The organism is Pseudomonas sp. ICMP 10191 (genome assembly GCF_001467335.1).
Classification (GTDB): domain Bacteria; phylum Pseudomonadota; class Gammaproteobacteria; order Pseudomonadales; family Pseudomonadaceae; genus Aquipseudomonas; species Aquipseudomonas cerasi.
In genome coordinates, this window is sequence record NZ_LKGW01000116.1 from 1 (window position 1) to 57671 (window position 57671).

The following is a 57671-nucleotide window of genomic DNA, read 5'->3' on the forward strand; positions in this document are numbered from 1 at the left end:
CCCGGACTGAATGACAGTCCGGGGCGATGCTGTTCGTGAAACCTGCAAACGGGATTGACCGGGCCAACCGGCCTGAGCCGGGCCTGGCTGGCAATCAACCGCGCTGGTAAACGATTTCCTTGGTGCCGCCTTCGCAGGTGCCGACGACTTGCTTGTCGGCCGCGCTGCCTTTCTCGACCACTTCCAGCGTGTAGGACGTTACGCCCTTCGCCTGGAGTCTTGCGTCGAGTTCACTTTTCAACTCTTCACATGGCTTGCCTGCCGCGAGGGCAGTGCCTGCAATGCTCAGCAAGCCTACAGCCAACAAAAACTTCTTCATGGGTAATCCCTCTCGTCCGGCCAAATGAAGACGCCATCGGAACAGGCGCCCATTGAAAATCCCCACGCTCACACAGCGAACGCGTGGCCACATTTGCGTGTAGCGCAGCTTATGGCAATCGGCCAGCCGAAAGGTTCAGATCACCCTCAGCTGTTGGTGATGCGGAAGCCCACTTTCAACGTCACCTGGAAGTGCGCGACTTTGCCGTTTTCGATATGGCCGCGGGTTTCGGTCACTTCAAACCATTCCATCAGGTCGAGGCTTTTGCTGGCTTCAGCCAGGGCATTGTTGATGGCGTCTTCGATGGTGGTCGTGGAAGAGCCTACGATTTCAACTTTCTTGTACGTGTGATGATCCGACATGGCAGTTCTCCTGAGGTCTGAAAAAGACGCGATATAGAGCGCGCTCCCTGCTTCTGTCAGGAGAAGGCGCGCAAAAGTTCAGACCTTTGCAAAAATCCCATCGCACTTTCCAAAAAGCCCGGAGTCCGAAACAACACGCCCACTCATCATTGCAGGAGAAACACCATGGCTACTACGTCACTTCGCAAAGCCTCGTTGCAGAGTATGGAAGCTGAAATCGAGAGCCTCCTGAAGTCCCTCGAGGGCCTGAAAGCCGACGCTACCGACGAGTCGCGCAAGACACTGAAGAATCTGAAAGCCAACGCTGAAAGCGCGCTGAGCCACTCGCGCAGCCTGCTAAGCGATGTCTACGAAGACGTTAAAGAGAAAACCCGCGAAAACGCACTGGCAACCCGCGACTACGCTCAGGAACACCCTTGGACCACCGCCGGCGTTGCGGTAGGTGCCATCGGCCTGATCGCTGCCTACATGCTGTTCAAGCGCGGTAACTGATCAGTTTTTGATCGGTTCCCCGGACCGCCTCAGCTCATTTTTTAACCACTGAGCAAGCTGCTGCGCCCGTCCATCGGCCGCACGTCTGGGTACCCAAAGCGCCAGCTGCGCCGGGGTTTCACTGAACCCCCAAGGCGCAGCCAGGCGACCGGCCTTCAGGTCATCGATGACCAGAGGCTCGGGCGCAATTGCAATGCCAAGGCCCGCCACGGCCGCCTCCAGCAAATAATACAAATGCTCGAAACCCTGCCCGTAACGCAATGACTGCGGATCGATGCCGTTCTGCTGCGCCCAGCTCGGCCACGCCTGCGGACGCGATGTGGTTTGCAGCAACGACTCTTCCAGCAACGCCTCGACTGGTGCATCGCACAGACGCTCGAATCGCGCGAAACGTGGGCTCAACACCGGTCCGATCCGCTCACTTGCCAGTTCGAAGACCTGCATGTCTGCCGGCCATGGCGGCTCGGCAAATATCAACAGGGCATCAAGACCTGGCCGACGCGGGTCAAGATCACCTTCACCTGCCGACAGGTGCAGACGCAGGTCCGGCAGCTCGGCATTCAGGCGACTCAAGCGCGGGATGAACCAGCGCGCCAGCAGGCTGCCGGAGCAACCCAACACGAACGGCGCATCTGCGCTGCCCTTGCTCAGTTCTGCACACACGCCGCGCAGCCGGTCGAACGCGTCGCCGCTGACATCGCGTAGGCGAATACCTGCATCTGTGAGTTTCAGGCCTCGTCCGTCCTTGCTGAACAGGCTTACACCCAGGTGTTCTTCAAGCACTTTCAATTGGCGACTGACAGCACCATGCGTCACGTTCAGCTGTTCGGCCGCCTGGCTGACACTGCCAAGCCGGGCAGTGCTTTCAAAGGCGCGCAATGCATTGAGGGGAGGGAGGTCGCGGCTCATGATCTGTGAGTTTTCCTGACAGGTTGCAGCGATCTTATCGGTTTTCATCCAGCCTTGCGCTGGTTAAAGTGGACCCATTGCCAATACGGCTCAACCCATTCGCCCAATACTGCAACTGGAGCACTTCATGACCCAGACCAATTTCCGCAGCGGCCCCGACGCCAATGGCCTGTTCGGCTCATTCGGCGGCCGCTACGTGGCTGAAACCCTTATGCCGCTGGTGCTAGACCTCAACCGCGAGTACGAAGCCGCCAAAGCCGACCCGGAATTCATCAAGGAGATGGCCTACTTCCAGCGCGATTACGTGGGCCGTCCAAACCCGCTGTACTTCGCCGAGCGCCTGACCGAGTTCTGTGGCGGCGCGAAAATCTACTTCAAGCGTGAAGAGCTCAATCACACCGGCGCGCACAAGATCAACAACTGCATCGGTCAGGTGCTGCTGGCCAAACGCATGGGCAAAAAACGCCTGATCGCGGAAACCGGCGCCGGCATGCACGGCGTTGCCACTGCTACCGTTGCTGCACGTTTCGGTCTGCCTTGCGTGATCTACATGGGTGCTACCGACATCGAGCGTCAGCAGGCCAACGTGTTCCGCATGAAGCTGCTGGGCGCTGAAATCGTTCCGGTCACTTCCGGCACCGGCACCCTGAAAGATGCGATGAACGAAGCGCTGCGTGACTGGGTGACCAACGTCGACGACACCTTCTACCTGATCGGCACCGTGGCAGGCCCGCACCCTTACCCAGCGATGGTCCGTGACTTCCAGGCCATCATCGGCAAGGAAACCAAAGAGCAGATGCTGGAGAAGGAAGGTCGTCTGCCGGACAGCCTGGTCGCCTGTGTCGGCGGCGGTTCCAACGCCATGGGCCTGTTCCATCCGTTCCTGGATGACGCCAGTGTGGAAATCATCGGCGTTGAAGCGGGCGGTCACGGCGTCAGCACCGACAAGCACGCGGCCAGCCTGAACGGCGGCGTACCGGGCGTGCTGCACGGCAACCGTACCTACCTGCTGCAGGACGGCGACGGACAAATCACCGATGCGCACTCGATCTCTGCCGGTCTGGACTACCCAGGCATCGGCCCGGAACACGCATTCCTGCACGAAGTGAAGCGCGTCGAATACGTCAGCATCACCGATGACGAAGCGCTGGATGCTTTCCATCAGTGCTGCCTGCTCGAAGGCATCATCCCGGCGCTGGAAACCGCTCACGCCCTGGCTGAAGCCATGAAGCGCGCGACCAACCTGCGCGATGATCACCTGATGGTCGTGTGCCTGTCCGGGCGCGGCGACAAAGACATGCAAACCGTCATGAACCATATGGCAGCCGCCGAACACACTCAGGAGCAGCTGGTATGAGCCGTCTAGAACATCGTTTCGCCCAGCTTAAAACCGAAGGTCGTGCGGCGCTGGTCACCTTCATCACCGCCGGTGACCCTGGCTACGCCACCTCGCTGAAAGTCCTGAAAGGCCTGCCTGCGGCGGGTGCTGACGTGATCGAGCTGGGTATGCCGTTCACCGATCCGATGGCCGACGGTGTGGCGATTCAGCTGGCGACCCTGCGTGCTCTGGACGCTGGCCAGACCCTGCAGAAAACCCTGCAGATGGTCAGCGAATTCCGTGTCGACGATCAGACCACGCCGATTGTGCTGATGGGTTACTACAACCCGATTCACCGCTTTGGCGTCGAAGCCTTCGTGGCGCAGGCAAAGGAAGCGGGCGTTGACGGTCTGATCATCGTTGACCTGCCACCCGAGCACGACGCCGAGCTGGCGACGCCTGCACAGGCGTCCGGCATCGACTTCATCCGTCTGACCACGCCGACCACCGATGATGCGCGCCTGCCGCGCGTGCTGGAACGCAGTTCCGGGTTCGTTTACTACGTGTCGGTCGCCGGTGTGACCGGGGCTGGCTCGGCCACCACCGAGCACGTCACTGAAGCCATCGCTCGCTTGCGCCGCCACACCGATCTGCCGATCAGCGTCGGTTTCGGTATCCGCACACCCGAGCAGGCCGCGGCGATTGCGCGCCTGGCTGACGGCGTGGTCGTGGGCTCGGCGTTCGTCGACAAGATCGCCAGCGCCGAGTCGCCGGAGCATGCCGTCGACGGCGTGCTGACGCTGTGCGCGGCGCTGGCCGAGGGCGTACGTAGCGCTCGTCGCTGAGGGTAAAGTTTCTGATACAGAGGAATCAAAGCCTGAGCGGCGGCTCTATGTAGCAAGACATAAGGGGTTCATGACCAGCGTCATGAACCCCTTTTTGCTGCATTGAGTGAAGCCGAGGAAACACCATGAAACTGCCAAACCGTTTTATCACCGGACTGGGTATCTTGATGATCAGCGCCAGTCCGCTGCTGCAAGCTGCACCACCGGATCAACGCGGTGATGGCCCGGACGACAATCGTGGCGTTCAACAGCCGGGGCCGCAGAGCAATGGCGGGCATAACGAGCGTGGCAATGACCGTGGACCGGGCAATGACAATGGCCGGGGTCCGGACAAAGGCCCGGCCAGCCAGCCAGGCAGACAGGCGCATCAGGACAACCGCGGCGGCAACCGCCCACCGCAGGATTTCGGCCCGGTACGCGAGACCTTCCAGCAACACCGCGACGTCATCGGCCGGGGCCAGCCACTGCCGCCTGGCGTACACATCGCCAAGGGCCGTCCGTTGCCCCCTGGTTACGGCAAACGCCTGGACAGCCGCTCGCTGCAATACCTGCCACATTATGACGGCTACGAATGGCGCCGCCTGGGCACCGACGTCGTACTGATCGCCGTGGGTTCTGGGATTGTTTACGCGATTCTGGATGGCGTGTTGAATTGATGGGTGCTGCTATGCGGAGCGTCGAACAAGGCACTCCCACGCTGGAGCGTGAGGAACGATAATCTCGACTATCGTGCGACGCTCCGCGTCGTATGCCGTTCTGGACGCTCCGCGTCCGATCTTGAGGGCCGCCCAGCGCAGAAACCCGCCCAGCTCAACCCTGCTTCTGGTTAACCCGCGCCAAAAACGTCATCAGCGCTCCCGACACAAAATCCGGGTTCTCCAGACTGGCGATATGCCCTGCCTCAGGCACCAGCACGTAAGGGCAGCCGATCAGGCTGGCCATCTCGCAGGTTTCTTCAGGCGGGCGCGGGATGTCCGCATCGCCACACATTACCAGCGTGGTGTCGGCATTCAGTTGTTCGATCAACCCGAGCCGGTCATCACGACCGAAAATCATCCTTCCCAGTGGTACGACGGACTGACGCAACTGCTCGGTATTCATGCCGGCAAGCGCTGCACGAAACGACGTGTACACAGGCGACTGCGGATCAATGCCGGGACGGAAGAAAATCGGTACGACGATATCCAGCAGCGGCTCAGGAAAGGTCCCGACCTCTTCCAGCTTGTCGAGCAACGAGAAGTAATAGGCTTTCTTGGCTTCGGTCTCTTTGCCCAGATAGGTGTCCATCAGCACCAGCCCGGTGATGCGCTCTGGCGCGAGCAGTGCAGCGATTGCGCCCCACATACCGCCGACCGACAGCCCGACGATGCTGCAACGCTCGATATTCAAATGATCCAGCAGCGCCAGCGCATGCCGCGCCAGATCATCGAGGTTGCGAGTGCCTTCGGGAAACCCGCTGGAATCTCCGTGCCCCCACAGATCCGGCACGATCACCCGATACTGGCTGGCCAGGGTATCAATCTGTGCACTCCACATCGCCTTGTCCCAGAGATAGCTGTGACCGAGCACTACCACCGGGCCCGTGCCCTGGTCGGAATAGTGGAGTGTCTTACCGTCGATGAGTAGATCCGGCATTTCTGATGATCCTCTGTTCTGGTCTTTCAGCATTCGGTTCAGGCAGCCTGGGGCAGGGCACCGATGATATTCAAGCGTATGCATGACCATTTTGTTGATGTGCGCGCGGCGATGGACCGAGCGGTCACTTTTCAGCGGGGCAATGTTACACCGCAATCGACGGCAATGGCCTGCCCGCCAGCGAAACCCCGCTCAACGCCTGCTCGCTGGCCAGCCAGTCCACGAATTGCTGAACGATCTGCACGCGGCGTTTGCGCTGGGGCAGGACAACGTAATAGCCCTGGCCGGAAATCGCCGCGCCGGCGATAGGGCGACAGAGCAGGCCCTGATCGAGCAGGTCATCGACCAAGTGCTTCCAGCCGATGGCGATGCCCTGTCCGCCGATGGCCGCCTGGATCAGCAGGGTGTAGTTGTCGAAGCGCAGTTGACCGGGCGCGGGGGCCTGAGGGATGTCCAGCGCGCGGAATACGCCCGCCCAGTCGAACCAGTGGTTGATGCTTTCGCCACGCAGGTGCAGGAGTGGAAAGTCGCGCAGCGCATCGTTGGGCAGCGGCGTCTGGCGCCCGGCGATCAGTTGCGGGCTGCACACCGGGAAGACCTCTTCGCTGAACAGCCAGTGGCTTTCGCCCTGTTTGAAGCGCCCGTCACCGAACAGCACCGCAACATCGATATCAGCACGTAACATGCTGTGGGTACGCTCGCTGGTGACCAGGCTGACGTCCACGTCCGGGTTAACCTTGTGGAAACGGTGCAGACGCGGCATCAGCCAGTAGGCGGCGAAGGCGAAGTCGGTCGCCACTTGAAGCACTTCGTGCTGGTGGTGTTCGGTAATGGCTGTCAATCCGCTGTCGATGGATTGCAGCCCGGCCTGCACATGGCTGAATAGCACTTCACCGGCGTCGGTCAATTCGATGCCACGGTAGATGCGGTCGAACAGACGGGTAGCGAGTTGCTCTTCGAGGCGCTTGATCTGCTGGCTGACAGCGGGCTGTGTCGTGCCCAGTTCGAGGGCTGCCGCTGTGAAGCTGCGCAAACGCGCCGCGACTTCAAATGCACGCAGCAGATCGAGTGACACATCGCCGAAAGATTCAAACATTAGCTGGGCTTATCCTAGGTATTGCTGTGTATGGGCTTTACCCTGAAACGTATGGACTCCATCCTCATACCCGGCACTTTCGCATAACTTTTCACAATGGGATGCAGCGATTACATGAAGCGCAAAAATATTCTGTTCATCATGGCCGATCAAATGGCCGCGCCAATGTTGCCGTTTTACGCCCGATCCCCGATTCTGATGCCGAACCTGAGCCGCATGGCCGCCAATGGCGTAGTGTTCGACTCGGCGTATTGCAACAGCCCCCTTTGCGCGCCGTCGCGCTTCACCCTGGTCAGCGGCCAGCTGCCGAGCAGGATCGGCGCGTACGACAACGCAGCTGACTTCCCGGCCGACATCCCTACTTATGCCCACTACCTGCGTGCGCTGGGCTACAAGACCGCCTTGGCAGGCAAGATGCATTTCTGCGGGCCGGACCAGTTGCATGGCTACGAAGAACGCCTGACCAGTGACATCTACCCGGCCGACTATGGCTGGTCAGTCAATTGGGACGAGCCGGATGTGCGGCCAAGCTGGTATCACAACATGTCATCGGTATTGCAGGCTGGTCCGTGCATTCGCACCAACCAGCTGGATTTCGACGAAGAGGTGCTGTTCAAGTCCCAGCAGTATCTGTACGACCACGTGCGCCAGGACGGTGATGCGCCTTTCTGCCTGACCGTTTCCATGACTCATCCTCATGACCCGTACACCATTCCCAAGCCGTTCTGGGACCTGTACGCCGACGAAGAGATCCCGATGCCGCCGCCGCACGCCAATCAGGCCGCGCTGGACCCGCATTCGCAACGGCTGCTCAAGGTCTATGACCTGTGGGACAAGCCCATGCCGACCGACAAGATTCGTGATGCGCGCCGCGCCTACTTTGGCGCGTGCAGCTACATCGACCTCAACGTCGGCAAGCTGATGCAGACGCTCGATGAAGTCGGGCTGGCGGAAGACACCATCGTGGTGTTCTCCGGCGATCACGGCGACATGCTGGGCGAGAAGGGCCTCTGGTACAAAATGCACTGGTTCGAAATGGCCGCGCGCGTGCCGCTGGTGGTGTACGCGCCGGGCCAGTTCAAACCGGGACGGGTCAGTGCGTCGGTGTCGACTGCCGACCTGCTGCCGACCTTCGTCGAAATGGCCAGCGGCAAACTGGACGCCGGTTTGCCACTGGACGGACGCTCGCTGATGCCGCATCTGAAACGCAAGGGCGGGCACGACGAGGTGTTCGGTGAATACATGGCCGAAGGCACCACCAGCCCGCTGATGATGATCCGTCGTGGCGCGTACAAATTTATCTATTCGGAACAGGACCCGTGCCTGCTGTTCGATGTGAAGAAGGACCCGGAAGAGCAGAAGGACCTGAGCCAATCACCCGCCCATGAAAAGCTGTTCAATGACTTCCTGGCCGAAGCTCGGGCCAAGTGGGACATCCCGGCGATACACCAACAGGTGCTCGCCAGTCAGCGTAGAAGGCGCTTCGTCGCCAAATCGCTGGCAACCGGCAAGCTGAAGAGTTGGGATCACCAGCCACTGGTCGACGCCAGTCAGCAGTACATGCGCAACCACATTGATCTGGACGATCTGGAGCGCAAGGCACGTTTTCCGCAACCTTGACCCTGCCCACACCAAAAAAACCAAAGGGGTACATCAATGAAGAAGTTATCCACAGCCGTTGCGGTCGCGGTCATGACCTTCGGTAGCCTGGCAGCGCAGGCGGAGGACGCCAGTTGCAGCACCGTGAAGATGGCCGATCCCGGCTGGAGTGACATTGCGGCCACCAACGCCATTACCAGCGTGGTCCTCGAGGGCCTGGGCTACACGCCCAAGGTCGATACCCTGGCCGTGCCGATTGCCTATGGCGGTTTGAAAGACGGCAAGCTGGATGTGTTTCTGGGTAACTGGATGCCGGCGCAGCAGGGCTTTTACGACAAGTTCGTGGCCACCGGAGATGTGACGCAACTGGCGAAAAACCTGGAGGGCACCGAATTCACCCTGGCCGTACCGGATTACGTCTGGGAAGCCGGTGTGCATAACTTTGCCGACCTGAACAAATTCGCTGACAAGTTCGACAAGAAAATCTACGGCATCGGTTCCGGCGCGCCTGCCAACCTGTCGTTGCAGGAGATCATCAAGAAGAACGAATTCGACCTGGGCAAATGGAAGCTGGTGGAATCCAGCGAGACTGCGATGCTCGCCGAGGTCAATCGCAACGTGAAGAAAAAAGCCTTTGTGGTGTTCCTCGGCTGGACGCCGCACCCGATGAACGTGCAGATCAAGGGCATGCACTACCTCAAGGGCGGCGAGAAATATTTCGGCGACACCGGCTCGGTCTTTACACTGACCCGCAAGGGTTATGCTCAAGCCTGCCCGAACGTCGGCAAGCTGCTGACCAATCTGAGCTTCACCCTGGACATGGAAAACAGCATCATGGCCGAAGTGGTCAACAAGAAGGTCAGCAACAGCGAGGCGGCGAAAGCCTGGATCAAGGCCAACCCGGCGGTGCTGGACAAGTGGCTGGAGGGCGTACAGACCGCTGATGGCAAGGACGGTCTGGCGGCGGTGAAGGCCAGGTTGTAAGCGTAAAGCCTTGAGTGCGCTGCGTGACGAAGGTCTGTGACGCGGAGCGTCACCCAAGGCATTTCCACGCTGGAGCGTGAGGAACGACAGGCGTCCGACTATCGTGCCCATGCTCCACGTGCCGTTCTGGGCGCTCTGCGTCCTCTACGTTCAATTCAACCGAGGGACCGATGCGCTGGCTCAATCGCCATAAATTCCTACCCTTTCTCGCCTGGCTGCCGCAGCAGAATCGCGCCAGCGTCGGGCGTGATGCGCTAGTGGGCCTGAGTGGCGCCATTCTGGCACTGCCGCAATCCATCGCTTACGCACTGATCGCCGGGCTGCCGCCTGAGTACGGTCTCTACGCTGCGATTGTTCCAGTCCTCGTGGCCTGTCTGTGGGGATCGTCCTGGCACCTGATCTGCGGGCCGACTGCGGCTATTTCCATCGTGCTGTACGCCAGTGTCAGTCCGCTCGCCGTCCCGGCCAGTCAGGACTACATCATGTTGATCCTGCTGCTGACCTTCATCGCTGGCGTATTTCAGTTGTTGCTGGGGATGATGCGCTTCGGTGCACTGGTAAATTTCGTTTCGCACTCGGTGGTGCTGGGTTTCACGCTGGGCGCTGCGGTGGTGATTGCGCTGGGGCAGATGCCCAATCTGCTGGGCATTGATCTGCCGAGTCAGACCACCGCCCTCAAAAGCGTGAGCGCCGTGCTCGAGCATCTGCGTGAGGTCGATCTGTCTTCGCTGATGCTCGGTCTGTTGACCCTGGCGCTGGGTATCGGACTCAAGCTGCTCGTGCCTCGCTGGCCGACGCTGTTGATCGCACTGGTGTCGAGCAGCCTGCTGGTGTGGCTGTGGCCGGCGATGTTCGGCCATGTCCGTGTGGTCAGCGCCTTCGTCGGCCATCTGCCGCCCTTCAGTCCGTTGCCGCTGGATCTCGAACTGATCCTTAAATTGCTGCCGACCGCCGTGGCGGTGGGCATGCTCGGGCTGGTCAACAGCCTGTCGATTGCCCGCTCGCTGTCAGCTCGTTCGCAGCAGATGCTCAATGCCAATCAGGAAGTGCGTGCCCAGGGGCTGTCGAACATGGTCGGCTCGCTGTTCTCCGGCTACCTGTCAGCCGGGTCTTTTACCCGTGCGGCATTGAGTTACGAGGCAGGTGCGCGCTCGCCGTTGGCGGGGGTGTTTTCCGCGCTATGGGTGGCGCTGTTCGCAGTCGCCGGTGCCTCGTTGATATCGCACATTCCGATCCCGGCCATGGCCGCCTCAATTCTGCTGATCTGTTGGGGGCTGGTGGATCGCCGAGGCATTCGTGCGCTGTTCCGCGTCAGCCGCGCCGAGTTTTTCGTGATGGCGCTGACCTGTCTGGCCACCCTGCTGCTGGAGCTGCAAACCGCGATCTACGCCGGTGTGCTGGCCTCGCTGTTTTTCTATCTCAAGCGCACCTCGCAACCGCGTGTCCAACAATGGCGCGAGGGCGACGAGGAGGTCCTGCGGGTCGGCGGATCGATCTTCTTCGGGGCCAGCCACTACCTGCAAACCCGCCTGCAACGTACCGAAGGTGTGCGAGTGGTGATCGATGCGCAGCAGATCAACTTCATCGATTACTCAGGCGTTGAGATGCTTCATCAGGAAGCCAGACGTCTGGGCCGGCAGGGCAGAGTGCTGGTCCTGCGCAATGCCAGGCCGCAAGTGATCGAGGAACTGCACAAGCTGGAAGGGGCGGAGAAGTGCCCGATTCTGTTTGAGGATTGAGCCATGAATCATCGTCGCGATGCTCTGCGTTTTACAAAGGTCCCGATGAGCCCGTAGATTTGGCTTCTGCCCGGAGGGCATGGGAGCGAACTTGTTCGCGAAAGGGCAGGTATAATCGCCGAAAATACATCATCTGAAATACCGCCTTCGCGAACAAGTTCGCTCCCACGGCCTTCGGCCAGAATCAAAAGCGGACTTGTGCATAACTCGGAGCATTGGCACGATAGTCCGCAGATAGCCGATCAACCCGCAGCCAGCAATCTGCGCAACTCAGCCAGCACCGGAGCCGATTCCGGACGCACACCGCGCCACAGCAGGAAGGCTTCTGCGGCCTGCTCGGCCAGCATGCCCAGACCATCCACCGCCTGCGCCGCGCCGTGTTCGGTGGCCCAACGGCAAAAAGCAGTGGGTTCGTTGCTGTACATCATGTCGTAGCAGAAGGTCACTCCCGACTGGATGAGGCTGGGCGCAATCGGTGGCAACTCTCCGGCCAGGCTGGCCGAGGTGGCGTTGATGATCACGTCCACCGACTCTTCAAGCCAGTCGTAGCTGCTGGCGAATACCGGCCCGAGGTCGGCAAACTCCTGCGCCAGTCGTTCGGCTTTCTCGACCGTACGATTGGCGATCACCAAGGCAGCGGGCTGTTGCGCAAGCAACGGCTCCAGCGCACCACGCACCGCACCGCCTGCGCCCAGCAACAGAATGCGCTGACCACGCAGGCTGCGACCGCAATTGACCGTCAGATCACGTACCAGCCCGGCACCGTCAGTGTTATCACCCAGCAGGGTTCCGTCGTCGAGCTTGCTCAGGGTGTTGACCGCCCCGGCGCGCTGCGCACGCTGGGTCAGACTGTCGGCAAGGCGCCAGGCTTCTTCCTTGAACGGCACAGTAACGTTGGCACCGCGCCCGACCTGGAAAAACGCCTGGGCGAACGCGGTGAAATCGTTCAGCGGTGCCAGCGAGGTCTGGTAATCCAGCGTTTGCCCGGTTTGCTCGGCAAACAGGCGATGAATCAACGGCGACTTGCTGTGGCCGATGGGATTACCGAAGACGACGTACTGGTCCATGTGTGTTCCTGATCTGTTTGCGTGTGCAGCACCTTGCGGCGGTGAATCGGCTCAGTTTTCGGCCAGCCAGTCCCGATCAGTGAGGAAGTATTCGGTCAGACGCGCCTCTTCGCTGCCCGGCGCGGCCTTCCAGTCATAACCCCAACGCACTTGCGGCGGCAGCGACATGAGGATCGATTCGGTACGCCCACCCGATTGCAGACCGAACAACGTGCCGCGGTCATACACCAGGTTGAACTCGACGTAGCGACCACGACGGAATTCCTGAAACTCACGCTGCTGCACGGTATAGGCCGCCGCCTTGCGACGCCGCACGATCGGCAGATACGCATTGATGAACGCATCACCGATAGCACGAATGAACGCGAAACTGGTGTCGAAATCCCACTGGTTCACGTCATCGAAAAACAGACCTCCGATGCCGCGCGGTTCATCGCGATGCTTGAGGTGGAAGTAACTGTCGCACCAGGCCTTGTAACGCGGGTAGACATCCTCACCGAAGGGCGCACAGGCGCGCTCGGCGACCCGGTGCCAGTGCACGCAGTCTTCCTCGACGCCGTAATAGGGCGTCAGGTCGAAACCGCCACCGAACCACCAGACGGCCTCTTCACCTTCTTTCTCGGCAATGAAGAAACGCACGTTGGCGTGGGACGTCGGCACATGCGGGTTGTGCGGATGGATCACCAGCGACACGCCCAGCGCCTCGAAACCACGCCCGGCCAGTTCAGGCCGATGAGCACTGGCAGACGGCGGCAGATTGCTGCCGAAAACATGGGAAAAATTGACACCGCCTTTCTCGATGACCGTGCCATTCTCGATCACCCGCGTGCGACCACCGCCGCCCGCCGGACGCGTCCAGGCATCTTCCATGAAGTGTGCGCTGCCATCTTCCTGTTCAAGCGCAGTGCAGATACGGTCTTGCAGGTCGAGCAGGTAGGCTTTTACGGCCTCGGTACGGGTACTCATGAGGATCCCTTACGGCTGACGTCAAACGGCTGAGCCCTCGCAGCAAAAGAGGCGCAGGCAAATTGGCGCGTAGCATACCATCGGCGGCGCGGGCTGGCAGTTGACGAAGGTCCGGGGATGGAGTCCGATGGGGGCTTTCGCAGCTTGTTTTAACCATCAAGGAGAGAGCACATGGCAAAGCGTATCCAGTTCAGCGCTGTCGGAGGACCCGAGGTTCTTGAATATGTCGATTTCGAGCCGCAGGCTCCGGGGCCGCAGGCGGTGGTTGTGCGTAACAAGGCCATTGGCCTGAATTTCATCGATACCTATTACCGCAGCGGGCTGTATCCGGCGCCGTCGCTGCCTTCCGGCCTCGGTGCCGAAGGGGCGGGGGTGGTCGAGGCGGTGGGGGCCGAGGTGACGCGCTTCAAGGTCGGAGATCGTGTCGCTTACGGCACCGGGCCGCTGGGGGCGTACAGCGAAGTGCACGTGCTGCCTGAAGCGAATCTGGTGAAGCTGGCGGACTCGATCAGTTTCGAGCAGGCCGCAGCCCTGATGCTCAAGGGCCTGACGGTGCAGTATCTGCTGCGTCAGACGTATCAGGTGAAGCCGGGCGAGACCATTCTGTTTCATGCTGCTGCGGGTGGTGTGGGTTCGCTGGCCTGCCAATGGGTCAAGGCGCTGGGCGCCAAACTGATCGGCACGGTCAGTTCGCCGGAGAAGGCCGCGCACGCCAAGGCGCTGGGTGCCTGGGAAACCATCGATTACAGTCACGAAGACGTCGCCAGGCGCGTGCTGGAGCTGACCGACGGCAAGAAATGCCCGGTGGTCTACGACGGGGTGGGTCAGGACACCTGGCTGACGTCACTCGACTGCGTGGCACCACGTGGGCTGGTGGTGAGCTTCGGCAATGCGTCCGGGCCGGTCTCGGGCGTGAATCTCGGGATTCTGGCGCAAAAGGGTTCGGTGTATGTCACGCGCCCGACGCTGGGCTCTTACGCCAACAATGCGCAGAACCTGCAGGCCATGGCGGACGAGCTGTTCGACATGCTCGCCAGCGGCAAACTCAAGGTCGACGGCATTCAGCAGTATGCTCTGAAGGATGCCGCCAAGGCGCAGACCGAGCTGTCGGCCAGACGCACCACCGGCTCGACCATTCTGATTCCTTGATCGTCTGCCCTTGAATGCGCACTGTGTGTGCCAGCGTCAGCCGGCGCGCACAATCTGCGCGGTGGCGATATCCCGTATCACGCTGGGGTTTCGACGCCCGCCCAGGCTGCCGCCGAGAACCCCGTCGATCTGCCCGCGGAAGTACTGCTCGACGCGCAATCTCGAACGCGCAGCCGGGCGACCCGCCGGGTTGGCCGAGGTGGAAATCAACGGACCGACCAGTGCGCACAGTTCACGTACGGTCGGGTGATCGGTAACACGCAGCGCCACGGTTTCGTGAATGCCGGTGATCCACTCGGGCAGCAGGTTCTGATGCGGTACCAGCCAGGTGTTGGGCCCAGGCCAGGTGCTGGCCATGCGGTCGAGCCACAGTTCAGGGAAGTCTTCGAACAGGAAGTCGAACTGGCGAATGTTGTCGGCAATCAGGATCAGGCCTTTTTCCACCGGCCGTGACTTGATCGCCAACAGACGATAGACCGCTTCTTCATCCCACGGATCGCACCCAAGCCCCCAGACTGCCTCGGTCGGGTAGGCAATCACCGCACCGGCTCGAATATCCTGAGCGGCTTGTTGCACTCGCCAACTGCTGACCATTGTTTGTCTCTCCACTGAATCCTGGCGGCAGTTTAACCTCAGGGCGCTCTGGCGAACCATCGTCCTGCTTCACAGCTTATGCGTCCGTCCAGTTCCAGCTCGGTCAGGCCCGCCAATACCTTGGGTAATGGCCATCCGCATGACAACGACAGCCCCTCGCTGGTGTGCGGTGCGGCGTGCAGCAGCGCCAACAGTGGATGATCGCAAGGGGCAGGCTTCGCCGGCGTGACGGGATCGATGCCGGGCGCAACACGTTTCCAGTGCTGCAAGCCTTCAAGAATGTGTTCGACGGTCTCAATCAGTGTCGCGCCGTCTCGTATCAACTGATGACAGCCCTTGGCGCCAGGGTGATGAATCGAGCCGGGTATCGCGTAAACCTCTCGTCCATGCTCGGCGGCCAGCCGCGCGGTAATCAATGAGCCGCTGGCAACACTGGCCTCGACCACCAGTATGCCCAGCGACAGGCCACTGATGATTCGGTTACGTCGCGGGAAGTTGCTGGCCTGTGCTGCGGCGTCCAGCGGGAACTCGGAAATCACGGCGCCGCCCTGGGCCGCCATCTGTGCTGCGAGCGCGCGGTGCTGCTGTGGATAAAGTTTTTCGAGCCCGGTGCCAAGCACGCCGATTGTCAGCCCCCCGACATCCAATGCGCCCTGATGCGCGGCACCGTCAATACCTCGCGCCAAGCCGCTGGTGATCACAAAACCGGCAGCCGCCAGGCTGCGCGCAAAAGCGCTGGCGGTGTCGAGTCCGGGTCGGGAGGCGCGACGACTGCCGACCATTCCCAGTTGCGGACGCTCAAGGATCGAAGGGTCGCCGGCAATGAAGATCAGCGGCGGTGGATCTGCGATCTGCGCCAGCAGCGCGGGGTAGCCGGGGTCGTCCCACATCAGCAAATGCTGGGCCGGACGCTCCAGCCAGGCCAATGCGGCACTGGCGCCATCACGTACGGAGGGGTCACGACGCGCCTCGGCACAGACACCTGGAATGCCCAGCGCACGCCATGCGCTGGCCGGCGCACTGAGCGCCGACGAGGCCGAACCGAAAGCTTCAATCAGTCTGGAAAAGCGTTTCGGCCCTATCTCGGGCAAGCGGTGCACGCGCAAGCGCGCTTCCAGCTCTGCAGGCGAAGAGAGGGCATTTTCGAACAATGGCATGAGATCGTCCCTGATCCATCGTGCATCTCAAGTGATGCACAAACCTGTGGATAACTCTGTTGACAACAATTTGATAAGTGTCTGGTTCGTCACACAAATCCGTGTCAGATCTGAAACATGCGTCTACGGATTGCGAACCTTGTCCATGATGGCCAAAGATCGGTTGGCTTGCAGGACCAAGGCGTAACTAAGCTTGTCGTAGGTACGGAAAACCATCAGCAGCCCGGCCCGTTCGTCGGGGATTTTTACCAGCTCACCGGTGATTCGGTCGCGCACGGTTTCGCTGGTCTTGTAGATCGCCAGCACGTTGCCCTCGGTCAGACCGTCGCGTTTGCCCTTGTCGAGCGTGACCACATCCAGCACGCTGACCTGAGTGACGCCGCGTGGCACATCCAGAATCAAACCTTCTATCGGCGCCTGCGGAGCGCTGGGCAGGAACGTCGAGTTGATGGCCCGCTCTTCGCTGCTGAACAAGCGATCGCCCAGACGCACTTCCTGCGTGGAGCGCTGCAGAATCAGGGTCGAGACGTCACCTTCGGTGGCAACCACCTCGGCGCTGCCGACGTCATCGGCGTTGATGCCCAGTACTTCCTTGGTCTCCGGATCGATGTAGGTCTTGCCCTGACGAAAGATGCCATAGACGCTGTGCGCCGGGTCCAGCGCGCCCCGTGCATAGGCACGATCACCGTTGCCACTGAGCACGCGCTCGGCATTGCCCGCAACGATGTAGGGGGCTTTCTCGAACTGCTCGGCGTTGTCGACAATCCGGTTGCTGATCAGGAATGCGTTGATCGCCCCCAGCGGAATGCTCGGAATGGCCTCGACCATCGGCGTACTGCGCACACGCGGTGACAATTTGATGGTCCCGCGCGACTCGCCCCGATTGAGCGTCACACGCGGCTGACCATCGACCCAGGTCAGCGCGAGGGTGTCACCGGGATAGATCAGGTCGGGATCATGGACTTGCGGATTGGCCCGCCAGATCTCGCGCCATTTCCACGGTTCACGCAAGAACTTGCCGGAAATGTCCCAGAGTGTGTCCCCGGCGACAACGGTGTAGCTCTGCGGATAGCCTTCCCTGAGTTGCACTTGCGCCTGCGCAAGACCGCTGGCGGTCAGCAGCAGCAGGGCGAGTAGTGATTTCCTCATGCGGTGAATCCCTTTATCATGTTGCCTCACGCGAACCCTAGAGTCCTGTCCTGGGCTGCCTGCCTTGAACTCCCGGGCCCGGCACCCAACATTGACTTTACCTTAACAGTGCAGCTCTTACGTATATGGCCATTCTAAACATCCTCGAATTTCCCGATTCGCGCCTGCGCACTATCGCCAAACCTGTGGCGATGGTAGACGAAGGCATTCGCCAGTTGGTCGACGACATGTTTGAAACCATGTACGAAGCGCCAGGTATTGGCCTGGCCGCGACTCAGGTCAACGTCCACAAGCGCGTGGTCGTCATGGACCTGAGCGAAGACCGCAGCGAACCGCGGGTCTTCATCAATCCTGAAATCGAAAAGCTGACCGACGAAATGGATCAGTATCAGGAAGGCTGCCTGTCGGTTCCCGGTTTCTACGAAAACGTCGACCGCCCGCAAAAGGTTCGCGTCAAGGCGCTGGACCGTGACGGCAAGCCTTACGAACTGGTTGCCGAGGGCCTGCTCGCCATCTGTATCCAGCATGAATGCGATCACCTGAACGGCAAGCTGTTCGTCGATTACCTTTCCAACCTCAAGCGTGACCGGATCAAGAAGAAGCTCGAAAAGCAGCACAAGCTCAACGCCTGATCCGTCGTTACCCCAAAAGGCCTGAACAGGCCTTTTTTTATAATGAGAACTCCATGACTGAGCCACTGCGCATCGTCTTCGCCGGCACCCCGGAATTCGCCGCCGAACACCTCAAGGCCCTGCTCGACAGCACTCACCAGATCGTCGCCGTGTACACCCAGCCCGATCGCCCGGCCGGTCGTGGACAAAAGCTGATGCCCAGCCCGGTCAAGCAACTGGCGCTGCAACATGACGTACCGGTCATGCAGCCGCCAACGCTGCGCGATCCTGACGCGCAGGCCGAACTGGCAGCGCTGCAACCCGATTTGATGGTGGTCGTCGCCTACGGCCTGATCCTGCCGCAAGTGGTGCTGGATATTCCGCGCCTGGGCTGTATCAACAGCCACGCGTCGCTGCTGCCGCGCTGGCGTGGTGCGGCGCCGATTCAGCGCGCGGTACAGGCCGGTGATGCCGAGAGCGGCGTAACGGTGATGCGCATGGAAGCGGGCCTGGACACCGGGCCGATGCTGCTCAAGGCCGTTACCCCGATCACCGCGCAGGACACGGGCGGGACGCTGCATGATCGCCTGGCCGAACTCGGTCCGCCGGCTGTGTTGCAGGCCATTGCCGGTCTGGCGGAAGGTTCGCTGGTCGGCGAGGTTCAGGATGACAGCCTGGCCAACTACGCCCACAAGCTGAACAAGGACGAAGCGCGCCTGGACTGGACACGTCCGGCCGATGAGCTTGAGCGCCTGGTCCGCGCCTTCAACCCCTGGCCGATCTGCCACAGCACGCTGAACGAAGAAACCCTGAAAGTCCTGACAGCCGATCTGGCCGAAGGGCAGGGCGCGCCGGGGACGATTCTTGGCGCCAGCAAGGATGGCCTGATCGTCGCGTGCGGTCAGAACGCGCTACGCCTGACCCGTCTGCAATTGCCGGGCGGCAAGCCGCTGAACTTCACGGATCTGTTCAACAGCCGCCGCGAGAAATTTGCCATCGGCACGGTGCTGGGCCAATGAACCCGCGTCTGGCCGCCGCCAAGGCACTGGCTGCCGTGCTCAGCGGCAAGGCCTCGCTGAACAGCTCGTTGCCCACTCAACTGGACAAGGTCGAGGTGCGTGATCGTGGTCTGACTCAGGACCTGGCATTCGGCACCGCGCGCTGGCAGCCGCGCCTGTCGGCTCTGGCGGCCAAGCTGCTGCAAAAGCCCTTCAAGGCCGCCGACGCCGACGTTGAAGCCTTGTTGCTGGTCGGTCTTTATCAGCTGTTCTACAGCCGCATTCCGGCCCACGCCGCCATCGGTGAAACCGTGGGCTGCGCCGACAAATTGAAAAAGCCCTGGGCCAAAGGCTTGCTCAACGCCGTGCTGCGCAATGCGCAACGTGACGGCGAGGCGCTGCTGATCGAGCTGGAACACGACCCGGTGGTGCGTACAGCCCACCCGCGCTGGCTGCAGAAAGCCCTGAAAGCCGCCTGGCCGGAACAGTGGGAAGCCATCTGCGCGGCCAACAATGCACACCCGCCGATGATTTTGCGCGTCAACCGACGCCATCACCGTCGCGATCAATACCTCGAACTGCTCAACACTGCCGGCCTGCAAGCCAGTGCGTGCACATTCAGTCAGGACGGCATCGTGCTCGCCGAGCCGTGCGATGTGCGCTCACTGCCCGGTTTTGCCGAAGGCTGGATCAGCGTGCAGGACGAAGCCGCGCAACTGGCCGCCGACCTGCTGGAGCTGGCCCCCGGGCAACGGGTACTCGATGCCTGCTGCGCGCCGGGCGGCAAGACCTGCCACTTGCTGGAAGTGCAGCCGCAACTAAGCGGCGTGGTAGCGGTGGATCTGGAAGCCAAGCGTCTGGTGCGCGTGCGTGAAAACCTTGATCGCCTGGGCCTGGATGCCGAGCTGATCGCCGCCGATGCACGCGAGACAGCGCAGTGGTGGGACGGCAAACCGTTCCAGCGCATCCTGCTCGACGCACCGTGCTCGGCGACTGGCGTGATTCGTCGTCATCCGGACATCAAACTGACTCGTCAGGCAGACGACATCGTCGCGCTGGCGGCCTTGCAGGGCGAGCTGCTCGATGCGTTGTGGCCTACGCTGCAGGTAGGCGGCATGCTGGTGTACGCGACCTGCTCGACACTGCCGACCGAAAACACCGACGTCATCGAGGCGTTTCTGGCGCGTACCTCCGGGGCCAGAGAGCTGGACATCGCCGGGCAGGCAGGACAGCCGCCCGCGGGTATCAAGCAAGCCCATGGTCGCCAGCTGCTGGCCCAGCAAGGCGGCCACGATGGTTTCTACTACGCCAAACTGATCAAGATCGCGGCGGCGCGGGAGTAAGCGCGTGAAAATCATCATTCTGGGTGCAGGACAGGTAGGCGGTACGCTGGCCGAGCATCTGGCGGGCGAAGCCAATGACATCACCGTGGTCGACACTGACGGCGACCGGTTGCGCGATCTGGGCGACCGCCTGGACATCCGCACCGTGCAGGGCAAAGGCTCCTACCCGGCGGTGTTGCGTCAGGCCGGCGCGGACGACGCCGACATGCTGGTCGCGGTGACCAGCAGCGACGAAGCCAACATGATCGCCTGTCAGGTTGCCCACACGCTGTTCCACACGCCGACCAAGATCGCGCGCATTCGTGAAGCGGCGTACCTGACACGCGCTGGCCTGTTCGATAAAAACGCGATCCCGGTCGACGTGCTGATCAGTCCGGAGCAGGTCGTCACCAACTACATCAAACGTCTGATCGAATACCCCGGTGCGCTGCAGGTGATCGACTTCGCCGAAGGCAAAGCGCAACTGGTCGCGGTCAAAGCCTATTACGGCGGCGCACTGGTCGGTCAGCCGTTGCGCCAGCTACGAGCGCACATGCCGAATGTCGAAACGCGCATCGCGGCGATCTATCGCCGCGACCGGGCGATACTGCCGCATGGCGACACGGTCATCGAAGCCGATGACGAGGTGTTTTTCATCGCCGCCAAGGCTGATATTCGTGCCGTGATGGGAGAGCTGCGGCGCCTGGACGAGAACTACAAACGTATCGTCATCGCCGGTGGCGGCAACATCGGCGAGCGTCTGGCTGAAGCCATCGAAAGCCGCTATCAGGTGAAGATCATCGAAGTGAGCCCGGCGCGCTGCCGCTATCTGTCGGAGCATCTGGACAGCACGGTGGTGCTGCAGGGCAGCTCATCGGACCGCGACCTGCTGCTGGAAGAAAACATCGGCAACACCGACCTGTTCCTGGCGCTGACCAACGACGATGAAGCCAACATCATGTCGTCGCTGCTGGCCAAGCGTCTGGGCGCGCGCAAGGTGATGACGCTGATCAATAACCCGGCCTACGTCGATCTGGTGCAGGGTGGCGAAATCGACGTTGCGGTCAGCCCGCAGCTGGCAACCATCGGCACGCTGCTGGCCCACGTGCGCCGTGGTGATATCGTCAGCGTGCATTCGCTGCGACGCGGTGCAGCCGAAGCCATCGAGATCGTCGCTCACGGCGACTCGAAATCCAGCAAGGTGGTGGGCCGCGCCATCAAGGACATCAACCTGCCGACCGGTACGGCAATCGGCGCAGTCATCCGCGACGAACAGGTGCTTATCGCCCATGACATCACCGTGATCGAATCCGGTGACCATGTGATCATGTTCCTTGTGGACAAGAAGTGCATCCGCGAGGTTGAGCGGCTGTTTCAGGTCGGCCTGAGCTTTTTCTGAACCGCTCCTGAACAGGGTGTGACCCTGACTGAACCTCTTGCCGACGCGCCCTGTCGGCAACGCTCGTCGACTCGGGCGAATTCTCTCTGAGCCCGTGCATCTCAGACACACGAGCTTCATGCCTGCACGGGCTTTATGAGAGAGAACGCACCCCATGTCCGAATCGGAAAATTCCCCGGCCCCGCTTCAAGGCTCACAGACTGACGGCACACCGGCGGGTGGCTGGCCTGCGCTCAGTGCGGTCAACAAGCACCTGTTGCACCAGCATGTGCTGATCAAGGGCAACCGCACGCTGATGTCCATGAACAAGCCTGGCGGCTTCGACTGCCCCAGTTGCTCCTGGCCGGACCCGAAGAAACCGCACACCTTTGAATACTGCGAGAACGGTGCCAAGGCACTGGCCTGGGAATCGACCAGGAAACGCGTGACGCCCGAGTTCTTCGCCCGGCATACGGTCAGCGAACTGGCGACCTGGAGCGATCACGCGCTGGAAGCAGAAGGCCGTATTACCGAGCCGATGCGCTACGACGCCGCCACTGACAAATACCTGCCTGTCACCTGGGACGAAGCGTTCGCCGAGATCGGCGCAGAGCTGCGCGGCCTGAGCGATCCGTGGAAACTGGAGCTGTACACCTCCGGACGCACGTCGAACGAAGCCGCCTTTCTGTATCAGCTGTTCGGTCGGCTGTACGGCATGGCCAACTTCCCTGACTGCTCGAATATGTGCCATGAAACCACCACTGCGGCGCTGCCCGAGTCGATCGGGGTCGGCAAAGGCACCACGACGCTGGAAGATTTCGAGAACGCCGACGCGATTTTTATCATCGGCCAGAACCCCGGGACCAACAGCCCGCGCATGATGTCCGAGCTGCACGCCGCCGCACGCCGGGGCGCAAGCATCATCTCGTTCAACCCGCTGCGGGAAAGGGCGCTGGTACGCTTTGCGGCGCCGCAGGACCCGCGCGACATGCTCAGTCTGCATGGGGTGGAAATCAGCTCGCAGTACCATCAGGTCAGGATCGGCGGCGACATGATCGCCCTGCAAGGCGTTTGCAAGGCCGTGATCGAAGCCGATGACGTGGCGCAGCGTGAAAACCTGCCGCGCGTCCTCGACGTGGCGTTCATTGAAGAACACACCCATGGCTTCGAGCAGTACGCCGATTATTGCCGACAGTTGCCCTGGGACATCATCGAGCGCCATTCGGGTCTGACGCGTCAGGCCATCGAAGAGGTGGCTGCGGTTTATAAGCGCTCGAAGGGGGTCATCTGCTGCTGGGGGATGGGCATCACTCAGCACAAGCGTGGCGGTGATGCCATGCAGCAGATCATCAACCTGCTGCTGTTGCGCGGCAACATCGGCAAGCTCGGTGCAGGGGCTTGCCCGGTGCGCGGGCATTCCAACGTACAGGGCGACAGGACGATGGGCATCTATGAAAAGGCCGGCGAACCGTTTCTGGCCAGCATGAGCAAGGTGTTCGGTTTTGAGGCGTCCAGAAAAAAAGGCCATGCCGTGGCCGAGACCTGCGAAGCCCTCTTGCGTGGCGAGGTGGAAGCGCTCATTTCCATGGGCGGCAATTTCTTCCGTGCCATTCCGGACACCGATGTGATCTGCCCGACCGTCAGCCGCCTGAAAATGACGGTGCTGGTCAACACCAAGCTCAACCGCAGTGCGACGGTACATGGCCAGAAGGCCTTTCTGCTGCCATGCGTGGCGCGTTCGGAACGCGACCTGCAGAACGGTGTGGCGCAAACCATTACGGTGGAGGACTCGATGTCGATGGTGCACGGCTCGACCGGCATGCTCGAGCCTGCGTCGAAACATCTGATTTCCGAAATCGCCATCATTGCCGGTATCGCCAAAGCGACGCTTGCGCCCAACCCCAAGGTGGACTGGGACAGCTACGTGGGTGACTACGCCAGGATTCGCGACAAGATCGAAGAAGTATTGCCCGAGCAGTTTTACGATTTCAATCAGCGCATCCTAGAACCCGGAGGTTTTCGATTGCCCAATGCCGCCAGTGAGCGCAAGTGGGACACCGAGTCGGGCAAGGCCAACTTCCTCTTTCCCGAAGGCATCTACGACGAAGACGACACGCCGCCGGGCGCCGAGCATCTGCAGTTGATGACGATCCGCAGCCATGACCAGTTCAACACCACGGTGTATTCCAACGACGACCGTTATCGGGACATCTTTGGCGACCGCATGGTGGTGATGCTCAACCCGCAGGACATCGAACGCCTGGGGCTGAAAGCCGGGGACTACATCGAGTTTCAGACGGCGCTCGACCCGACCACGGCGCGGCGTGCAGCGGGTTTCAAGGTCATACCCTACGACGTGCCGCAGGGTTGCTGCGCAGCGTATTACCCGGAAACCAACGGCCTGCTGCCACTGGCCAACCGGGATAAACATGGCAACACTCCTGCGGCCAAATCCATCCCGGTGAACCTGGTGCGGATGAGTCCGGAGGGCACTCAGGTGGCGCTGGAGCGGCGCGGGTTGATTGCGGCGGCCAGTTGAGGGAAACACTATCGTGCCCATGCTCCAGCGTGGGCACGCCGTTCCGGACGCTCTGCGTCCTCTTTGTGACGCGGAGCGTCACGCACGGCATTCCCACGCTGGAGCGTGCGGAACGATAATCTCGACTATCGTGCGGCGCTCCGCGTCGCATGCAGTTCTGGACGCTCTGCGTCCTATCTTTCCTAGTACCAGCGCGCTTCGCCTGGCGGGCGTTTCTTGAAGCGTTTCATGGTCCACATGTACTGGCTAGGGTAAGCCCGCACGTATTTCTCGACCACTTTGCTCATCGCCGCTGCCGAGGTTTCGGTGTCGGTGCTGTACATGGCTTCCGGAGCCGCTTCGAGTACCACTTTGTAACCCGAGCCGTCCGGCAGGCGCATGGCGTGCAGGAATACACCGACTGCCTTGCCGCCTGCCAGCATGTTCGGTACGAACTTGCTGGTCAGCGCCTGGGTGCCGCAGAAGGGCACGAAGATGCCCGCTGATTCGGCCGGCTCCGGATCGGCCGGAATACCCACCGAGCCGCCTTTGCGCACTTCCTTGATGACACTGAGAATGCCTTCCTTGGTCGACGCCGCCACCTTGTTGCCCAACTGCACACGCTGCTTGCGCAACAGGTCGTCCACGGCTTTCAGCTTGGGTGGACGATAGAAAATGATCGGCTTGCACTGGCTGCAATAGAAGTGATTGAGCACTTCCCAGTTGCCCAGGTGGCTGGTGATGCCAACCACGCCCTTGCCGGACGCCAGCGCGTCCTTGAGCACATCAAGCCCTTCGACTTCACGCACCAGGTCGATCGATTTCTGTGCTGGCCATATCCACGCACAGGCGCTTTCGGTCAGGGTCTTGCCGATGTCCATCAGGCTGCGGCCAACGAGCTTTTCCAGCTCCGGCTCGCTCAACTCGGGGAAACACTTGGACAGGTTGATCCGTGCCACTTCCCGCGAACGGTTGGGCAGCTTCCACATCAGCCAGCCAATCGCGGTGCCTGCCCACTGCACCGCGCGCCACGGCAACAGCGCAAACAATCGCAACGCCCCGACCATTACGGCGCCTTTGAACTTATCCACAGATGACTCCCAGATTCTCGAGGCGGGTAGTGTAACCGTTAGCGGCTCAGGATCGCATACCGATCGCAATCGACGGTGTGGTCCATGACCATACCGCTGGCCTGCATGTAGGCATAACAGATGGTCGGGCCGACAAAGGTGAAACCGGCCTTTTTAAGTGCCTTGCTCATTGCTTCGGCCTCGGCGGTAATCGCCGGGACTTCGCTGCGATCCTTGAAGTGATTGATCTTCGGTGTACCGCCGACAAACGACCAGAGCAGCGCGACCGGGTCTTCCAGCGCCAGCCAGGCCCGCGCATTGGTGCGCACGGCCTTGAGCTTGAGGCGGTTGCGGATGATGCTCGGATCGAGCATCAGCGTCTCTATTTCGGCATCGCTCAACTGCGCCAGGCGCTCGACGTCAAAGCCGTGCAGCACTTCGCGATAACGCGCCCGCCGCTTGAGAATCGTGATCCACGACAGCCCGGCCTGGAACCCTTCGAGCAAAAGCAACTCGAAGAGCTTCTGCGCATCGCGCAGCGGCACTCCCCACTCCTGATCGTGATAAGCGATGTACAGGGGGTCTTCGTTGCACCAAAAGCAGCGTGTCATAGGGCTCCCAAGGAGTGGACGTGCGGCCGAATCGGGTATACTCCCGCTCTTTGAATCGCAGCCCAGCACAGGTGAAATTTGTGAGCCAGCCTACGCCAGCCGTGCGTACCTTCCAAGACTTGATCCTCGCCCTCCAGCAATACTGGGCAGAACAAGGTTGCGTGGTACTTCAGCCCTACGATATGGAAGTAGGCGCCGGCACGTTCCACACTGCCACGTTTCTGCGCGCCGTAGGCCCGGAAACCTGGAACGCCGCTTACGTACAGCCAAGCCGTCGCCCGACTGACGGCCGCTACGGCGAAAACCCGAACCGCCTGCAGCACTATTACCAGTTTCAGGTGATTCTCAAGCCGAACCCGGACAACTTCCAGGAACTGTACCTGGGCTCGCTCAAGCACATCGGCCTCGATCCGCTGGTGCACGACGTGCGCTTCGTCGAAGACAACTGGGAATCGCCGACGCTGGGCGCCTGGGGTCTGGGCTGGGAGATCTGGCTCAACGGCATGGAAGTCTCGCAGTTCACCTACTTCCAGCAGGTCGGTGGCCTGGAGTGCTACCCGGTCACCGGCGAAATCACGTATGGCCTCGAGCGTCTGGCGATGTACCAGCAGGGCGTGGACTCGGTCTACGATCTGGTCTGGGCTGACGGTCCGTTCGGCAAAGTGACCTACGGCGACGTGTTCCACCAGAACGAGGTGGAGCAGTCGACCTACAACTTCGAACACGCCAACGTCGACAAACTGTTCGAGCTGTTCGACTTCTACGAAAGCGAAGCCGCACGCCTGATCGAGCTGGAGCTGCCATTGCCCGGCTACGAAATGGTCCTCAAGGCCTCGCACACCTTCAACCTGCTGGATGCCCGTCGCGCGATTTCCGTGACGGCGCGTCAGCAGTACATCCTGCGCGTACGCACATTGGCCCGTTCGGTGGCTCAGGCCTACCTGCAGGCCCGCGCCCGTCTCGGCTTCCCGATGGCGCCGCCCGATCTACGCGATGAAGTGTTGGCCAAGCTGGAGGCAGCGCAATGAGTGCTCAAGATTTTCTGGTCGAACTGGGCACCGAAGAACTGCCACCCAAGACCCTCGTCTCGCTGGCCGATGCGTTTCTCGCCGGTATTGAAAAAGGCATCACAGGCGCAGGTCTGACCTACAGCGCCAAGCAGGTCTACGCAGCACCGCGTCGTCTGGCCGTGCTGATTACCGCACTGGCCACGCAACAACCGGATCGCAGCGTCAACCTCGATGGCCCGCCGCGTCAGGCAGCGTTCGATGCCGACGGTAACCCGACTCAGGCCGCCCTGGGCTTCGCCAAGAAGTGCGGCGTCGACCTGAGCGAAATCGATCAGAGCGGTCCGAAACTGCGTTACAGCCAGACCATCCTCGGCAAGCCGACGACGTCCCTGTTGCCGACCATCGTCGAAGACTCGCTGAACGACCTGCCGATTGCCAAGCGCATGCGCTGGGGTGCTCGCAAGGAAGAGTTCGTGCGGCCGACCCAGTGGCTGGTGATGCTGTTCGGTGATCAAGTGGTGGACTGCACGATCCTTGCCCAGAGCGCGGGTCGTCATTCGCGCGGTCATCGCTTCCATCATCCGCAAGACGTGCGCATTTCTTCGCCTGCCGGTTACCTCAGCGACCTGCGCGCCGCTCATGTGCTGGCCGACTTCAACGAACGTCGGCAGATCATCAGCAAGCGCGTCGACGAGCTGGCCACCCAACAGGAAGGCACCGCCATCGTGCCGCCAAGTCTGCTGGACGAAGTGGCCGGTCTGGTCGAATGGCCGGTTCCGCTGGTGTGTTCATTCGAAGAGCGCTTCCTGGAAGTCCCTCAGGAAGCCTTGATTACCACCATGCAGGACAACCAGAAATACTTCTGCCTGCTGGATGTCGACGGCAAGCTGCTGCCGCGCTTCATCACCGTGGCCAACATCGAGAGCAAGGACCCGGCACAGATCATCGCCGGTAACGAGAAGGTGGTTCGTCCACGCCTGACCGACGCCGAGTTCTTCTTCAAGCAGGACAAGAAGCAGAAGCTGGAAACCTTCAACGATCGCCTGAAGAACGTCGTGTTCCAGGCGCAGTTGGGCAGCGTGTTCGACAAGGCCGAGCGTGTGTCGAAACTGGCCGCTTACATCGCCCCCCGCATCGGCGGCGACGCCCAGCGTGCTGCGCGGGCCGGTCTGCTGTCCAAGTGCGACCTGTCGAGCGAGATGGTCGGCGAGTTTCCGGAAATGCAGGGCATTGCCGGTTATTACTACGCCAAGGCCGACGGCGAGCCTGAAGATGTCGCACTGGCGCTCAATGAGCAGTACATGCCGCGTGGCGCAGGTGCCGAACTGCCAACCACACTGACCGGTGCTGCGGTGGCAATTGCCGACAAGCTCGACACGCTGGTTGGCATCTTCGGGATCGGCATGCTGCCTACCGGCAGCAAGGACCCCTATGCACTGCGTCGTGCGGCACTGGGCATCCTGCGTATCCTGATCGAGAAGAAGCTCGATCTGAACCTGATCGAAACGGTGAAGTTCGCCGTCACGCAGTTCGGCGCGAAGATCAAGCCAGCCGGTCTGGCGGAACAGGTGCTCGACTTCATCTTCGATCGTCTGCGTGCGCGCTATGAAGACGAAGGCGTCGACGTGGCGGTGTACCTTTCGGTGCGTGCCCTGCAACCGGCTTCGGCGCTGGATTTCGATCAACGCGTCCAGGCAGTCCAGGCCTTCCGCAAACTGCCACAGGCCGCAGCACTGGCCGCAGTGAACAAACGTGTATCGAACCTCTTGAGCAAGGCCGAGGGCAGCATTGCCCAGACCGTCGAGCCCAAGTATTTCGACAACGCCAACGAGTTCTCGCTGTACTCGGCCATCCAGCAGGCCGATCACGCGATCCAGCCGATGGCTGCCGAGCGTCAGTACAGCGAATCGCTGGCGCGTCTGGCGATGTTGCGTGAGCCGGTCGATGCGTTTTTCGAAGCCGTGATGGTCAACGCGGAAGACGCCAACGTGCGTGCCAACCGTTATGCCCTGTTGTCGCGTTTGCGCGGTCTGTTCCTCGGCGTCGCCGACATCTCGTTGCTGGGCTGACAAGGAGTCGCTGTGAAACTGCTGATACTTGATCGGGATGGCGTGATCAATCATGACTCCGACGCTTACATAAAGTCGGTGGCGGAGTGGCTGCCCATTCCTGGCTCGATCGAAGCTATCGCAGCGCTAAGCAAGGCCGGCTGGACGGTGGCCGTTGCCACCAACCAGTCCGGCATTGCCCGAGGTTATTATGATCTGGCCACTCTGGATGCCATGCACGTGCGCTTGCGCAAGCTGGTGGCAGAGCAGGGTGGCGAGGTCGGTTTGATCGTCTATTGCCCGCATGGGCCAGACGATGGCTGTACCTGCCGCAAGCCCAGACCCGGGATGCTGCAGGCTATCGCCCGTCATTACACCGTGGACCTCAAAGGTCTCTGGTTCGTGGGCGACAGCAAAGGTGACCTGCAGGCCGCACAAGCCGTCGATTCTCAGCCTGTGCTGGTGATGACCGGCAAAGGCCGCAAGACGATGGAAGGCGGAGTGCCGGCAGGCACGTTGATTTTTGACGATCTGGCGGCAGTTGCCGCAGAACTTATCCACAACAGCGCTCACTGAACAGTCAGCTCTTCAGGTTCAGGACGCTCAAGGAGCGGGCACCTGCCCGTACGGTAAACGTAACTATGTCGATCATGCAGGCAATCAGGACCTTCTTCTTCTACCTGTTGCTGGGCACCAGCTCGCTGTTGTGGTGCACGTTGAGTTTTTTCATTGCGCCTTTTCTGCCGTTCAAAGCCCGCTATCGCTTCATTAACGTCTATTGGTGCCGCTGCGCCATCTGGCTGACCAAGGTGTTCCTGAACATCAAGGTAGAAGTGACTGGCGCCGAAAACGTACCGAAAACCCCCTGCGTGATCATCTCCAACCACCAGAGCACCTGGGAGACGTTCTTTCTGTCGGCGTATTTCGAGCCGATGAGCCAGGTCCTCAAGCGTGAACTGCTGTATGTGCCGTTCTTTGGCTGGGCGATGGCAATGCTGCGCCCGATCGCCATTGACCGCGAAAACCCGAAAGCCGCACTCAGGGAGATTGCCAAGAAGGGCGACGAGTTGCTCAAGGATGGCGTCTGGGTATTGATCTTCCCGGAGGGCACACGCGTGCCTTACGGCCAGGTCGGCAAATTCTCTCGCGGCGGTACTGCGTTGGCGGTAAACGCTGATCTGCCAGTCCTGCCTATCGCGCATAACGCAGGCAAGTACTGGCCCCGCGACGGCTGGGCGAAAAAGCCAGGCACCATTCACGTGGTGATCGGCGAGCCGATGTACGCAGAGGGCTCAGGCCCACGTGCCATCGCTGCGTTGAATGAGCGCGTTCAGACCTGGAATGAGGATACGCAACGGGCGATGGGCTCGCCTGCTGTACCTGTTGCAACTCCCGAAAAAGTCCCGGCGTGATTTTGTGGATAACCTGTGTACGGTTTTTTTGAAACCGCGCAAAAAGACGATCTAACCTGCTAATTCATATACATATTTTTTCAGGCTATAAAAACCGGAAAAACGTGCATAAGTTTTGATGATGTATCAGAAACCGACCTTTAAAAGGTCGGTTTTTTTATGCGCAACGCGTCGGTGAAGCCTCAAGCCGATATTGCCGTGCAGGCACTCCGAAGCGCTGGCGGAAGACTCTGCTGAAGTAAGCGACATCACTGAATCCCCAACGCCAGGCGATCTCACTGATCTGTCGATTGGCGAGTAATGGCTCGCGCAGGTCACTGGCGCAGCGTTGCAACCGAGAGGCCAGCAGGTAACGTCCGAACGAGGTCTGTTCATCCTGAAACAAGCTGCTGATATAGCGCGTACTGACTCCGAACCGGACGCTGACACTGGCCAGAGACAGTTTTGTATCTGCCAGGTTGGCCTGGATATGATCCTTGATGCGCAGCAGCAAGCCACTGCGTCTTGAACCTTGTGCCTGCCCTTCGACCCGTTCGGACAACGCCATTGCCAGCAAGTCCAGCCCTTGTTCGGTTATCCGCGCCTGTTGTGATTCGCCTACCCGGTTCTCGAGTGCAGCCAGGCCGGTAAAAAAGTCGAAGACCAGTCCATTGAGCGGGTCATCGCGAGACAGTGATAACGCAGTCAGATACTCCAGATTACACAGACGCTGCTGCAGGCTGTTGCGCGGGATTTGCACCACAGTCTGTCTGAAAGCACTGTCGAAGTGCAGCCGGTAGGGGCGACGAGTGTCGTAGATGGCAAAGTCGCCGACCTCCAATAGCGCTTCGCGCCCCTCTTGAGAAACCTGCGCCCGGCCTTCAAGCGCCAGACTCACCAATACGAACTCGTCGTCACTACGCGAAATACTCGAGGTATCTCGGACGACTGTCTGACTGCAGGCCTGCACCTCTACCAAGGCCAGTCCTGCAATGCTGTGCGAGCGCAAACGACCGTGGAAATTTTGTCGATCCGAGAAGGCACATTTCAGCGGTACGAAGGTACTGCACACCACTTCCTGCCAGAACTCTGCTCGTTCCTGCACAGCAATACTGTTGGTGTCTAAATAAATGCTCATCGCGTTCAACCTGCATTTCGATGCGTCAAGCCAACCGCCATGCAAGTCTGAAACCATTCCTGTCGGCCTGCCCGTTCCAGTCAAAAAGCCGTTCCTTTTCGTCCTAATACCGTCGCCAGAAAAGCCCATAGCCTGTGGCCATCCAACAGCCACATGAGTTTTTGACGATGAAAGAGCCCTTGAAAGTCGCCTGTGTACAGGCCGCGCCGGTATTTCTGGATCTGGACGCCACCGTAGACAAGACCATCGCCCTGATGGAGCAGGCGGCAGCCGCCGGAGCCGGTCTGATTGCATTCCCCGAAACGTGGATTCCGGGCTATCCGTGGTTTTTGTGGCTGGACGCACCGGCCTGGAACATGCCACTGGTGCAGCGCTATCACCAGCAGTCTCTGGTGCTGGACAGCGTCCAGGCCCGGCGTATCAGCGATGCGGCTCGCCATCTCGGTCTCTATGTGGTGCTGGGTTACAGCGAGCGACACAAAGCGTCGCTGTATATCGGTCAGTGGATCATCGACGATCGCGGTGAAACGGTTGGCGTGCGTCGCAAGCTCAAGGCTACCCATGTAGAACGTACGATGTTCGGCGAAGGCGACGGCGCCTCATTGCGTACGTTTGAAACGCCTGTCGGCGTTCTGGGCGCGCTTTGCTGCTGGGAGCACCTGCAACCGCTTTCCAAGTACGCCATGTATGCGCAGAACGAACAGATCCACGTCGCCGCCTGGCCGAGCTTCAGCCTGTACCGCAGTGCCACAAGCGCCTTGGGGCCTGAGGTCAATACTGCGGCTTCGCGGATTTATGCCGCAGAGGGGCAGTGCTTTGTCCTCGCACCCTGTGCAGTCGTTTCCTCTGAAATGATCGAGATGCTCTGCGACAGTGACGCCAAGCGCAGCCTGTTGCAGGCCGGTGGCGGGCACGCACGCATTTTCGGTCCGGACGGAAGTGATCTGGCAACTCCGCTGGGCGAACATGAGGAAGGCCTGCTCTACGCAACACTTGATCCAGCCGCATTGACCTTCGCCAAGGTAGCAGCCGACCCGACTGGACATTACTCACGTCCCGACGTCACTCGTCTGATGTTCAATCCGAATCCCACCCCATGTGTAGTCGATCTACCAGGCCTGCCGATCAGCAGCGAGTGCATCGAGTTGCTTCAGCCTGACATCGCGCTGGAGGTGTGACATGCATTCAGCCATTCCTGAACATCTGCGCAAGCCGCGTAAGCTGAACAGCAATCTGCCGGAGGGCTATCAACCACCTTTTCCTGCATGGTCCGCGCGTTTCGATCCGCTGGCAGGGCAGGTGGTGATGGCTTATTTCGGCGTCCAGTCCTTGCATCCGGTAGGTCTGCCAGAACTGGCAGCGATAACCACTCGGTTCGATAGCGATTCAGGACCGCGGTATTGGGACAGCGCACGTTGCGTGGACGCCAATGGTTTCCATACCTGCATAGCCATCGCTTACTGGCACGACGTGGACGCTTTCAATCAGTGGCGCAACAGCTCGGGTTTCGCGCTCTGGTGGCAAGACCCGGCTCGTGAAACCGGGCCACTGGGATGGTTCCTCGAGGTCGTCTGCCCGAGTGCCGAGCGTTTCGAAACATTGTTTTCCGCGCCGGATGTACCTGAAGGCGTTACGCATCTGGCCAGTCACATGAGTGAACCTATTCAGGAACACGCGTACTGGGGCAGTTCCCGCGATCGTATCCCTCTGGCCCAGACCGATGCACTGACAGGCAGCAGCAATCCTTCCAGTGCGAACGCGCTGTGCGTCGGCAGGGTGCGTATGTCGGGGCGCGATAACCTGTGCCTGATTCGATCCGGACAGGACTGGAGCAGCACCACCGGACAGGAACGCGATAGGTATCTGAACGACATACAACCCGTGCTACAGCGCGGCATGACGTTTCTGCGCGACGAAGGCGCCACTGTCGGCTGCCTGAGCTGTCGCTTCATGCAAGCGCTGGACAGCGACACCGGCGAACCCTTGGAGAAGAGTTTTGGCCTCGCCTGGTTCGATGACCTGAGTAACCTGGAGCGCTGGGCAAAGACTCATCCCACTCATGTGGCGATCTTCGGCGGCTTCATGCAGTACGTACAGACCCTTAACTTTCAGGTCCAGTTGCGCCTCTACCACGAGATCGCAGTGATCCCCAGTGAGGCCCAGTATTTCGAATACCTCAACTGCCATCCCGGCAGTGGCTTGCTCAGCCGCTGATACGCATCATCCTTGAGGAAGCAGATCATGCAACGACTCACCCTGATTACCCGTTCAGCGCTAGCCATCTCTACCTTGCTGTGTTCAATTCAGGTCCAGGCCGTACTCGGCAAGGATCTGGAAGTGGAGGAGGGGTTCCGGGAGAAGGCACGTTTGAATCTGCGACTGGCGAAACTGTTTTAGAGCACAAACAAAAACCCCGGCTTTCGCCGGGGTTGATGTTTGCTCATACGCTCATCAGAAGTCCAGGTTGGACACTGCCAGCGCATTACTCTCGATGAAGTCACGACGTGGCTCGACCGCATCACCCATGAGGGTGTTGAAGATCTGGTCAGCGCCGATGGCGTCTTCGATAGTGACCTTCAGCATGCGACGCACACTCGGGTCCATGGTGGTTTCCCACAGTTGGTCCGGGTTCATCTCACCCAGACCTTTGTAGCGCTGGATGGTGTGGCGCTTGGTGCTTTCGGCCATCAGCCAGGCAAGGGCTTCCTTGAACTCGGTGACGGGCTTCTTGCGCTCGCCACGTTGCACGTAGGCACCTTCTTCCAGAAGCGTGCTGATCTGCGCGCCCAGAGCGGTAACGGTCTTGTAGTCGTTGCTGCCGAAGAAGTCGCGGTTGAAGGTGACGTAGTTCGACAGGCCGTGGGAGATCAGTTCGACCTCTGGCAGCCAGACGTTACGTTCACGGTCTTCACGCAGGCTGGCCTTGTAGACCAAACCTGACTTCTCACCGGTACGCAGACGCGCGTCGAACAGTGCCAGCCAGGCCTGCATGCCCTCGTGATCAGACAGCTGCTCGAGCGTGATCGGCGGCAGGTAGACGAAGTGCTCGGTCAGTTCCTGTGGGTACAGACGCGACAGGCGCTTGAGCGTCTTCATGACCATGCGGAAGTCATTGACCAGCTTCTCCAGCGCGGTACCGGAGATACCCGGAGCCGATTCGCTAAGGTGAAGGCTGGCGTCTTCAAGGGCCGATTGGGTCATGTATTCTTCCATGGCCTCGTCGTCCTTGATGTACTGCTCCTGCTTGCCTTTCTTGACCTTGTACAGTGGCGGCTGAGCGATGTAGATGTAGCCACGCTCGATCAGCTCGGGCAACTGACGGAAGAAGAAGGTCAGCAGCAGGGTACGGATGTGCGAGCCGTCGACGTCAGCATCGGTCATGATGATGATGTTGTGATAACGCAACTTGTCGATGTTGTACTCTTCACGGCCAATACCGCAGCCCAGCGCAGTGATCAAGGTGCCCACTTCCTGCGAAGAGATCATCTTGTCGAAACGCGCTTTTTCAACGTTCAGGATCTTGCCCTTGAGCGGCAGGATGGCCTGGGTTCTACGATTACGCCCCTGCTTGGCTGATCCGCCAGCAGAGTCCCCTTCCACCAGGTACAGTTCGGAGAGGGCTGGGTCTTTTTCCTGGCAGTCCGCCAGTTTGCCGGGCAGGCCAGCGATATCCAGCGCGCCTTTACGACGAGTCATCTCACGCGCCTTGCGCGCAGCTTCCCGGGCACGGGCTGCGTCGATCATCTTGCCGACAACTGCTTTGGCTTCGTTCGGGTTTTCCAACAGGAAGTCGGAGAAGTACTTGCCCATTTCCTGTTCGACAGCCGTTTTGACTTCAGACGAAACCAGCTTGTCCTTGGTCTGCGAGCTGAACTTCGGATCAGGCACCTTGACCGAAATGATCGCAGTCAGACCTTCACGCGCATCGTCGCCGGTGGTCGCGACCTTGTGCTTCTTGGCCAGACCTTCCTGCTCGATGTAGTTGTTCAGGTTACGCGTCAGCGCAGAACGGAAACCCACCAGGTGAGTACCGCCATCACGCTGCGGAATGTTGTTGGTGAAACACAGCAGGTTCTCGTTGAAGCTGTCGTTCCACTGCAGCGCAATCTCGACACCAATGCCGTCGTCGCGTTGAATATTGAAGTGGAACACCTGATTGACCGGCGTCTTGTTGGTGTTCAGGTATTCAACGAATGCACGCAGACCACCTTCATATTTGAACAGCTCTTCCTTACCGCTACGTTCGTCCTTGAGGACAATGCCGACACCGGAGTTAAGGAAGGACAGTTCGCGAATCCGCTTGGCCAGGATGTCCCAGCTGAAGTGGATATTCTTGAACGTTTCAGCGGAAGGCTTGAAGTGGATCTGGGTGCCCGTGGTGTCACTTTCACCGACGATTTTCATCGGTTCCTGTGGAACACCATGCACGTAAGTCTGCTCCCAGATCTTGCCGCTGCGACGAACCGTCAGCAACAGAATTTCTGAAAGGGCGTTAACAACAGATACACCTACACCGTGCAAACCGCCGGATACCTTGTAGGAGTTATCATCGAACTTACCGCCAGCGTGGAGCACGGTCATGATGACCTCGGCTGCCGACACGCCTTCTTCTTTATGCACGTCTACCGGAATACCGCGGCCGTTGTCGCGCACGGTGATAGATTCGTCTGGATGGATGATGATGCTGATGTCGTCGCAATGGCCTGCCAATGCTTCGTCGATCGAGTTATCAACCACCTCGAACACCATATGGTGCAGACCGCTGCCATCGTCTGTATCACCGATGTACATTCCGGGACGCTTGCGTACGGCATCAAGTCCTTTCAGCACCTTAATGCTGGACGAGTCGTACGTTTGGTTTTCGCTCATGCAATCACTCCCGATGGTCGTGGGTCTGGGTGATACGGCCTTGTTCCACGTGGAACAAAGCGACTGGCGTTTCCGTCTGCCAGCCTTCCCTCAAAAATTCTTGATCTACACAGGTGATAAACACCTGGCAGCGTAATTCTTCCAGCAAGCGGCAAAGTGCGCGTCGATGGTTGTCATCCAGCTCGGAGGGCAAATCATCTACCAGGTAAATACACTGGCCTCGACGGACCTGGCTGACCAGATGTCCCTGAGCAATACGCAGTGCACAGACCACCAGCTTTTGCTGACCGCGAGACAGAATATCTGCCGCATTATGCGCGCCTAATCTAAGGCGCAGGTCAGCTCGCTGTGGTCCGGCCTGGGTGTGGCCCATTTGCTGATCGCGGTGGAGGGAAGAGGCGAGCACTGCACTTAGCTCTTTTTCCTTGTCCCATCCCCGGTAGTAGCTCAGGGTCAAACCTTCAAGCTCGACAAGTTCGCTCAAAGTCTGTTCAAAGACTGGCTTCAATGCCTTGATATACGCCCGGCGGAACTCGTCGATCTCGTCACTCGCCGAGCACAGCTCACGGTCCCATGCCGCCTGTGAAGCGGCGTCAAGTGTACCATGCCGAAGCCACGAGTTTCGCTGCTTGAGGGCCTTCTGCAGGCGCTGCCACGTGGCCATAAAGCGAGGTTCCACGTGGAACACTCCCCAATCCAAAAATTGCCTGCGTATCTTCGGCGCGCCTTCTAGCAGTCTAAAGCTGTCAGGGTTGATGAGCTGCAGCGGCAGAATTTCCGCAAGCTGGGCAGCGCTTCTGGCGTTCTGCCCGTCGATACGAATCTGGAACTCACCTTGGCGATCGCGTGAAACACCCAGATTGCTGTGTCCACCTTGTGCAAGATCGACCTGACCGAAGACCGTACATGAAGGCTGCTCATACTGGATGACGGGCAGCAAGCGACTGCTGCGAAACGAGCGGGCGATACCCAGCAGATGGATAGCTTCCAGCACGCTGGTTTTGCCACTGCCGTTAGCGCCGTAGAGGATATTGATACGCGGGGAGGGGGAGAGGGTCACCGGGTGCAGATTGCGCACCCCGGTGACCGAGACGCGACTAAGAGACATCTAGGTTGCGCTGGACATGAAGTTACAGACGCATCGGCATGACGACGTAGGCGGAATCGTCGTTATCGGACTCTTGCACCAAGGCGCTGCTGTTGGAGTCGGACAGAATCAAACGCACCTGTTCGGTCGTCATGACGCCCAGCACGTCAAGCAGGTAGCTCACGTTGAAACCGATCTCCAGCGAGTCACCGTTGTACTCGACGCTGATTTCTTCTTCCGCTTCTTCCTGCTCGGGGTTGTTGGCCTGAATCTTCAATTGACCGCTGGCCAGTTGCAGACGGATGCCACGGTACTTCTCGTTGGACAGAATCGCCGTCCGGCTGAACGCCTCACGCAGTGCCTGACGATCACCGAGCACCAGCTTGTCACCACCTTTAGGCAGCACTCGCTCGTAGTCAGGGAACTTGCCATCCACCAGTTTGGAAGTGAAGGTGAATTCGCCAGTGGTCGCACGGATGTGATGCTGACCCAGAACGATGCTGACCATACCGTCCTGCTCGGTCAGCAGGCGCGCCATTTCGAGAATACCTTTACGTGGAACGATCACCTGATGACGATCAGCATGTTCGATATCGGCAGACATCGAGCACATCGCCAGACGATGGCCGTCGGTAGCCACGGCGCGCAAGATGCCCGCACTCACTTCCAGCAACATACCATTGAGGTAGTAACGAACGTCCTGTTGGGCCATTGCAAAGCTGGTGCGCTCGATCAGGCGGCGCAGTTTGCTCTGCACCAGGTTGAACGTCAGCGAACCCGGGCCTTCTTCGACGGTCGGGAAGTCATTGGCGGGCAAGGTAGACAGGGTGAACCGGCTACGCCCCGCCTTGACGATCAGCTTCGAGTCGTCGAGCTTGATATCGATCAGCGCGTCGTTGGACAGGCTTTTGCAAATGTCCATGAGCTTGCGCGCAGGAACCGTGATCTCTCCAGGTTCGGCGGGCTCTTCCAGCTGGACGCGGCCAACCAGTTCGACTTCCAGATCCGTACCGGTCAGCGACAGTTGCTGACCTTCTACGACCAGGAGCACATTGGAAAGAACCGGCAAGGTCTGGCGGCGTTCGACGACGCCGGCGACCAATTGCAGGGGTTTCAACAGGGCTTCGCGTTGAATGGTGAAATGCATGGTCTAGTCCCTTGCCTTGATGAGCTGCACTGGCGTTATCACGTAGTCAGAGTGCGCAGCAGGTTCTTGTAGTCCTCGCGGATATCCGCATCGGATTCCTTGAGCTCGTTGATCTTTCGGCACGCGTGCAAGACGGTCGTGTGGTCACGGCCACCAAACACGTCACCGATTTCCGGAAGACTGTGGTTGGTGAGTTCCTTGGAGAGCGCCATCGCGACCTGGCGAGGCCGGGCGACAGAGCGGGAACGACGCTTGGACAGCAGATCGGAGATCTTGATCTTGTAGTACTCGGCGACGGTGCGCTGAATGTTATCCACACTGACCAGCTTGTCCTGCAACGCCAGCAAGTCCTTCAGCGACTCACGAATCAGCTCGATGGTGATGTCGCGGCCCATGAAGTGCGAGTGAGCGATGACGCGCTTGAGCGCACCTTCCAGCTCTCTGACGTTGGAGCGAATGCGCTGGGCAATGAAGAACGCTGCGTCATGAGGCAGATCGACCTTGGCCTGATCTGCTTTTTTCATGAGGATCGCGACGCGGGTTTCCAGCTCCGGAGGCTCGACGGCAACCGTCAGGCCCCAGCCGAAACGCGACTTGAGTCGTTCTTCAAGGCCTTCGATTTCCTTGGGATAGCGGTCGCTGGTCAGAATGACCTGCTGTCCGCCTTCCAGCAGCGCGTTGAACGTGTGGAAAAACTCTTCCTGCGAGCGTTCCTTGCGGGCGAAAAACTGGATGTCATCGATCAGCAGTGCATCGACTGAACGGTAGAAACGCTTGAACTCGTTGATTGCATTGAGCTGCAAGGCCTTGACCATATCTGCGACGAAGCGCTCCGAGTGCAGGTACACGACCTTGGCGTTCGGATTCTTCTTCAGCAGGTGGTTACCTACTGCGTGCATCAAGTGAGTTTTACCGAGACCGACACCGCCATAAAGGAACAGCGGGTTGTAGCCATGCTTGGGGTTGTCGGCAACCTGCCAGGCCGCAGCGCGTGCCAGCTGGTTGGACTTACCCTCCACGAAATTCTCGAACGTGAACGTACGGTTCAGGTAACTGGTGTGCTTGAGCGCGCCTTCTACCTGAACGGTACGCTGTTCTGCGCGAGCGGGCGCCTGTTGCGAGCTGGCACCTGCCATCGGATCAAAGCTGTCACGCGACGGCTCGTCGTGTGCTGCAACGTTCTGAACAGGTGCCGGCGTCGCCACGGCAGCAACCGGAGCAGCTGTGGCAGGAGCCGGTGCCGAGACGCTGCTGACCGAATTGGCAGACAGTGCCTGGGACGCTGCGGCGGCCAATGGCGCATTCGGAGCGGCACGGGGTGCGGAGCTGCGCTTGCTTCCTATTAATAAGGAAAGAGCAGGGGCCATCCCTTGACCGTGTTCGCCGAGAAGCTCAAGCAAACGACCGAGGTATTTTTCGTTGACCCAATCGAGAACAAAACGATTTGGTGCGTACACACGCAACTCGTCGCCTTCGGCTTCGACCTGTAGCGGACGGATCCAAGTGTTGAATTGCTGGGCAGGCAGCTCATCGCGCAAAAGCTCCACGCACTGCTGCCAAAGTTCCACTGACACGGATATCCCCTGAGTTGAAAGCCGGTGAGGCAAAAACAGCCGCCATTGTAACGACCCAGAGGCGACTTATCCACATGTAGGTTGCTCACAGAGAGCTATAAATCAACGATTTATGCATGAAGCAGACGACAAACGGTCAACACATAAGCTCTGTGGATAACCCATCTTCAGCCCATTGCATAAGTCAGGCGTAAACTCTGTGCATAACTCGCCTGTGGATAAAAAGGCGTTCCATGCACAGCTTTTCCGAAGGTCCGGCACAGGCAGGGCACCGCTTCTCGACAACCTTTCTGACCTCTGTACACATTGAATAACAAGGGCTGTAAGATGTTATCCACAGAAAGGCGCTGCGTAAGAGTTATAAGCTTTATAAAGAAGCTTTAAATACTCTCTTTTTTTTATTTCTATAACCGGAGCGGGTTAGCGTAGCGGTGAACGAAAGGAAGAGGGCGCCCAGCTATAAAAAGATGCCTATGAAGAAAAGCTGGTTGGAAATTGACCTGCGAGCCTGCTTTCTCTAGAATCCCCGGTCTCTTAAAACGGGGGCCATTCCGGCCCGTAGTGGACGAACCAGGTAACACGCCATGAAACGTACTTTCCAACCCAGCACTATCAAGCGCGCCCGCACCCACGGTTTCCGTGCACGCATGGCCACCAAAAACGGCCGCGCAGTTCTTTCGCGTCGTCGTGCCAAAGGCCGTAAGCGTCTGGCAGTTTGATAAATCGGCACAGGAGGTGAGTCGAGACTTCAGTCGGGAAAAGCGTTTGCTCACTCCCCGGCATTTCAAGGCAGTCTTTGACTCCCCTACCGGCAAGGTTCCGGGGAAAAATCTCCTGCTCCTTGCGCGCAACAACGACCTCGATCATCCCCGCCTGGGGCTTGTGATAGGTAAAAAGAGCGTGAAGCTCTCCGTCGAGCGCAATCGTTTGAAACGCCTGATGCGCGAATCATTTCGCCAACACCAAGACAGTTTGGTCGGTTGGGATATCGTTATCGTCGCGCGCAAAGGCTTGGGTGACGTAGAAAACCCTGAACTGATTCAGCATTTCGGCAAGCTCTGGAAACGTCTGGCGCGTAGCCGACCCATTCCGGAAGAAAAATCCGAACCTGCAGGGGTAGACAGTCCAGATGCGTAAACTGGCACTCGTTCCGATCCAGTTCTATCGCTATGCCATTAGCCCGCTGATGGCCAGTCACTGTCGTTTCTACCCCAGTTGCTCCTGCTACGCGTATGAAGCCATCGAAAATCATGGCCTTTTGCGCGGTGGCTGGCTGTCAATTCGTCGTCTTGGTCGCTGTCACCCATGGAATCCCGGTGGTTATGACCCGGTTCCAGCTATCCCCACCTCCCGTTCTTCTTCGATGGCCGAGTAATCATGGATATTAAACGCACGATCCTGATCGTCGCCCTGGCAATCGTGACCTACGTCGGGGTTCTGAAATGGAACCAAGACTATGGCCAGGCTGCCATGCCGACCCAGAATGTTGCAGCCAGCAGCACCGCACCGGGTATTCCGGACACGGCCGCTGGTACTAATGGTTCTGCAAGTGCCGATGTTCCAAGCGCAAGCGCTACTGCCAATACGGCTGCAGCACCTCTTGAAACTCCGGCCGTAGCCAGCAAAGACCTTATCCACGTCAAGACCGATGTGCTCGATCTGGCGATCGATCCGGTGGGTGGCGACGTCGTTCAGCTTCGTTTGCCTCTGTACCCGCGTCGTCAGGATCGTCCTGACGTTCCGTTCCAGTTGTTCGACAACGGCGGCGAGCGTACTTTTCTGGCACAAAGCGGCCTGACCGGGACCAATGGTCCGGATGCACGCGCTGCCGGTCGTCCGGTTTACACCTCCACACAAAAGACTTATCAACTGGCTGATGGCCAGGACACGATGGTCGTGGATCTGAAATTCTCGGAAAACGGCGTCAATTACATCAAGCGCTTCACCTTCAAGCGCGGTCTGTACGATCTGGTCATGACTTACGTTGTGGATAACCAGAGCGCACAACCCTGGTCCGGTAATCTGTTCGCGCAATTGAAGCGCGATGCCAGCTCCGATCCTTCTTCGACGACTGCTACTGGCACCGCTACCTACCTGGGCGCTGCCCTGTGGACTGCGGCCGAGCCGTACAAGAAAGTGTCGATGAAAGATATCGACAAGGGCCAGGTCAAGGAAACTGTCCAGGGCGGTTGGGTTGCATGGCTGCAGCACTACTTCGTGACTGCGTGGATTCCCGATCACAATGCCACCAACGCTGTTCAGACCCGCAAAGATAGCCAGGGCAACTACATCATCGGCTTCACCAGCCCGACTCTCTCGGTTGCACCCGGTGCACAAGGTGAAACCAGCGCTACCCTGTATGCAGGTCCGAAAAGCCAGGCGGTACTCAAAGAGTTATCCCCAGGTCTGGAGCTGACCGTCGATTATGGTTTCCTGTGGTTCATTGCCCAGCCTATCTTCTGGCTGCTGCAACATATCCACGCCATCCTCGGCAACTGGGGCTGGTCGATCATTGTCCTGACCATGCTGATCAAAGGCCTTTTCTTCCCGCTTTCCGCAGCCAGCTACAAGTCGATGGCACGCATGCGCGCCGTGGCTCCGAAGCTTGCATTGCTGAAAGAGCAGCATGGCGATGATCGTCAGAAGATGTCCCAGGCAATGATGGAGCTGTACAAGAAAGAGAAGATCAACCCGCTGGGTGGATGCTTGCCGATTCTTGTACAAATGCCGGTTTTCCTTTCGCTGTACTGGGTACTCCTGGAAAGCGTGGAAATGCGTCAGGCACCGTGGATCCTGTGGATAACCGACCTGTCGATCAAGGACCCGTTCTTCATCCTGCCGATCATCATGGGCGCGACCATGTTCATCCAGCAGCGTTTGAACCCGACTCCGCCGGACCCGATGCAGGCCAAGGTCATGAAAATGATGCCGATCATTTTCACGTTCTTCTTCCTGTGGTTCCCTGCCGGTCTGGTTCTGTACTGGGTTGTGAACAACACCCTGTCGATCGCTCAGCAGGCTTACATCACTCGCAAGATCGAAGCGGCTACCAAGAAAGCAGCTGTCTGATCTAACCTGTGAATAAGTTCTACAAGACGCCCCCTCGTGGGGCGTTTTGCTATCCGTCATTTGTCCGGGAGCCGGAGCATGAACGTTCCTCGTGAAACCATTGCCGCCATCGCCACAGCCCAGGGGCGGGGCGGTGTTGGTATTGTCAGGGTGTCAGGTCCTCTGGCGGGCAGGGCCGCCGAAGCCATTATCGGTCGGACCCTCAAGCCACGATTTGCCCATTACGGACCTTTTGTCGATGATGCCGGACAGGTACTCGATGAAGGGATCGCGCTGTATTTTCCGGGACCCAACTCGTTCACCGGCGAGGACGTGCTGGAACTTCAGGGCCACGGCGGTCCCATCGTTCTGGACATGCTGCTGCAGCGCTGCCTGCAACTGGGCAGCAGACTGGCTCGTCCGGGCGAGTTCAGTGAGCGCGCCTTTCTCAATGACAAGCTGGATCTTGCCCAGGCAGAAGCCATTGCCGACCTGATCGAGGCGAGTTCTGCACAGGCAGCGCGCAATGCACTGCGCTCTTTGCAGGGTGCTTTTTCGCGGCGTGTGGATAACTTGACCGAGAAATTGATCAGCCTGCGCATCTATGTGGAAGCTGCAATCGACTTCCCCGAAGAGGAAATCGACTTCCTTGCCGATGGCCACGTTCTGAACATGCTGGATGACGTACGTGCCGAGTTATCCACAGTGTTGCGTGAAGCCGGGCAGGGTGCCCTGTTACGCGACGGCATGACCGTAGTGATTGCCGGACGCCCCAATGCGGGCAAATCCAGTCTGCTGAATGCTTTGGCGGGCAGGGAGGCGGCAATTGTCACCGAGATCGCCGGCACAACCCGCGATGTACTGCGTGAACATATCCACATAGACGGAATGCCCTTGCACGTCGTCGACACAGCGGGGCTGCGGGATACCCAAGACCAGGTGGAAATGATCGGCGTGCAGCGCGCACTCAAGGCCATCGGCGAAGCTGACCGGATTCTGCTGGTGGTGGATGCGACCGCTCCGGAGGCAGCAGACCCGTTCGCACTGTGGCCGGAATTCCTCGAGCAGCGCCCGGACCCGTCGAAAGTCACGCTGATACGCAACAAGGCAGATCTGAGTGGAGACCCCGTCGATCTGCAAACCAGCGTAGATGGCCACGTCACCATCAGCCTGAGCGCCAGGTCTGGTGGCGAAGGGCTTGAACTGCTGCGCGAGCATCTCAAGGCCTGCATGGGCTATGAACAAACCTCGGAAAGCAGCTTCAGCGCGCGTCGACGCCACCTTGAAGCGCTGCGCCATGCCAGTGACTCTCTGGAACACGGCAGAGCTCAACTCACCCTGGCGGGGGCCGGAGAGCTGCTGGCCGAAGACCTGCGTCAGGCACAGCAAGCGCTTGGCGAGATCACCGGCGCATTCAGTTCCGACGACCTCCTTGGCAGAATCTTCTCCAGCTTCTGCATAGGCAAGTAAACCTTCTGGCATGGCATGGCCCGGCCTGGGTCATGCCTTCAAGTACCACGAGACGCCTCTTTCAGCTGGAGTGTTATCCACATATTCGGCTTTTTCCTCCTTTAACTTTGCTTCGACACCTGAATCTGACCAACAGAAATGCCTGAGGGAAGGATTTTCTGTGCCTGATTTTTGATGAAGAGCCGGTTTTTTGTGGATTAAGCCCTGTGAATAACTGCCCTTTAGCTCAGTGGGTAAGCAGGGTGCAAACCTGAAGATAAATGCCCCTGTGGACAAGTGGCTATCTTATCAACAGGCTCAGGACGGTTATCCAAACCCCTCATCCCCACATGAACACAGACTTTTGAATCTCTGTACACATTGAAAATAAAGGCTCGTAGAGATCTATCCACAGAAAGGTAGCTCAGTAAGAATAAACATAAAAACAAGGCTTTATAAACTTTCTTTCCTTTTTATTTTCTTTATCCGCGACTTTTCCACAGCTGGTTAAATTTTGTCCAACGGGTTTCATTCAGGTGGGGTAAGTCCCTATACTTGTCAGCTATCCCAATTTCTCATCGACAACAGGCACGAGGTGCGTGGTGGATTTCCCTTCCCGTTTTGAAGTGATCGTCATCGGTGGCGGTCATGCCGGTACCGAGGCCGCACTGGCGTCGGCACGCATGGGTGTCAAAACCCTGTTGCTGACCCACAACGTGGAAACACTCGGCCAGATGAGTTGCAACCCGGCCATCGGTGGTATCGGTAAAAGCCATCTGGTCAAGGAAATCGACGCCTTGGGCGGCGCCATGGCCATGGCTACTGACAAGGGCGGTATCCAGTTCCGCGTGCTGAACAGCCGCAAGGGGCCGGCCGTACGTGCCACCCGTGCGCAGGCAGATCGCGTGCTGTACAAGGCAGCCATTCGTGAAACTCTGGAAAATCAGCCGAATCTGTGGATATTTCAGCAAGCCTGCGATGACCTGATCGTTGAACAGGATCAAGTGCGCGGCGTCGTGACCCAGATGGGTATGCGCATATTTGCCGATTCAGTGGTGTTGACCACAGGTACGTTCCTTGGCGGACTTATCCACATCGGTATGCAAAATTATTCGGGCGGTCGGGCAGGTGATCCTCCTTCGATCGCATTGGCGCAAAGACTGCGTGAACTGCCGCTGCGCGTCGGCCGCCTGAAAACCGGGACCCCGCCACGGATTGACGGACGTTCTGTGGATTTTTCGGTGATGACCGAGCAACCAGGTGACACACCGATTCCGGTCATGTCGTTCCTGGGCAACAAGGAACAGCATCCGCCGCAGGTCAGTTGCTGGATTACGCACACCAACGCGCGGACTCACGAAATCATTGCGTCCAACCTCGATCGCTCGCCGATGTATTCGGGCGTGATCGAAGGTATTGGTCCGCGTTACTGCCCGTCGATCGAAGACAAGATCCACCGGTTTGCCGACAAGGAAAGCCATCAGGTCTTCATCGAGCCGGAAGGATTGACCACGCACGAGCTGTACCCGAACGGTATCTCCACGTCGTTGCCATTCGATGTGCAACTGCAGATCGTCCGGTCGATTCGCGGCATGGAGAATGCACACATCGTTCGTCCTGGTTACGCCATCGAATATGACTATTTCGACCCGCGTGATCTGAAATACAGCCTGGAAACCAAGGTCATCGGCGGTCTGTTCTTCGCAGGCCAGATCAACGGCACGACCGGTTATGAAGAGGCCGGTGCCCAGGGTTTGCTGGCCGGGACCAATGCCGCGCTGCGCGCACAGGGTCGAGACAGCTGGTGCCCGCGTCGCGATGAAGCGTACATCGGCGTTCTGGTCGACGACCTGATCACGCTCGGTACGCAAGAGCCTTACCGGATGTTCACCTCCAGGGCCGAATACCGTTTGATCCTGCGCGAAGACAACGCTGATTTGCGACTCACCGAAAAAGGCCGCGAACTGGGCCTGGTCGACGACGCCCGCTGGGCCGCGTTCTGCACCAAGCGTGAAAGCATCGAGCTGGAAGAGCAGCGTTTGAAAAGTACCTGGGTACGTCCCGGTACCGAGCAGGGCGATGCGATTGCTGCACACTTCGGCACGCCACTGACCCACGAATACAATTTGCTCAACCTGCTGACCCGTCCGGAAATCGATTACGCCAGCCTGATTTCAATCACTGGCCAGGGCTGCATCGATCCCCAGGTCGCCGAGCAGGTAGAGATCAAGACAAAATACGCCGGTTACATTGATCGCCAGCAGGACGAAATTGCCCGTCTGCGCGCCAGTGAAGACACCCGTCTGCCGGAAGACATCGATTACGCCGCGATCTCCGGCCTGTCGAAAGAAATCCAAAGCAAGCTGGGGATAACTCGTCCGGAAACACTTGGACAGGCATCGCGTATCCCCGGCGTCACGCCTGCAGCGATATCGCTGTTGATGATCCATTTGAAAAAACGCGGCGCGGGCCGTCAGTTGGAGCAAAGCGCTTGAGTTCTATGGTCACCCCGCAACACGCCCAAGAGTTATCCACCGGTGCCCGGGAATTGGGGATTGACCTCAGCCCGGCCCAGCACGAGCAATTGCTGGCGTATCTGGCGTTGTTGATCAAGTGGAACAAGGCCTACAACCTGACTGCGGTACGCAACCCGGACGAAATGGTATCGAGGCATCTGCTCGACAGTCTCAGTGTGGTGCCCTTCATCGAAGGTACGCGCTGGATCGACGTTGGCAGCGGCGGTGGGATGCCCGGCATTCCCATGGCCATCCTGTTTCCGGAGCGCAAAGTGGCGCTGCTGGACAGCAATGGCAAGAAAACCCGGTTTCAGACCCAGGTCAAACTTGAGCTGAAACTGGATAATCTTGAAGTTATCCACAGCCGTGCAGAAAGTTATCAGCCCGAAGTGCCTTTCGACGGGATCATCTCCCGTGCATTCAGCAGCCTGGAAGACTTCACCGGCTGGACGCGTCACATGGGCGACGTCAATACACGCTGGCTGGCAATGAAAGGGCTGCATCCTGACGATGAGCTGGTAGCATTGCCCTCGGATTTTCACCTCGATAGCGCACACGCCTTGACCGTTCCGGGTTGCCAAGGCCAACGCCATCTGCTGATACTGCGCCGCACGGCATGACTGGGAACACAAGCAAGAATGGCTAAGGTATTCGCGATAGCGAACCAGAAAGGTGGGGTCGGCAAGACCACCACATGCATCAACCTCGCCGCATCGCTGGTCGCGACCAAGCGCCGTGTGCTGCTGATCGATCTCGATCCCCAGGGCAACGCGACCATGGGCAGCGGTGTGGATAAACACAACCTGGAAAACTCCGTCTACGACCTGTTGATCGGCGAATGCGATCTGGGCGAGGCCATGCAGTTTTCCGAGCACGGTGGTTATCAACTGCTTCCGGCCAACCGTGATCTGACGGCGGGCGAAGTGGTTCTGCTGGAAATGCAGATGAAAGAGAGTCGTCTGCGCAATGCGCTGGCGCCCATCCGCGAGAATTACGATTACATTCTCATCGACTGCCCACCTTCGCTGTCGATGCTGACCCTGAACGCGCTGGTTGCCGCAGACGGCGTAATTATCCCCATGCAGTGCGAGTACTTTGCACTCGAAGGTCTCAGCGACCTTGTGGATAACATCAAGCGTATTGCTGAACTGCTCAACCCGCAGCTGAAAATCGAAGGCCTGCTGCGCACCATGTATGATCCGCGGCTTAGCCTGATCAACGACGTTTCGGCGCAGCTCAAGGAACATTTCGGCGAGCAGCTGTACGACACCGTGATCCCGAGAAACATCCGTCTGGCCGAGGCACCGAGTTTCGGCATGCCCGTGCTGGCGTACGACAAGTCGTCTCGCGGTGCGCTGGCCTATCTGGCCCTGGCAAGTGAACTGGTTCGTCGTCAACGTCGCGGCGCAAAAACCGCTCAGCCAACCTAAGGAATTCCCATGGCCGTCAAGAAACGAGGTCTCGGACGTGGGTTGGACGCGCTTCTGAGCAGTCCAACCGTCAGTTCGCTGGAAGAACAGGCCGTCAAGGCCCCGCCAAGTGAGTTGCAGCATGTGCCGCTGGACCTGATCCAGCGCGGCAAGTACCAGCCGCGCCGTGACATGGACCCGCAGGCACTCGAAGAGCTCGCGCAGTCGATCAAGTCGCAGGGCGTGATGCAGCCGATCGTGGTGCGTCCTATCGGTGACAACCGCTTCGAGATCATTGCGGGCGAGCGTCGCTGGCGTGCCAGCCAGCAGGCAGGTGTCGAGACGATCCCGGCGATGGTCCGCGATGTACCGGACGAAACCGCGATTGCGATGGCGCTGATCGAGAACATCCAGCGTGAGGACCTCAACCCGATCGAAGAGGCCATGGCGCTGCAGCGCTTGCAGCAGGAGTTTCAACTGACCCAGCAGCAGGTGGCCGATGCCGTCGGCAAGTCGCGAGTCAGTGTCGCCAACCTGTTACGCCTGATTGCCTTGCCGGAGGCCATCAAGACGATGCTGTCTCATGGTGACCTGGAAATGGGCCATGCGCGTGCCTTGCTCGGCTTGGGTGAAGATCGGCAGGTCGAAGGTGCGCGACACGTTGTCGCACGCGGGCTTACCGTGCGCCAGACCGAAGCACTGGTCAGGCAGTGGCTGAGCGGCAAGGCAGAGGCTGCCGAGCCGGTGAAGACCGACCCGGACATCAGCCGGCTGGAACAGCGTCTGGCCGAGCGTCTGGGCTCTGCGGTGCAGATCCGTCATGGTCAGAAGGGCAAAGGGCAATTGGTCATCCGTTACAACTCGCTGGACGAGCTTCAGGGAGTGCTCGCTCACATCCGCTGAAACAATTGCTCTGTAGCGTATAGTCGGAAATCACTACCCGACTGTTGAATAGGGGCTTAACCGCCCCTATACTCTGCGCGCATTTTGTCGGCACAAATTATGCCAAGTTATTGATTATGGCGACCGACATCAAAGGAGCAGTTGCGATGGAATCCCGCATGCCAGACCGCTTGCCGTTCTATCGCCTGGCGGTTTTCCCGCTTTTGCTGGCTCAATTGATCGTCCTGCTCATGGCCGCATTGGTGCTGTGGCAGTGGCAAGGAGTCGTTGCAGGATATTCGGGACTCTGCGGAGGCCTGATAGCCTGGCTACCCAATTTATACTTTGCTCACAAGGCATTCCGGTTTTCCGGGGCCAGAGCAGCGCAAGCCATCGTTCGGTCGTTCTACGCCGGCGAGGCAGGCAAACTGATTTTCACGGCAGTGCTTTTTGCATTGACGTTCGCAGGTGTGAAGCCTTTGGCGCCGCTGGCTGTATTCGGCGTGTTCATGTTGATCCAGGTGGTCAACTGGTTCGCTCCCCTGCTTACGAGAACAAGACTTTCGAGACCTTAGGGCGTTTGAGGCAACCATGGCAGAGCAAACAGCTTCGGGCTATATCCAGCACCACTTGCAGAACCTTACATTCGGGCACCTGCCCAATGGCGAATGGGGCTTTGCCCACACCGCAGCGGAAGCCAAGGAAATGGGTTTCTGGGCCTTCCACGTCGATACCCTCGGCTGGTCGGTTGCGTTGGGTCTGATTTTCGTTCTGATCTTCCGCATGGCGGCCAAGAAGGCAACTTCCGGCCAGCCTGGCGCACTGCAGAACTTCGTCGAAGTGCTGGTCGAGTTCGTCGACGGTAGTGTGAAAGACAGCTTCCACGGCCGCAGCGCGGTCATCGCGCCACTGGCGTTGACCATTTTCGTCTGGGTATTCCTGATGAACGCGGTCGACCTGGTACCGGTGGACTGGATTCCACAGCTGGCGATGATGATCTCGGGTGACTCGCACATTCCGTTCCGTGCCGTTTCGACCACTGACCCGAACGCCACGCTGGGCATGGCCCTGTCCGTGTTCGCACTGATCATTTTCTACAGCATCAAGGTCAAGGGCATCGGCGGTTTCATCGGCGAACTGACCCTTCACCCGTTTGGCAGCAAGAACCTGTTCGTTCAGGCGCTGTTGATCCCGGTCAACTTCCTGCTGGAATTCGTGACGCTGATCGCCAAGCCGATTTCCCTGGCTTTGCGTCTGTTCGGCAACATGTATGCTGGCGAGCTGGTCTTCATTCTGATCGCCGTGATGTTCGGCAGCGGTCTGTTGTGGCTCAGCGGTCTGGGTGTAGTGCTGCAGTGGGCGTGGGCTGTGTTCCACATCCTGATCATCACCCTGCAAGCGTTCATCTTCATGATGCTGACCATCGTCTACCTGTCGATGGCTCACGAAGATAACCATTGAGATTCGTCTCAGGACGCGTCTGATGACCGTCTCGCCACTGGCGAGGCGGTGCCCGCAAGGGCTGATGTAGAAACGATTTTGTTTTACCGCTTCAATTAAAAAAACCTAACCAATACGACGTAAAAGTCGGGAGGAAAGATGGAAACTGTAGTTGGTCTAACCGCTATCGCTGTTGCACTGTTGATCGGCCTGGGCGCACTGGGTACTGCAATCGGTTTCGGCCTGTTGGGCGGCAAGTTCCTGGAAGGCGCAGCGCGTCAGCCGGAAATGGTTCCAATGCTGCAAGTTAAAATGTTCATCGTTGCGGGCCTGCTCGACGCCGTGACCATGATCGGTGTTGGTATCGCTCTGTTCTTCACCTTTGCGAACCCCTTCGTTGGTCAACTCGCTGGCTGATCACTCGAATTTTCGAGTTGATTGGTGTGATGGACAACGAACGAGCGAGGTGTTGGCGTGAACATTAATGCAACCCTGATTGGCCAGTCCGTTGCGTTCTTCATTTTTGTGATTTTCTGCATGAAGTTCGTGTGGCCTCCGGTCATCGCGGCTTTGCACGAACGTCAGAAGAAGATCGCGGATGGACTGGACGCTGCTTCCCGAGCAGCTCGCGACCTGGAGCTGGCCCAAGAAAAAGCGGGTCAACAACTGCGCGAAGCTAAAGCTCAAGCAGCCGAGATCATTGAGCAAGCCAAGAAACGCGGTACCCAGATTGTCGACGAAGCCCGTGAAACGGCACGCGTTGAAGCTGACCGTGTGAAGGCTCAGGCTCAGGCCGAGATCGAGCAGGAACTGAACGGTGTCAAAGATGCCTTGCGCGCCCAGTTGGGTAGCCTGGCAGTCAATGGCGCAGAGAAGATTCTGGGTGCCACAATCGATCAAAACGCGCACGCGGAGCTGGTTAACAAACTGGCTGCTGAAATTTAAGCGAGGGCGATCATGGCAGAACTGACCACGTTGGCCCGACCTTACGCGAAGGCGGCCTTCGAGCATGCGCAGGCCCACCAGCAGCTGGCCAATTGGTCAGCCATGCTCGGCCTGGCTGCTGCGGTGTCGCAAGACGACACCATGCAGCGCATGCTCAAGGCCCCGCGACTGACGAGCGCACAAAAGGCCACCACTTTTATTGAAGTGTGTGGCGAAAAGTTCGATGCCAAGGCACAGAATTTCATTCACGTCGTTGCTGAAAACGACCGCCTCCCGCTCTTGCCGGAGATCGCCGAACTGTTCGACCTGTACAAGGCCGAGCAGGAAAAATCGGTCGATGTGGATGTCACCAGTGCTTTCGCATTGAACCAAGAACAGCAAGACAAACTCGCCAAGGTTCTCAGTGCACGGCTCGGCCGGGAAGTGCGCCTGCATGCTGCGGAGGATGCCTCTCTTATAGGGGGTGTCGTCATCCGCGCCGGCGACCTGGTTATCGATGGCTCAGTTCGTGGCAAGATCGCGAAACTAGCCGAAGCATTGAAATCTTGAGTTTGAAGGGGCAGCAGAGCAATGCAGCAACTCAATCCTTCCGAAATAAGTGAAATCATCAAGGGTCGCATCGACAAGCTCGATGTAACCTCCCAAGCCCGTAACGAAGGCACAGTCGTCAGCGTGTCTGACGGTATCGTGCGGATTCATGGTCTGGCCGACGTAATGTACGGCGAAATGATCGAGTTTCCGGGCGGTGTCTACGGTATGGCGCTGAACCTTGAGCAAGACTCCGTGGGTGCCGTTGTACTGGGCGCTTACACGACTCTGGCTGAAGGCATGAGCGCCAAGTGCACAGGCCGCATCCTCGAGGTTCCGGTTGGTAAGGAACTGCTGGGTCGCGTTGTCGATGCACTGGGTAACCCAGTTGACGGCAAAGGTCCGCTGAACAACACCGAGACCGATGCGGTCGAGAAAGTTGCTCCAGGCGTGATCTGGCGTAAGTCGGTAGACCAGCCTGTACAGACTGGCTACAAGGCTGTCGATGCCATGATTCCTGTCGGCCGTGGCCAGCGTGAGCTGATCATCGGTGACCGTCAGATCGGTAAAACCGCTCTGGCCATCGACGCAATCATCAACCAGAAGAACAGCGGCATCTTCTGCGTCTACGTAGCAATCGGTCAGAAGCAATCGACCATTGCCAACGTTGTTCGCAAGCTCGAAGAGAACGGCGCACTGGCTAACACCATCGTCGTGGCTGCAAGTGCTTCCGAATCCGCAGCGCTGCAGTTCCTTGCACCGTACTCGGGTTGCACCATGGGCGAGTTCTTCCGCGACCGCGGTGAAGACGCGCTGATCGTTTATGACGATCTGTCCAAGCAAGCAGTGGCTTACCGCCAGATTTCCCTGCTGCTGCGCCGTCCACCAGGCCGTGAAGCTTACCCAGGCGACGTGTTCTATCTCCACTCCCGTCTGCTGGAGCGCGCATCGCGTGTTTCCGAAGAATACGTAGAGAAGTTCACCAACGGCGCAGTGACCGGCAAAACCGGTTCCCTGACCGCACTGCCGATCATCGAAACCCAGGCTGGCGACGTTTCCGCGTTCGTTCCGACCAACGTGATTTCCATCACCGACGGTCAGATCTTCCTGGAATCGGCGATGTTCAACTCCGGCATCCGTCCGGCTGTGAACGCCGGTGTTTCGGTATCCCGTGTGGGTGGTGCCGCTCAGACCAAGATCATCAAGAAGCTTTCCGGTGGTATCCGTACCGCTCTGGCTCAGTACCGTGAACTGGCGGCATTCGCCCAGTTCGCTTCTGACCTGGACGAGGCGACCCGCAAGCAACTTGAGCATGGTCAGCGCGTTACCGAGCTGATGAAGCAGAAGCAATACGCACCAATGTCGATCGCTGACATGGCGCTGTCGCTGTATGCCGCTGAGCGTGGGTTCCTGACTGACGTCGAAATCGCCAAGATCGGCAGCTTTGAACAAGCGCTGATTGCTTACTTCAACCGCGATCACGCCGATTTGATGGCGAAGATCAACGTGAAGGGTGACTTCAATGACGAAATCGATTCTGGCATGAAAGCCGGCATCGAGAAGTTCAAGGCCACCCAAACCTGGTAAGCCGCAGCGGGGGCCGCAAGGCTCCCGCTTGCTAACCTGATAGGTGTTACATGGCAGGCGCAAAAGAGATTCGCAGCAAGATTGCGAGCATCAAAAGCACGCAAAAGATCACCAGCGCCATGGAAAAAGTGGCGGTCAGCAAAATGCGCAAGGCTCAAATGCGCATGGCTGCTAGCCGTCCTTACGCGGAGCGCATTCGTCAGGTGATTGGTCATCTGGCAAACGCCAACCCGGAGTACCGCCACCCGTTCATGATCGAGCGCCCTGTTAAGCGCGTCGGTTATGTCGTAGTGAGCAGTGACCGTGGTCTGTGTGGTGGCTTGAATACCAACCTGTTCAAGACTCTGGTCAAGGACATGGCGGTGAACCGTGAAAACGGTGTAGAGATCGATCTGTGCGTGGTCGGCAGCAAAGGTGCGGCATTTTTCCGCAACTTCGGCGGTAACGTCGTCGCTGCGATCAGCCACCTGGGCGAAGAGCCGTCGATCAACGACTTGATCGGCAGCGTCAAGGTGATGCTGGATGCCTACCTGGATGGCCGTATTGATCGCCTGTCCGTGGTATCCAACAAGTTCATCAACACCATGACCCAGCAACCAACAGTGGAGCAATTGATTCCGCTGGTGGCAACCCCGGATCAAGGGCTCAAGCACCACTGGGACTATCTCTACGAACCCGATGCCAAAGAGCTGCTAGACGGCCTTATGGTTCGCTACGTGGAATCGCAGGTGTACCAGGCGGTGGTCGAGAACAACGCAGCTGAACAAGCAGCGCGGATGATCGCGATGAAGAACGCCACAGACAACGCCGGTGATTTGATCAGCGATTTGCAGCTGATCTACAACAAGGCGCGTCAGGCAGCGATCACCCAAGAGATCTCGGAAATCGTCGGCGGCGCTGCCGCGGTTTAACGGTTCAAATATTAGAGGAACCAGCTAATGAGTAGCGGACGTATCGTTCAAATCATCGGCGCCGTGATCGACGTGGAATTCCCACGCGATAGCGTACCGAGTATCTACAACGCGCTGGAAGTTCAGAGCGCGGCAGGAACCACCCTGGAAGTTCAGCAGCAGCTGGGCGACGGCGTGGTTCGTACCATTGCGATGGGCTCCACCGAGGGCTTGAAGCGTGGTCTGGAAGTAACAGACTCTGGCGCAGCCATCTCCGTACCGGTCGGTAAAGCGACGCTGGGCCGGATCATGGACGTGCTGGGCAACCCGATCGACGAAGCTGGCCCGATCGCCACCGAAGAGCGCTGGGGCATTCACCGTCCTGCACCGTCCTTCGCTGAGCAGGCAGGCGGCAATGACCTTCTGGAAACCGGCATCAAGGTTATCGACCTGGTCTGCCCGTTCGCCAAAGGCGGTAAAGTCGGTCTGTTCGGTGGTGCCGGTGTCGGCAAGACCGTAAACATGATGGAGCTGATCCGTAACATCGCCATCGAGCACAGCGGTTATTCCGTGTTCGCCGGTGTGGGTGAGCGTACTCGTGAGGGTAACGACTTCTACCACGAGATGAAGGACTCCAACGTTCTGGACAAAGTGGCACTGGTCTACGGTCAGATGAACGAGCCGCCGGGTAACCGTCTGCGCGTAGCACTGACCGGCCTGACCATGGCCGAGAAGTTCCGTGACGAAGGTAACGACGTTCTGTTGTTCGTCGACAACATCTATCGTTACACCCTGGCCGGTACCGAAGTATCCGCACTGCTGGGCCGTATGCCTTCCGCAGTAGGTTACCAGCCGACCCTGGCTGAAGAGATGGGCACTCTGCAAGAGCGCATCACTTCCACCAAGAATGGTTCGATCACCTCGATCCAGGCCGTATACGTACCAGCGGACGACTTGACTGACCCGTCGCCAGCGACCACGTTTGCCCACTTGGACGCCACCGTCGTACTGTCCCGTGACATCGCTTCCCTGGGTATCTACCCGGCGGTAGATCCACTGGACTCGACTTCGCGCCAGCTGGACCCGAACGTCATTGGCCAGGAACACTACGACACCGCTCGCGGCGTTCAGTACGTGTTGCAGCGCTACAAAGAGCTGAAAGACATCATCGCGATCCTGGGTATGGACGAGCTGTCGGAGACCGACAAGCAGTTGGTTAACCGTGCTCGTAAGATCCAGCGCTTCCTGTCCCAGCCTTTCTTCGTGGCAGAAGTCTTCACCGGTGCTTCGGGTAAATACGTTTCCCTGAAAGACACCATTGCTGGCTTCAAAGGCATCCTCAACGGTGACTACGACCATCTGCCAGAACAAGCGTTCTACATGGTCGGCGGCATCGAAGAAGCGATCGAGAAAGCCAAGAAACTGTAATCCCGGCGCCCGGCAACGGGCGCTATTAGGTTGAGGCAAGCAAATGGCTATGACAGTCCATTGCGACATCGTCAGCGCGGAAGGGGAAATCTTCTCCGGTCTGGTCGAGATGGTGATTGCGCACGGCAACCTGGGTGATATCGGTATCGCTCCAGGCCACGCGCCGCTGATCACTGATCTGAAGCCGGGCCCGATCCGCTTGATCAAGCAGGGTGGGGAAGCCGAGGTGTTCTACATCTCCGGTGGTTTCCTTGAGGTTCAGCCGAACATGGTCAAGGTGCTTGCCGATACTGTGCAACGTGCTGCCGACCTGGATGAAGCTTCTGCTCAGGCTGCCGTACTGGCTGCCGAGAAGGCCCTGAACGAGAAGGGCGCAGATTTCGATTACGGATCTGCAACTGCTCGTCTGGCCGAGGCTGCAGCTCAGCTGCGCACCGTTCAGCAAATTCGCAAGAAGTTTGGCGGCTAACCCCGCTGCACTCGATGCGCGATTGAGAAAAAGGGTAGCCTCGGCTACCCTTTTTCTTTTTTCAGATTTCCTCTTTCAAGTCAGCCCGCCTTCGGTCCGGTTGCCGCTCAGTTGGTAGTCCTATCATGTCTCTCGATATCGTTATTCTCGCTGCTGGCCAAGGTACCCGGATGCGGTCCGCGCTGCCCAAGGTCCTGCACCCCGTGGCCGGCAATTCCATGCTGGGTCATGTTATCCACAGCGCGCGCCAGTTATCCCCAAGTGGAATACATGTCGTGATCGGACACGGCGCTGATGCTGTTCGTGAACAGCTGGCAGCCGATGACTTGAATTTCGTGATGCAGGACAAGCAACTCGGTACCGGCCATGCGGTTGCTCAGGCGCTGCCCGCGCTGACGGCTGATACCGTGTTGATTCTTTATGGCGATGTCCCGTTGATCGAAGTAGAGACGCTTTCGCGCCTGCTCAAACTGGTCAACCTACGGCAACTGGGCCTGTTGACCGTTACGCTGGATGACCCTACCGGTTACGGCCGTATCGTTCGCGATGAGCAGAATCGTGTCTGTGCCATCGTCGAGCATAAGGACGCGAGCGACGCGCAGAAGGCTATCACCGAAGGCAATACCGGAATTCTCGCGGTGCCTGCTGCTCATCTCGCTGACTGGCTGGGGCGGCTGTCCAACAACAATGCCCAGGGCGAGTATTACCTCACCGACGTGATCGCCATGGCAGCTAATGACGGCCTGGTGGTTGCCACAGAGCAACCCCACGACGCGATGGAAGTGCAGGGCGCCAATGATCGCAAGCAGCTTTCCGAACTGGAGCGTCATTACCAGATGCGTGAAGCCCGTCGTCTGATGGCGGCTGGCGTGACCCTGCGTGACCCTGCGCGCTTCGATGTGCGCGGTGAAGTCAGCGTCGGGCGCGA

At 59.0% G+C, this 57671-nt stretch carries 56 protein-coding genes (1 of these 56 running past the window's edge); 39 read left to right on the forward strand and 17 right to left on the reverse strand.

Annotated features, from left to right (window positions below; all coding sequences use genetic code 11):
• Positions 1–94: 94 nt before the first annotated feature.
• The gene (locus tag AO388_RS16605; RefSeq protein ID WP_003318454.1) at positions 95–319 is read right to left on the reverse strand and encodes a DUF1161 domain-containing protein; all 225 of its coding nucleotides are present in this window, start codon (positions 317–319) and stop codon (positions 95–97) included.
• A 146-nt stretch (positions 320–465) separates the two neighbouring features.
• Positions 466–681: a dodecin gene (locus AO388_RS16610; protein WP_003318455.1), complete on the reverse strand. Its 216-nt coding sequence runs from the start codon at positions 679–681 to the stop codon at positions 466–468.
• Between the two features lie 165 nt (positions 682–846).
• On the opposite strand from AO388_RS16610, the gene AO388_RS16615 reads away from it, so the two are divergent.
• On the forward strand, positions 847–1173 hold the full coding sequence (locus tag AO388_RS16615) for a DUF883 family protein (RefSeq protein ID WP_003318456.1): 327 nt from the start codon (positions 847–849) through the stop codon (positions 1171–1173).
• On the opposite strand, the gene AO388_RS16620 is transcribed toward AO388_RS16615, so the two are convergent.
• Complete coding sequence (locus tag AO388_RS16620) at positions 1174–2130, reverse strand: LysR family transcriptional regulator (RefSeq protein ID WP_003432714.1); 957 nt, start codon at positions 2128–2130, stop codon at positions 1174–1176.
• 79 nt (positions 2131–2209) lie between these two features.
• On the opposite strand from AO388_RS16620, the gene trpB reads away from it, so the two are divergent.
• From trpB to AO388_RS16635, 3 genes are all read left to right on the forward strand, one after another.
• Positions 2210–3439 (forward strand): tryptophan synthase subunit beta, encoded by a 1230-nt coding sequence (gene trpB, locus AO388_RS16625; RefSeq protein ID WP_003367769.1) that lies wholly within the window; start codon positions 2210–2212, stop codon positions 3437–3439.
• Positions 3436–4245, forward strand: coding sequence for a tryptophan synthase subunit alpha (gene trpA, locus AO388_RS16630; protein WP_058416774.1), 810 nt, complete (start codon positions 3436–3438; stop codon positions 4243–4245). The genes trpB and trpA overlap by 4 nt, the downstream gene beginning before the upstream one ends.
• A 125-nt stretch (positions 4246–4370) precedes the next feature.
• Complete coding sequence (locus AO388_RS16635; RefSeq protein ID WP_044309652.1) at positions 4371–4901, forward strand: anti-virulence regulator CigR family protein; 531 nt, start codon at positions 4371–4373, stop codon at positions 4899–4901.
• 154 nt (positions 4902–5055) lie between these two features.
• On the opposite strand, the gene AO388_RS16640 is transcribed toward AO388_RS16635, so the two are convergent.
• Entirely contained in the window at positions 5056–5880 is an 825-nt protein-coding gene (locus AO388_RS16640; protein WP_058416775.1) for an alpha/beta fold hydrolase, read from the reverse strand.
• Positions 5881–6025: 145 nt separating this feature from the next.
• Positions 6026–6976: a choline sulfate utilization transcriptional regulator gene (locus AO388_RS16645; RefSeq protein ID WP_003367782.1), complete on the reverse strand. Its 951-nt coding sequence runs from the start codon at positions 6974–6976 to the stop codon at positions 6026–6028.
• A gap of 114 nt (positions 6977–7090) precedes the next feature.
• Here AO388_RS16645 and betC point away from each other — a divergent pair, with 114 nt between their 5' ends.
• From betC to AO388_RS16660, 3 genes are all read left to right on the forward strand, one after another.
• Positions 7091–8596: a choline-sulfatase gene (gene betC / locus AO388_RS16650; protein ID WP_044309649.1), complete on the forward strand. Its 1506-nt coding sequence runs from the start codon at positions 7091–7093 to the stop codon at positions 8594–8596.
• Positions 8597–8632: 36 nt separating this feature from the next.
• Positions 8633–9559 carry a choline ABC transporter substrate-binding protein gene (locus AO388_RS16655; RefSeq protein WP_003367786.1) on the forward strand — a complete coding sequence of 309 codons (927 nt, stop codon included), beginning with the start codon at positions 8633–8635 and terminating at the stop codon, positions 9557–9559.
• Positions 9560–9729: 170 nt separating this feature from the next.
• Positions 9730–11298, forward strand: a complete 1569-nt coding sequence (locus tag AO388_RS16660; protein WP_003432720.1) for a SulP family inorganic anion transporter — start codon at positions 9730–9732, stop codon at positions 11296–11298.
• A gap of 242 nt (positions 11299–11540) precedes the next feature.
• Here AO388_RS16660 and aroE read toward each other — a convergent pair whose 3' ends face one another.
• Both aroE and hemF read right to left on the reverse strand, forming a co-directional pair.
• Positions 11541–12365, reverse strand: a complete 825-nt coding sequence (gene aroE, locus AO388_RS16665; RefSeq protein WP_003432721.1) for a shikimate dehydrogenase — start codon at positions 12363–12365, stop codon at positions 11541–11543.
• Between the two features lie 51 nt (positions 12366–12416).
• A complete protein-coding gene (gene hemF, locus AO388_RS16670; RefSeq protein WP_003401477.1) occupies positions 12417–13331 on the reverse strand; it encodes an oxygen-dependent coproporphyrinogen oxidase in 915 nt (304 codons plus the stop codon).
• A gap of 171 nt (positions 13332–13502) precedes the next feature.
• On the opposite strand from hemF, the gene AO388_RS16675 reads away from it, so the two are divergent.
• Positions 13503–14480 (forward strand): NADPH:quinone reductase, encoded by a 978-nt coding sequence (locus tag AO388_RS16675; protein WP_058416776.1) that lies wholly within the window; start codon positions 13503–13505, stop codon positions 14478–14480.
• Positions 14481–14516: 36 nt separating this feature from the next.
• Here AO388_RS16675 and AO388_RS16680 read toward each other — a convergent pair whose 3' ends face one another.
• The 3 genes from AO388_RS16680 to AO388_RS16690 all read right to left on the reverse strand — a co-directional run bounded on the left by AO388_RS16680 (position 14517) and on the right by AO388_RS16690 (position 17380).
• The gene (locus AO388_RS16680; protein WP_003340101.1) at positions 14517–15074 is read right to left on the reverse strand and encodes an L-threonylcarbamoyladenylate synthase; all 558 of its coding nucleotides are present in this window, start codon (positions 15072–15074) and stop codon (positions 14517–14519) included.
• Between the two features lie 38 nt (positions 15075–15112).
• Entirely contained in the window at positions 15113–16231 is a 1119-nt protein-coding gene (gene dprA, locus AO388_RS16685; RefSeq protein ID WP_058416777.1) for a DNA-processing protein DprA, read from the reverse strand.
• A gap of 123 nt (positions 16232–16354) precedes the next feature.
• On the reverse strand, positions 16355–17380 hold the full coding sequence (locus AO388_RS16690) for a LysM peptidoglycan-binding domain-containing protein (RefSeq protein ID WP_003367793.1): 1026 nt from the start codon (positions 17378–17380) through the stop codon (positions 16355–16357).
• Positions 17381–17505: 125 nt separating this feature from the next.
• Here AO388_RS16690 and def point away from each other — a divergent pair, with 125 nt between their 5' ends.
• The 5 genes from def (at position 17506) to AO388_RS16715 (ending at position 24228) form a co-directional block, all read left to right on the forward strand.
• Positions 17506–18012, forward strand: coding sequence for a peptide deformylase (def, locus tag AO388_RS16695; protein ID WP_002551333.1), 507 nt, complete (start codon positions 17506–17508; stop codon positions 18010–18012).
• Between the two features lie 53 nt (positions 18013–18065).
• Positions 18066–19010, forward strand: coding sequence for a methionyl-tRNA formyltransferase (gene fmt, locus AO388_RS16700; RefSeq protein ID WP_003367799.1), 945 nt, complete (start codon positions 18066–18068; stop codon positions 19008–19010).
• Positions 19007–20332: a 16S rRNA (cytosine(967)-C(5))-methyltransferase RsmB gene (gene rsmB / locus AO388_RS16705; protein ID WP_003432726.1), complete on the forward strand. Its 1326-nt coding sequence runs from the start codon at positions 19007–19009 to the stop codon at positions 20330–20332. Before fmt ends, rsmB begins: the two co-directional genes overlap by 4 nt.
• 4 nt (positions 20333–20336) lie before the next feature.
• Positions 20337–21710: a Trk system potassium transporter TrkA gene (gene trkA / locus AO388_RS16710; RefSeq protein WP_003367803.1), complete on the forward strand. Its 1374-nt coding sequence runs from the start codon at positions 20337–20339 to the stop codon at positions 21708–21710.
• Between the two features lie 154 nt (positions 21711–21864).
• The gene (locus AO388_RS16715; RefSeq protein ID WP_054082291.1) at positions 21865–24228 is read left to right on the forward strand and encodes an FdhF/YdeP family oxidoreductase; all 2364 of its coding nucleotides are present in this window, start codon (positions 21865–21867) and stop codon (positions 24226–24228) included.
• A 182-nt stretch (positions 24229–24410) separates the two neighbouring features.
• Here the strand turns inward: AO388_RS16715 and AO388_RS16720 are convergent, their stop codons facing one another.
• Together AO388_RS16720 and AO388_RS16725 are read right to left on the reverse strand one after the other, a co-directional pair.
• Positions 24411–25298, reverse strand: coding sequence for a lysophospholipid acyltransferase (locus AO388_RS16720; RefSeq protein WP_054082290.1), 888 nt, complete (start codon positions 25296–25298; stop codon positions 24411–24413).
• A 38-nt stretch (positions 25299–25336) separates the two neighbouring features.
• Positions 25337–25888, reverse strand: coding sequence for a DNA-3-methyladenine glycosylase I (locus AO388_RS16725; RefSeq protein ID WP_003432729.1), 552 nt, complete (start codon positions 25886–25888; stop codon positions 25337–25339).
• An 80-nt stretch (positions 25889–25968) separates the two neighbouring features.
• On the opposite strand from AO388_RS16725, the gene glyQ reads away from it, so the two are divergent.
• From glyQ to AO388_RS16745, 4 genes are all read left to right on the forward strand, one after another.
• The gene (gene glyQ / locus AO388_RS16730) at positions 25969–26916 is read left to right on the forward strand and encodes a glycine--tRNA ligase subunit alpha (protein ID WP_002551326.1); all 948 of its coding nucleotides are present in this window, start codon (positions 25969–25971) and stop codon (positions 26914–26916) included.
• Entirely contained in the window at positions 26913–28967 is a 2055-nt protein-coding gene (gene glyS / locus AO388_RS16735; protein WP_003432731.1) for a glycine--tRNA ligase subunit beta, read from the forward strand. The genes glyQ and glyS overlap by 4 nt, the downstream gene beginning before the upstream one ends.
• 12 nt (positions 28968–28979) lie before the next feature.
• A complete protein-coding gene (gene gmhB / locus AO388_RS16740; RefSeq protein ID WP_003367814.1) occupies positions 28980–29522 on the forward strand; it encodes a D-glycero-beta-D-manno-heptose 1,7-bisphosphate 7-phosphatase in 543 nt (180 codons plus the stop codon).
• A 65-nt stretch (positions 29523–29587) separates the two neighbouring features.
• Positions 29588–30358, forward strand: coding sequence for a lysophospholipid acyltransferase family protein (locus tag AO388_RS16745; protein WP_058416778.1), 771 nt, complete (start codon positions 29588–29590; stop codon positions 30356–30358).
• 157 nt (positions 30359–30515) lie between these two features.
• Here AO388_RS16745 and AO388_RS16750 read toward each other — a convergent pair whose 3' ends face one another.
• Positions 30516–31475 carry a helix-turn-helix domain-containing protein gene (locus tag AO388_RS16750; protein WP_058416779.1) on the reverse strand — a complete coding sequence of 320 codons (960 nt, stop codon included), beginning with the start codon at positions 31473–31475 and terminating at the stop codon, positions 30516–30518.
• Between the two features lie 167 nt (positions 31476–31642).
• Here AO388_RS16750 and AO388_RS16755 point away from each other — a divergent pair, with 167 nt between their 5' ends.
• Genes AO388_RS16755 through AO388_RS29675 form a run of 3 tightly spaced genes read left to right on the forward strand, consistent with a single transcriptional unit; the run spans position 31643 to position 33872 of the window.
• Positions 31643–32653, forward strand: a complete 1011-nt coding sequence (locus tag AO388_RS16755) for a nitrilase (protein ID WP_058416780.1) — start codon at positions 31643–31645, stop codon at positions 32651–32653.
• 1 nt (position 32654) lies between these two features.
• Positions 32655–33689, forward strand: a complete 1035-nt coding sequence (locus AO388_RS16760; RefSeq protein WP_058416781.1) for a phenylacetaldoxime dehydratase family protein — start codon at positions 32655–32657, stop codon at positions 33687–33689.
• Between the two features lie 27 nt (positions 33690–33716).
• Entirely contained in the window at positions 33717–33872 is a 156-nt protein-coding gene (locus AO388_RS29675; RefSeq protein WP_223272502.1) for a hypothetical protein, read from the forward strand.
• 54 nt (positions 33873–33926) lie between these two features.
• On the opposite strand, the gene gyrB is transcribed toward AO388_RS29675, so the two are convergent.
• The 4 genes from gyrB to dnaA are packed head-to-tail and all read right to left on the reverse strand — an operon-like array spanning position 33927 to position 40152.
• A complete protein-coding gene (gyrB, locus tag AO388_RS16765; protein WP_003432737.1) occupies positions 33927–36344 on the reverse strand; it encodes a DNA topoisomerase (ATP-hydrolyzing) subunit B in 2418 nt (805 codons plus the stop codon).
• 4 nt (positions 36345–36348) lie between these two features.
• Positions 36349–37452, reverse strand: a complete 1104-nt coding sequence (gene recF / locus AO388_RS16770; protein WP_044310549.1) for a DNA replication/repair protein RecF — start codon at positions 37450–37452, stop codon at positions 36349–36351.
• A 22-nt stretch (positions 37453–37474) separates the two neighbouring features.
• Positions 37475–38578, reverse strand: a complete 1104-nt coding sequence (dnaN, locus tag AO388_RS16775) for a DNA polymerase III subunit beta (RefSeq protein ID WP_003367826.1) — start codon at positions 38576–38578, stop codon at positions 37475–37477.
• Positions 38579–38616: 38 nt separating this feature from the next.
• The gene (dnaA, locus tag AO388_RS16780) at positions 38617–40152 is read right to left on the reverse strand and encodes a chromosomal replication initiator protein DnaA (RefSeq protein WP_054082286.1); all 1536 of its coding nucleotides are present in this window, start codon (positions 40150–40152) and stop codon (positions 38617–38619) included.
• 584 nt (positions 40153–40736) lie between these two features.
• Here dnaA and rpmH point away from each other — a divergent pair.
• The 19 genes from rpmH to glmU form a co-directional block, all read left to right on the forward strand.
• Positions 40737–40871: a 50S ribosomal protein L34 gene (rpmH, locus tag AO388_RS16785; RefSeq protein WP_002551315.1), complete on the forward strand. Its 135-nt coding sequence runs from the start codon at positions 40737–40739 to the stop codon at positions 40869–40871.
• Between the two features lie 16 nt (positions 40872–40887).
• Positions 40888–41289, forward strand: coding sequence for a ribonuclease P protein component (gene rnpA / locus AO388_RS16790; protein WP_002551314.1), 402 nt, complete (start codon positions 40888–40890; stop codon positions 41287–41289).
• Positions 41282–41527, forward strand: a complete 246-nt coding sequence (gene yidD / locus AO388_RS26795) for a membrane protein insertion efficiency factor YidD (RefSeq protein WP_003367836.1) — start codon at positions 41282–41284, stop codon at positions 41525–41527. Before rnpA ends, yidD begins: the two co-directional genes overlap by 8 nt.
• Before the next feature lie 2 nt (positions 41528–41529).
• Positions 41530–43221, forward strand: coding sequence for a membrane protein insertase YidC (yidC, locus tag AO388_RS16795; RefSeq protein WP_003367838.1), 1692 nt, complete (start codon positions 41530–41532; stop codon positions 43219–43221).
• A gap of 78 nt (positions 43222–43299) precedes the next feature.
• On the forward strand, positions 43300–44670 hold the full coding sequence (mnmE, locus tag AO388_RS16800; RefSeq protein WP_003367840.1) for a tRNA uridine-5-carboxymethylaminomethyl(34) synthesis GTPase MnmE: 1371 nt from the start codon (positions 43300–43302) through the stop codon (positions 44668–44670).
• 581 nt (positions 44671–45251) lie between these two features.
• Entirely contained in the window at positions 45252–47144 is a 1893-nt protein-coding gene (mnmG, locus tag AO388_RS16805) for a tRNA uridine-5-carboxymethylaminomethyl(34) synthesis enzyme MnmG (RefSeq protein ID WP_003367842.1), read from the forward strand.
• Entirely contained in the window at positions 47141–47785 is a 645-nt protein-coding gene (gene rsmG / locus AO388_RS16810; RefSeq protein ID WP_003367844.1) for a 16S rRNA (guanine(527)-N(7))-methyltransferase RsmG, read from the forward strand. Before mnmG ends, rsmG begins: the two co-directional genes overlap by 4 nt.
• An 18-nt stretch (positions 47786–47803) precedes the next feature.
• On the forward strand, positions 47804–48595 hold the full coding sequence (locus AO388_RS16815; RefSeq protein ID WP_002555991.1) for a ParA family protein: 792 nt from the start codon (positions 47804–47806) through the stop codon (positions 48593–48595).
• A gap of 9 nt (positions 48596–48604) precedes the next feature.
• Entirely contained in the window at positions 48605–49477 is an 873-nt protein-coding gene (locus AO388_RS16820; protein ID WP_003315951.1) for a ParB/RepB/Spo0J family partition protein, read from the forward strand.
• Positions 49478–49623: 146 nt separating this feature from the next.
• Positions 49624–50031, forward strand: coding sequence for a F0F1 ATP synthase subunit I (locus tag AO388_RS16825; RefSeq protein ID WP_002555989.1), 408 nt, complete (start codon positions 49624–49626; stop codon positions 50029–50031).
• A gap of 16 nt (positions 50032–50047) precedes the next feature.
• Positions 50048–50917, forward strand: coding sequence for a F0F1 ATP synthase subunit A (gene atpB, locus AO388_RS16830; protein ID WP_003315954.1), 870 nt, complete (start codon positions 50048–50050; stop codon positions 50915–50917).
• 138 nt (positions 50918–51055) lie between these two features.
• Positions 51056–51313 (forward strand): F0F1 ATP synthase subunit C, encoded by a 258-nt coding sequence (atpE, locus tag AO388_RS16835; RefSeq protein WP_002555987.1) that lies wholly within the window; start codon positions 51056–51058, stop codon positions 51311–51313.
• Positions 51314–51370: 57 nt separating this feature from the next.
• A complete protein-coding gene (locus tag AO388_RS16840) occupies positions 51371–51841 on the forward strand; it encodes a F0F1 ATP synthase subunit B (RefSeq protein WP_002555986.1) in 471 nt (156 codons plus the stop codon).
• A gap of 12 nt (positions 51842–51853) precedes the next feature.
• Positions 51854–52390, forward strand: coding sequence for a F0F1 ATP synthase subunit delta (locus tag AO388_RS16845; RefSeq protein ID WP_003315956.1), 537 nt, complete (start codon positions 51854–51856; stop codon positions 52388–52390).
• Positions 52391–52411: 21 nt separating this feature from the next.
• Complete coding sequence (gene atpA, locus AO388_RS16850) at positions 52412–53956, forward strand: F0F1 ATP synthase subunit alpha (protein WP_002555984.1); 1545 nt, start codon at positions 52412–52414, stop codon at positions 53954–53956.
• Positions 53957–54006: 50 nt separating this feature from the next.
• A complete protein-coding gene (atpG, locus tag AO388_RS16855) occupies positions 54007–54867 on the forward strand; it encodes a F0F1 ATP synthase subunit gamma (RefSeq protein ID WP_003367855.1) in 861 nt (286 codons plus the stop codon).
• 27 nt (positions 54868–54894) lie between these two features.
• Complete coding sequence (gene atpD / locus AO388_RS16860; protein WP_002555982.1) at positions 54895–56274, forward strand: F0F1 ATP synthase subunit beta; 1380 nt, start codon at positions 54895–54897, stop codon at positions 56272–56274.
• 43 nt (positions 56275–56317) lie between these two features.
• Positions 56318–56743: a F0F1 ATP synthase subunit epsilon gene (locus tag AO388_RS16865; RefSeq protein ID WP_003413751.1), complete on the forward strand. Its 426-nt coding sequence runs from the start codon at positions 56318–56320 to the stop codon at positions 56741–56743.
• 125 nt (positions 56744–56868) lie between these two features.
• Positions 56869–57671 carry the 5' portion of a bifunctional UDP-N-acetylglucosamine diphosphorylase/glucosamine-1-phosphate N-acetyltransferase GlmU gene (glmU, locus tag AO388_RS16870; protein WP_003367859.1) on the forward strand. 565 nt of this gene lie beyond the right edge of the window, so 803 of the gene's 1368 nt are visible here — the first part of the coding sequence; the start codon lies at positions 56869–56871; the stop codon falls past the right edge of the window.

Coding starts and splice junctions, on each gene's coding strand:
- atpA (WP_002555984.1), top strand. CDS start 52,412: ATGCAGCAACTCAATCCTTCCGAAATAAGTGAAATCATCAAGGGTCGC.
- AO388_RS16615 (WP_003318456.1), top strand. CDS start 847: ATGGCTACTACGTCACTTCGCAAAGCCTCGTTGCAGAGTATGGAAGCT.
- AO388_RS16715 (WP_054082291.1), top strand. CDS start 21,865: ATGTCCGAATCGGAAAATTCCCCGGCCCCGCTTCAAGGCTCACAGACT.
- rpmH (WP_002551315.1), top strand. CDS start 40,737: ATGAAACGTACTTTCCAACCCAGCACTATCAAGCGCGCCCGCACCCAC.
- dprA (WP_058416777.1), bottom strand. CDS start 16,231: ATGCCATTGTTCGAAAATGCCCTCTCTTCGCCTGCAGAGCTGGAAGCG.
- glyS (WP_003432731.1), top strand. CDS start 26,913: ATGAGTGCTCAAGATTTTCTGGTCGAACTGGGCACCGAAGAACTGCCA.
- yidC (WP_003367838.1), top strand. CDS start 41,530: ATGGATATTAAACGCACGATCCTGATCGTCGCCCTGGCAATCGTGACC.
- AO388_RS16755 (WP_058416780.1), top strand. CDS start 31,643: ATGAAAGAGCCCTTGAAAGTCGCCTGTGTACAGGCCGCGCCGGTATTT.
- AO388_RS16760 (WP_058416781.1), top strand. CDS start 32,655: ATGCATTCAGCCATTCCTGAACATCTGCGCAAGCCGCGTAAGCTGAAC.
- AO388_RS16660 (WP_003432720.1), top strand. CDS start 9,730: ATGCGCTGGCTCAATCGCCATAAATTCCTACCCTTTCTCGCCTGGCTG.
- AO388_RS16610 (WP_003318455.1), bottom strand. CDS start 681: ATGTCGGATCATCACACGTACAAGAAAGTTGAAATCGTAGGCTCTTCC.
- AO388_RS16815 (WP_002555991.1), top strand. CDS start 47,804: ATGGCTAAGGTATTCGCGATAGCGAACCAGAAAGGTGGGGTCGGCAAG.
- AO388_RS16750 (WP_058416779.1), bottom strand. CDS start 31,475: ATGAGCATTTATTTAGACACCAACAGTATTGCTGTGCAGGAACGAGCA.
- atpE (WP_002555987.1), top strand. CDS start 51,056: ATGGAAACTGTAGTTGGTCTAACCGCTATCGCTGTTGCACTGTTGATC.
- AO388_RS16675 (WP_058416776.1), top strand. CDS start 13,503: ATGGCAAAGCGTATCCAGTTCAGCGCTGTCGGAGGACCCGAGGTTCTT.
- trpB (WP_003367769.1), top strand. CDS start 2,210: ATGACCCAGACCAATTTCCGCAGCGGCCCCGACGCCAATGGCCTGTTC.
- AO388_RS16745 (WP_058416778.1), top strand. CDS start 29,588: ATGTCGATCATGCAGGCAATCAGGACCTTCTTCTTCTACCTGTTGCTG.
- atpG (WP_003367855.1), top strand. CDS start 54,007: ATGGCAGGCGCAAAAGAGATTCGCAGCAAGATTGCGAGCATCAAAAGC.
- mnmE (WP_003367840.1), top strand. CDS start 43,300: ATGAACGTTCCTCGTGAAACCATTGCCGCCATCGCCACAGCCCAGGGG.
- AO388_RS16605 (WP_003318454.1), bottom strand. CDS start 319: ATGAAGAAGTTTTTGTTGGCTGTAGGCTTGCTGAGCATTGCAGGCACT.
- hemF (WP_003401477.1), bottom strand. CDS start 13,331: ATGAGTACCCGTACCGAGGCCGTAAAAGCCTACCTGCTCGACCTGCAA.
- AO388_RS16620 (WP_003432714.1), bottom strand. CDS start 2,130: ATGAAAACCGATAAGATCGCTGCAACCTGTCAGGAAAACTCACAGATC.
- betC (WP_044309649.1), top strand. CDS start 7,091: ATGAAGCGCAAAAATATTCTGTTCATCATGGCCGATCAAATGGCCGCG.
- AO388_RS16645 (WP_003367782.1), bottom strand. CDS start 6,976: ATGTTTGAATCTTTCGGCGATGTGTCACTCGATCTGCTGCGTGCATTT.
- AO388_RS16680 (WP_003340101.1), bottom strand. CDS start 15,074: ATGGTCAGCAGTTGGCGAGTGCAACAAGCCGCTCAGGATATTCGAGCC.
- aroE (WP_003432721.1), bottom strand. CDS start 12,365: ATGGACCAGTACGTCGTCTTCGGTAATCCCATCGGCCACAGCAAGTCG.
- AO388_RS16690 (WP_003367793.1), bottom strand. CDS start 17,380: ATGAGGAAATCACTACTCGCCCTGCTGCTGCTGACCGCCAGCGGTCTT.
- AO388_RS16635 (WP_044309652.1), top strand. CDS start 4,371: ATGAAACTGCCAAACCGTTTTATCACCGGACTGGGTATCTTGATGATC.
- AO388_RS16845 (WP_003315956.1), top strand. CDS start 51,854: ATGGCAGAACTGACCACGTTGGCCCGACCTTACGCGAAGGCGGCCTTC.
- fmt (WP_003367799.1), top strand. CDS start 18,066: ATGACTGAGCCACTGCGCATCGTCTTCGCCGGCACCCCGGAATTCGCC.
- gyrB (WP_003432737.1), bottom strand. CDS start 36,344: ATGAGCGAAAACCAAACGTACGACTCGTCCAGCATTAAGGTGCTGAAA.
- def (WP_002551333.1), top strand. CDS start 17,506: ATGGCCATTCTAAACATCCTCGAATTTCCCGATTCGCGCCTGCGCACT.
- trpA (WP_058416774.1), top strand. CDS start 3,436: ATGAGCCGTCTAGAACATCGTTTCGCCCAGCTTAAAACCGAAGGTCGT.
- AO388_RS16825 (WP_002555989.1), top strand. CDS start 49,624: ATGGAATCCCGCATGCCAGACCGCTTGCCGTTCTATCGCCTGGCGGTT.
- yidD (WP_003367836.1), top strand. CDS start 41,282: ATGCGTAAACTGGCACTCGTTCCGATCCAGTTCTATCGCTATGCCATT.
- atpB (WP_003315954.1), top strand. CDS start 50,048: ATGGCAGAGCAAACAGCTTCGGGCTATATCCAGCACCACTTGCAGAAC.
- recF (WP_044310549.1), bottom strand. CDS start 37,452: ATGTCTCTTAGTCGCGTCTCGGTCACCGGGGTGCGCAATCTGCACCCG.
- AO388_RS16725 (WP_003432729.1), bottom strand. CDS start 25,888: ATGACACGCTGCTTTTGGTGCAACGAAGACCCCCTGTACATCGCTTAT.
- rsmB (WP_003432726.1), top strand. CDS start 19,007: ATGAACCCGCGTCTGGCCGCCGCCAAGGCACTGGCTGCCGTGCTCAGC.
- AO388_RS16865 (WP_003413751.1), top strand. CDS start 56,318: ATGGCTATGACAGTCCATTGCGACATCGTCAGCGCGGAAGGGGAAATC.
- dnaN (WP_003367826.1), bottom strand. CDS start 38,578: ATGCATTTCACCATTCAACGCGAAGCCCTGTTGAAACCCCTGCAATTG.
- atpD (WP_002555982.1), top strand. CDS start 54,895: ATGAGTAGCGGACGTATCGTTCAAATCATCGGCGCCGTGATCGACGTG.
- AO388_RS16655 (WP_003367786.1), top strand. CDS start 8,633: ATGAAGAAGTTATCCACAGCCGTTGCGGTCGCGGTCATGACCTTCGGT.
- AO388_RS16820 (WP_003315951.1), top strand. CDS start 48,605: ATGGCCGTCAAGAAACGAGGTCTCGGACGTGGGTTGGACGCGCTTCTG.
- AO388_RS16640 (WP_058416775.1), bottom strand. CDS start 5,880: ATGCCGGATCTACTCATCGACGGTAAGACACTCCACTATTCCGACCAG.
- AO388_RS29675 (WP_223272502.1), top strand. CDS start 33,717: ATGCAACGACTCACCCTGATTACCCGTTCAGCGCTAGCCATCTCTACC.